At 64.4% G+C, this 57671-nt stretch carries 45 protein-coding genes and 1 pseudogene; 25 read left to right on the top strand and 21 right to left on the bottom strand.

Going from position 1 to position 57671, the window contains the following annotated elements; genetic code table 11:
• Positions 1-157: 157 nt before the first annotated feature.
• From AB4Z00_RS12340 to AB4Z00_RS12350, 3 genes are all read right to left on the bottom strand, one after another.
• Complete coding sequence (locus AB4Z00_RS12340; RefSeq protein WP_132266660.1) at positions 158-826, bottom strand: TetR/AcrR family transcriptional regulator; 669 nt, start codon at positions 824-826, stop codon at positions 158-160.
• Between the two features lie 276 nt (positions 827-1102).
• A complete protein-coding gene (locus AB4Z00_RS12345; protein ID WP_442046161.1) occupies positions 1103-2395 on the bottom strand; it encodes a DUF2264 domain-containing protein in 1293 nt (430 codons plus the stop codon).
• Between the two features lie 2 nt (positions 2396-2397).
• Positions 2398-3309 carry a DUF4861 family protein gene (locus tag AB4Z00_RS12350; RefSeq protein WP_442046162.1) on the bottom strand — a complete coding sequence of 304 codons (912 nt, stop codon included), beginning with the start codon at positions 3307-3309 and terminating at the stop codon, positions 2398-2400.
• Positions 3310-3484: 175 nt separating this feature from the next.
• Here AB4Z00_RS12350 and AB4Z00_RS12355 point away from each other — a divergent pair, with 175 nt between their 5' ends.
• The 6 genes from AB4Z00_RS12355 to AB4Z00_RS12380 all read left to right on the top strand — a co-directional run bounded on the left by AB4Z00_RS12355 (position 3485) and on the right by AB4Z00_RS12380 (position 12696).
• Positions 3485-4219, top strand: coding sequence for a FadR/GntR family transcriptional regulator (locus AB4Z00_RS12355; RefSeq protein ID WP_134094431.1), 735 nt, complete (start codon positions 3485-3487; stop codon positions 4217-4219).
• Between the two features lie 78 nt (positions 4220-4297).
• Positions 4298-7156 carry a TonB-dependent receptor gene (locus AB4Z00_RS12360; RefSeq protein WP_442046163.1) on the top strand — a complete coding sequence of 953 codons (2859 nt, stop codon included), beginning with the start codon at positions 4298-4300 and terminating at the stop codon, positions 7154-7156.
• A 152-nt stretch (positions 7157-7308) separates the two neighbouring features.
• Positions 7309-7434, top strand: coding sequence for a hypothetical protein (locus tag AB4Z00_RS12365; protein WP_279388324.1), 126 nt, complete (start codon positions 7309-7311; stop codon positions 7432-7434).
• A 28-nt stretch (positions 7435-7462) separates the two neighbouring features.
• Complete coding sequence (locus AB4Z00_RS12370) at positions 7463-8599, top strand: glycoside hydrolase family 88/105 protein (RefSeq protein WP_442046216.1); 1137 nt, start codon at positions 7463-7465, stop codon at positions 8597-8599.
• A 12-nt stretch (positions 8600-8611) separates the two neighbouring features.
• Positions 8612-9448 carry a 5-dehydro-4-deoxy-D-glucuronate isomerase gene (gene kduI, locus AB4Z00_RS12375; protein ID WP_442046164.1) on the top strand — a complete coding sequence of 279 codons (837 nt, stop codon included), beginning with the start codon at positions 8612-8614 and terminating at the stop codon, positions 9446-9448.
• A gap of 23 nt (positions 9449-9471) precedes the next feature.
• Positions 9472-12696 (top strand): glycoside hydrolase family 2 TIM barrel-domain containing protein, encoded by a 3225-nt coding sequence (locus tag AB4Z00_RS12380; protein WP_442046165.1) that lies wholly within the window; start codon positions 9472-9474, stop codon positions 12694-12696.
• Positions 12697-12799: 103 nt separating this feature from the next.
• Here AB4Z00_RS12380 and AB4Z00_RS12385 read toward each other — a convergent pair whose 3' ends face one another.
• The 11 genes and pseudogenes from AB4Z00_RS12385 to AB4Z00_RS12435 all read right to left on the bottom strand — a co-directional run bounded on the left by AB4Z00_RS12385 (position 12800) and on the right by AB4Z00_RS12435 (position 26820).
• Positions 12800-13738, bottom strand: coding sequence for a metallophosphoesterase family protein (locus AB4Z00_RS12385; protein WP_442046166.1), 939 nt, complete (start codon positions 13736-13738; stop codon positions 12800-12802).
• Between the two features lie 80 nt (positions 13739-13818).
• Complete coding sequence (locus AB4Z00_RS12390; RefSeq protein WP_442046167.1) at positions 13819-14718, bottom strand: TonB-dependent receptor domain-containing protein; 900 nt, start codon at positions 14716-14718, stop codon at positions 13819-13821.
• A 961-nt stretch (positions 14719-15679) separates the two neighbouring features.
• Positions 15680-16309 (bottom strand): annotated as a pseudogene (locus tag AB4Z00_RS12395) (TonB-dependent receptor plug domain-containing protein); the annotation flags it as partial.
• Between the two features lie 105 nt (positions 16310-16414).
• Complete coding sequence (locus AB4Z00_RS12400; protein WP_442046168.1) at positions 16415-17371, bottom strand: FecR family protein; 957 nt, start codon at positions 17369-17371, stop codon at positions 16415-16417.
• A complete protein-coding gene (locus tag AB4Z00_RS12405; protein ID WP_132266628.1) occupies positions 17329-17901 on the bottom strand; it encodes an RNA polymerase sigma factor in 573 nt (190 codons plus the stop codon). Before AB4Z00_RS12405 ends, AB4Z00_RS12400 begins: the two co-directional genes overlap by 43 nt.
• A gap of 175 nt (positions 17902-18076) precedes the next feature.
• A complete protein-coding gene (locus tag AB4Z00_RS12410; protein ID WP_442046169.1) occupies positions 18077-20491 on the bottom strand; it encodes a glycoside hydrolase family 2 TIM barrel-domain containing protein in 2415 nt (804 codons plus the stop codon).
• 145 nt (positions 20492-20636) lie between these two features.
• Complete coding sequence (locus tag AB4Z00_RS12415; protein ID WP_134094440.1) at positions 20637-21308, bottom strand: GAP family protein; 672 nt, start codon at positions 21306-21308, stop codon at positions 20637-20639.
• Positions 21309-21378: 70 nt separating this feature from the next.
• Positions 21379-22893 carry an arylsulfatase gene (locus tag AB4Z00_RS12420; protein ID WP_134094441.1) on the bottom strand — a complete coding sequence of 505 codons (1515 nt, stop codon included), beginning with the start codon at positions 22891-22893 and terminating at the stop codon, positions 21379-21381.
• A gap of 115 nt (positions 22894-23008) precedes the next feature.
• A complete protein-coding gene (locus tag AB4Z00_RS12425) occupies positions 23009-23869 on the bottom strand; it encodes a hypothetical protein (RefSeq protein WP_442046170.1) in 861 nt (286 codons plus the stop codon).
• A 156-nt stretch (positions 23870-24025) separates the two neighbouring features.
• Positions 24026-25426 (bottom strand): DUF1254 domain-containing protein, encoded by a 1401-nt coding sequence (locus AB4Z00_RS12430; RefSeq protein ID WP_442046171.1) that lies wholly within the window; start codon positions 25424-25426, stop codon positions 24026-24028.
• Positions 25423-26820, bottom strand: a complete 1398-nt coding sequence (locus AB4Z00_RS12435) for a DUF1254 domain-containing protein (protein WP_442046172.1) — start codon at positions 26818-26820, stop codon at positions 25423-25425. The genes AB4Z00_RS12430 and AB4Z00_RS12435 overlap by 4 nt, the downstream gene beginning before the upstream one ends.
• A 354-nt stretch (positions 26821-27174) precedes the next feature.
• On the opposite strand from AB4Z00_RS12435, the gene AB4Z00_RS12440 reads away from it, so the two are divergent.
• Complete coding sequence (locus tag AB4Z00_RS12440; RefSeq protein WP_442046173.1) at positions 27175-27819, top strand: response regulator; 645 nt, start codon at positions 27175-27177, stop codon at positions 27817-27819.
• 144 nt (positions 27820-27963) lie between these two features.
• Here the strand turns inward: AB4Z00_RS12440 and AB4Z00_RS12445 are convergent, their stop codons facing one another.
• The gene (locus AB4Z00_RS12445) at positions 27964-28371 is read right to left on the bottom strand and encodes a GFA family protein (protein WP_442046174.1); all 408 of its coding nucleotides are present in this window, start codon (positions 28369-28371) and stop codon (positions 27964-27966) included.
• A 108-nt stretch (positions 28372-28479) separates the two neighbouring features.
• The gene (locus AB4Z00_RS12450) at positions 28480-29034 is read right to left on the bottom strand and encodes a TetR/AcrR family transcriptional regulator (protein WP_431567510.1); all 555 of its coding nucleotides are present in this window, start codon (positions 29032-29034) and stop codon (positions 28480-28482) included.
• 231 nt (positions 29035-29265) lie between these two features.
• Here AB4Z00_RS12450 and AB4Z00_RS12455 point away from each other — a divergent pair, with 231 nt between their 5' ends.
• From AB4Z00_RS12455 to AB4Z00_RS12480, 6 genes are all read left to right on the top strand, one after another.
• Positions 29266-31785 carry a TonB-dependent receptor gene (locus tag AB4Z00_RS12455; protein WP_442046175.1) on the top strand — a complete coding sequence of 840 codons (2520 nt, stop codon included), beginning with the start codon at positions 29266-29268 and terminating at the stop codon, positions 31783-31785.
• 150 nt (positions 31786-31935) lie between these two features.
• Complete coding sequence (locus AB4Z00_RS12460; RefSeq protein WP_442046176.1) at positions 31936-33207, top strand: cytochrome P450; 1272 nt, start codon at positions 31936-31938, stop codon at positions 33205-33207.
• Positions 33208-33220: 13 nt separating this feature from the next.
• Positions 33221-33982: an SDR family NAD(P)-dependent oxidoreductase gene (locus tag AB4Z00_RS12465; RefSeq protein WP_442046177.1), complete on the top strand. Its 762-nt coding sequence runs from the start codon at positions 33221-33223 to the stop codon at positions 33980-33982.
• Between the two features lie 107 nt (positions 33983-34089).
• Positions 34090-34944, top strand: coding sequence for an SDR family oxidoreductase (locus AB4Z00_RS12470; protein ID WP_442046178.1), 855 nt, complete (start codon positions 34090-34092; stop codon positions 34942-34944).
• A gap of 52 nt (positions 34945-34996) precedes the next feature.
• On the top strand, positions 34997-36274 hold the full coding sequence (locus tag AB4Z00_RS12475) for a M24 family metallopeptidase (protein ID WP_442046179.1): 1278 nt from the start codon (positions 34997-34999) through the stop codon (positions 36272-36274).
• A gap of 318 nt (positions 36275-36592) precedes the next feature.
• Positions 36593-37045 carry a hypothetical protein gene (locus AB4Z00_RS12480; RefSeq protein WP_431567504.1) on the top strand — a complete coding sequence of 151 codons (453 nt, stop codon included), beginning with the start codon at positions 36593-36595 and terminating at the stop codon, positions 37043-37045.
• Between the two features lie 72 nt (positions 37046-37117).
• Here the strand turns inward: AB4Z00_RS12480 and AB4Z00_RS12485 are convergent, their stop codons facing one another.
• A complete protein-coding gene (locus tag AB4Z00_RS12485) occupies positions 37118-38047 on the bottom strand; it encodes an AraC family transcriptional regulator (protein ID WP_243654257.1) in 930 nt (309 codons plus the stop codon).
• Between the two features lie 150 nt (positions 38048-38197).
• On the opposite strand from AB4Z00_RS12485, the gene AB4Z00_RS12490 reads away from it, so the two are divergent.
• Both AB4Z00_RS12490 and AB4Z00_RS12495 read left to right on the top strand, forming a co-directional pair.
• Entirely contained in the window at positions 38198-39166 is a 969-nt protein-coding gene (locus tag AB4Z00_RS12490; RefSeq protein ID WP_442046180.1) for an SDR family NAD(P)-dependent oxidoreductase, read from the top strand.
• A 29-nt stretch (positions 39167-39195) separates the two neighbouring features.
• On the top strand, positions 39196-40188 hold the full coding sequence (locus tag AB4Z00_RS12495) for an aldo/keto reductase (RefSeq protein WP_442046181.1): 993 nt from the start codon (positions 39196-39198) through the stop codon (positions 40186-40188).
• A 98-nt stretch (positions 40189-40286) separates the two neighbouring features.
• On the opposite strand, the gene AB4Z00_RS12500 is transcribed toward AB4Z00_RS12495, so the two are convergent.
• Positions 40287-41183: a bestrophin family protein gene (locus tag AB4Z00_RS12500; RefSeq protein WP_134094454.1), complete on the bottom strand. Its 897-nt coding sequence runs from the start codon at positions 41181-41183 to the stop codon at positions 40287-40289.
• Between the two features lie 210 nt (positions 41184-41393).
• A complete protein-coding gene (locus AB4Z00_RS12505) occupies positions 41394-42680 on the bottom strand; it encodes a DUF6683 family protein (protein ID WP_442046182.1) in 1287 nt (428 codons plus the stop codon).
• A gap of 243 nt (positions 42681-42923) precedes the next feature.
• On the opposite strand from AB4Z00_RS12505, the gene AB4Z00_RS12510 reads away from it, so the two are divergent.
• Positions 42924-43802: a pirin family protein gene (locus AB4Z00_RS12510; protein WP_442046183.1), complete on the top strand. Its 879-nt coding sequence runs from the start codon at positions 42924-42926 to the stop codon at positions 43800-43802.
• 405 nt (positions 43803-44207) lie between these two features.
• Here AB4Z00_RS12510 and AB4Z00_RS12515 read toward each other — a convergent pair whose 3' ends face one another.
• Together AB4Z00_RS12515 and AB4Z00_RS12520 are read right to left on the bottom strand one after the other, a co-directional pair.
• The gene (locus AB4Z00_RS12515) at positions 44208-44903 is read right to left on the bottom strand and encodes a peroxiredoxin-like family protein (protein WP_442046184.1); all 696 of its coding nucleotides are present in this window, start codon (positions 44901-44903) and stop codon (positions 44208-44210) included.
• Between the two features lie 109 nt (positions 44904-45012).
• Positions 45013-45846, bottom strand: coding sequence for a LysR substrate-binding domain-containing protein (locus AB4Z00_RS12520; RefSeq protein WP_132266573.1), 834 nt, complete (start codon positions 45844-45846; stop codon positions 45013-45015).
• Positions 45847-46122: 276 nt separating this feature from the next.
• Between AB4Z00_RS12520 and AB4Z00_RS12525 the strand changes: the two genes are divergently transcribed.
• The 9 genes from AB4Z00_RS12525 (at position 46123) to AB4Z00_RS12565 (ending at position 56612) form a co-directional block, all read left to right on the top strand.
• The gene (locus AB4Z00_RS12525; protein ID WP_442046185.1) at positions 46123-46929 is read left to right on the top strand and encodes an ABC transporter permease; all 807 of its coding nucleotides are present in this window, start codon (positions 46123-46125) and stop codon (positions 46927-46929) included.
• Between the two features lie 35 nt (positions 46930-46964).
• The gene (locus tag AB4Z00_RS12530) at positions 46965-47762 is read left to right on the top strand and encodes an ABC transporter ATP-binding protein (protein ID WP_431567496.1); all 798 of its coding nucleotides are present in this window, start codon (positions 46965-46967) and stop codon (positions 47760-47762) included.
• The gene (locus tag AB4Z00_RS12535) at positions 47759-48379 is read left to right on the top strand and encodes a cysteine dioxygenase (protein ID WP_442046186.1); all 621 of its coding nucleotides are present in this window, start codon (positions 47759-47761) and stop codon (positions 48377-48379) included. The genes AB4Z00_RS12530 and AB4Z00_RS12535 overlap by 4 nt, the downstream gene beginning before the upstream one ends.
• Positions 48376-49608, top strand: a complete 1233-nt coding sequence (locus AB4Z00_RS12540; RefSeq protein ID WP_442046187.1) for a rhodanese-like domain-containing protein — start codon at positions 48376-48378, stop codon at positions 49606-49608. Before AB4Z00_RS12535 ends, AB4Z00_RS12540 begins: the two co-directional genes overlap by 4 nt.
• Before the next feature lie 26 nt (positions 49609-49634).
• Complete coding sequence (locus AB4Z00_RS12545) at positions 49635-50726, top strand: LLM class flavin-dependent oxidoreductase (protein WP_442046188.1); 1092 nt, start codon at positions 49635-49637, stop codon at positions 50724-50726.
• Between the two features lie 106 nt (positions 50727-50832).
• On the top strand, positions 50833-52167 hold the full coding sequence (locus tag AB4Z00_RS12550; RefSeq protein ID WP_442046189.1) for an LLM class flavin-dependent oxidoreductase: 1335 nt from the start codon (positions 50833-50835) through the stop codon (positions 52165-52167).
• Positions 52168-52190: 23 nt separating this feature from the next.
• Positions 52191-53051 (top strand): TauD/TfdA dioxygenase family protein, encoded by an 861-nt coding sequence (locus AB4Z00_RS12555; RefSeq protein WP_132266554.1) that lies wholly within the window; start codon positions 52191-52193, stop codon positions 53049-53051.
• Between the two features lie 3 nt (positions 53052-53054).
• Complete coding sequence (locus AB4Z00_RS12560) at positions 53055-53993, top strand: ABC transporter substrate-binding protein (RefSeq protein WP_442046190.1); 939 nt, start codon at positions 53055-53057, stop codon at positions 53991-53993.
• A 168-nt stretch (positions 53994-54161) separates the two neighbouring features.
• Entirely contained in the window at positions 54162-56612 is a 2451-nt protein-coding gene (locus tag AB4Z00_RS12565) for a TonB-dependent receptor plug domain-containing protein (RefSeq protein ID WP_442046191.1), read from the top strand.
• Positions 56613-57671 lie beyond the last annotated feature (1059 nt).

Raw genomic sequence — 57671 nt, forward strand, 5'->3', positions numbered from 1 at the left:
CTCGTTTTCCTTCCGGCATGTGCCCGATCCGGCCCGTCCCTTGTCAGGACCCTGGCCGGCGCCTCTCTCCTGGCGCACCGCTTTGCCCGAAAGCCTGCAGCCGCCTGTCGAGGAGAAGAATAACGAATTTGGTCGGTCGACCTACCTGTTAAAACAATCAGGCCTGCAGGCTGACGAGGCCCGCCGTGAAGAACCGCAGGGCCGGCTGGGCGATGTCCTCAAGTTTACGGGCGGAAAAGTGGCCATCGGTAAGATCGTCCAGGAACCCGGGATCCTGCACCATGAAGATCAGGGCCGCCTCGATCAGATAGACGGCGGCAAGAAGGTCGCTCTCGGCCATGGCCGGCAGGTGGATCCGCAACCGTTCCGTGAGCATGCCGGAAATAACCGACAGCTTGGCCAGGATCGGTCGCAATTCCGGCATGCGATACGCGCTCATCAGGTGCGAGGTCATGACGATGTAATTGCGCAGAGGGCTGGCCTCGCATGAGGCGGCGGTGAGGAACGGCAGAATGAAGGCGGTCACGATTTCGCGAGGCCCGAATTCGCCTTCAGCCGCTTCAGCAAGCTCGAAGCTTGCCGCGATCCTGCCTTGCAACAACGGCAGCTTGCGTTCCAATGCCGCATCGAGAATGAGGTGCTTGTTGCCGAAGTGATAGTGGACCACGCCCATGCGGACACCCGCTTGCGCCGCGATATCGCGAAGGGAGGTTCCCAGATAGCCGTTTTGCGCAAAAAGCACTTCGCAGGCATCTAGTATCGCATGGCGCGTTGCCTCCCCCTTGGTGGAGGGCCGTGCGGAATGCTGAATGGCTGGCGTCGACATGTGACAGGTCATCGCTTCTAAACGGCCGTACAGCAACCCGATCTCGTATTAAATCCGCCGGCTTCCCTCTTCCAGGCCCGGTGCCAACCGGGCACCGGGCCTGGAAGGCCATGTTACGGGACACATCCTCGTCGCTCAGACTGAGGAACGTGCGCAGCAAAGCCAAGGGCGGAGAGATCGTCGGATTCCGGCTTTCCAGTTCGACGGTGGCCCGCGCATCAGGCAGCCAGGCCTTGCAAGGCAAAGCGCAACGGCAGGGATGGGCGGCTTGCGGCGTCAGACCTCGATGTAATAGTCCTTGGGAAAGTCCGCTCCGCCATAAGCCTTGCGCATGGTCCACGGCTGGGCATCCGCTTGCCAATAGCTGTCGCTGGCTGGCAGCCCGAGCGCCAGCAGGCTTTCTGCGGCGATATACATGCTGCCGGCATTTGAATAGACATCGCCCAGGCTGGGCTGGTGCCGGGCGAAGCCGATCGTCAGGAAGCCCTTGGCGTCGAAATTGCTGGGATCGGTGAAGATACGGCGCTGCGTTGCCAGCGTGGCAGCCCGCACTTGACCTTCGGGCAGCTTGGCGTGAAGCAGCTTCTTCCACGCGAGATAGGCCAGCGGCTGGTGGACTGCCGTACGGTAAGTGAGCGACCGGCCGACCGGCGGAAATGCGCCATCCGGGCCGATCATGCGCTCCAACACCTCACCGAAGCGCTGCATCCGCTTCACTTGCGTTGTCAGGCGCTCTGCGGGGTCCAGCTTGTTGAACTTGATACCGGTGCGGACCAGCACATCCAGGATCTGCGTGAGCATCGGATGGATGACGTAGCTGTTGTACATGTCGAAGTGGAAGTGCTCACCGTCGCCGTACCAGCCGTCTCCGACGTACCATTCGCCGAACTTGCGGAGGGCAAGGTCGATGCGGATCGGGTCCCACTGGGCGCCGACAGACAGCAGGAAGGCCTCGTTCATGGCGGCGAACAGCAGCCAGTTCGTGTAGGGCGGCGTTACGTGCCGCAAGCCCTGGATCTCGGCGATGATCCGGGTCTTGGTGGCCGCGTCCAGCGGGTCCCACAGGATTTTCGGCGCGCGCAGGAGGGCGCTCGTGAAATAGGCCGAATCCACCAGCGGCTGGCCTTCCGCGCTCCACAGCAGGTAGTCCGGGCTCTTGGGATCGACGCTGTGGACGTAGCTTGCCAGCGCCTGCTCCCGCAATTGGGCGCGCATACGCGATTCCGCGCTGTTGTCATCGGGCAGGGCAAGCCAGGGCGTAATGCCGTCGATCAACCGGCCGAATGCCTCCAGATAGGCGACCTTGGGATTCCGGCCATCCCAGCTTGGGCTGAGTTCCGGGGACCAGTCCTGCTGAAGACGCCCCTGCGCCATGCGGGAGAGTACCGGCGTCGCCATGCGTTCCAGCAGGCCCAGCATATAGGCGCGGTCATCCGTTCCCGCGTGGAGGCCGGCCTGGCCGAGTGGCTTTTGCCCGGCAACGCGGGCAGCGGCGGCGCCGGTCGAAAGCGCTGCGGTGCCCGCCACGGCGCCAGCCAGCAGCGCGCGGCGATCCAGATTCATGGTCATGTTCAGTCCTTTGGAATCGAGAAGTCGAGCGTTTGGGAAGCAGCGTAGGCGTCCCACGCCTGCCGCGTCGCGAACATGTCCTGTCCCTTGCTCCACGCGCTGCCCGAATAGTAGACAAAGGGCTTGCCGGGCAGAACCTTGAGCAGGACGAGGTAATTGTCCGCATCCTGTTTCACCTCGGCAATCATGCCGGGGTCGACACGGACGGCGATCGCCATGTGGCCATGCGCACCGTCTTCGGGTCCCCACCAGGAGATCAGGCCCTTGGCGCGATCGATCGTCGCTTCGCCATCGCGCGCGCCGGTCGTGCGCTTGCCGATGCCGATCCCGACCACCAGCGGCGCCGAGGAATCCGATTGCAGGGTCGAGACCATCCGCGTGAAATGCGTGCCGAGCGGCAGCGTGAAGCGGCGTGTCTCCCAGACCTTGCGATCCACATCCACCGGCCAGGGCGCGTAATCCACGCTGAAATCCGCCTCCTTCCCGCCGGACTTCAGGATACGCGCGCGCAGGTAATTGCGGGAGGTCCACAGCTTGTTGTCCTGCCAGATGCCCAGCCCGCCCGCGCCGCGCCCGGTACCCACGTTGTAGAAGTCCAGGCCTTCGCCGTGATAGCCGTGCTGGTCGCCGCTGCTCAGCTGCCGGTCGGCGAAGGGCCAGGCGACGTTCTTGCCCCAGCTGTCGATGCCCGACCCCGATGGCGGTTCGGCGGCTTCCAGCGCGCGGCCATAGATGCGGTGCGCGGTCTTGTCGTTTTCCCAGAGAAGGTCGTCATAGCGATAGGGGGCGAACTGGGCGACGGCGGCCGGTGTCTTGCTTTTGGGCGGAGGAAGCGGCTTTTCCACCTTGAGCTGCGCGTCATCCTGCCGCTGGGCGTACAGGCTGGCCGGCGCGCAAGCGATCGCTATTGCCAATCCCGCTGCGATCCTGCTGCGCGCGGATCTGTGAAACTGCCCCATGTCCTCTCCAAGACTATGTGTCAAAGTTGTATGCCAACCTGATAAATTGCTATCTGTCGTTTGCCAAGCGCTTCGTGTAGGAATGGAACCGTTCGGGAGGTTTTCTCCCGTCAACGACGAAAGACTGCCCATGGTGAAAGCCGCCTCCCTGGCCGATATCCTCTACGCGAAGCTGGAGGAGGAGATCATCTCCGGGGTCATTCCCGCCGGCTCCAAGCTACCCGCCCAGAAGGACATCGCCGAGCGCGAGGAAGTGAGTCGGACCGTGGTGCGGGAGGCTGTGGCCCGGCTGGAGGCGCAGGGCTTTGCAGTCGCCCGGCAGGGGTCGGGAGTCTATGTCTCCGAAACGGCGCAGTACCGGGCCTTTCAGGTCACGAAAGAAGAGCTTTCCGAGCTTTCCGACGTCATCAAGCTACTGGAAATGCGGCAGGCGATCGAGGCTGAGATGGCCGGTCTTGCGGCGGCCCGGCGCACGCAGGCGGATATTGCCGAAATGCGCGCGGCTCTGCGACGCATGCGCGAGGTGGGTGACGATCCCGCCGCTTCGGCACAGGTCGATAGCGAGTTCCATCTGGCCATCGCCCGGGCGACGCAAAACGATTATTTCGTGCGATTCATCCAGTTCCTGGGGGTGAGGCTGGTTCCGCCGCGCAGTCTCTATCTGCGCGATCAGTCCGAAGACGTGCATCAGGCCTATGTCGGCAAGGTCAGTGACGAGCACGAGGCCTTGCTGGAGGCGATCATTCGCATGGACATCGAGGGCGCCCGCCTGGCAGCACGGCTGCACATGCAGGAGAGTCTGATCAGGCACTCCGAACTGAGCGACGCTATCGCCAGCGGCAATGACGGATCGAGGCCCAAGTAGTCCGACAATTGACAAGCATCCAAAGTTATATGACAACTCTCTCATCGCGCGACGAATCGCGGATGAGGGAGGATGATCATGAGGGTGGTTACAGCCGCAGTCTCCACGGTGAGCGCTTTGGCAATTCTGGCAGCCTGCAACGCAGCCTCCGCGCAGGAGGCCGCCGCATCTCGTACCTCGGGTGAGGAGCCGAAAGCGGCGCCGGCAACCGAGGAAATTGTCGTCACCGGATTTCGCAAGAGCCTTCAGCAAGGGATCGAGCTGAAGCGTGAAGCCATCGGCGTGCGGGATTCCATCGTCGCGGAGGATATCGGCAAGTTCCCCGAGGCCAACGTCGCGGACTCGCTGCAGCGCATTCCCGGCGTGTTCCTGTCGAGGGACGGCGCCTCGAACGAAGGCCAGCGCATCAGCATCCGCGGTCTGGGCTCGGAATTCACCGTCACCACCATCAACAGCGCGCCCGTTCACACCACGTCATCGCAGAACGTCGGATCCTCGACGCGTGATTTCAACTACGACGTCTTTCCATCCGAACTGTTCGGCCGGGTGGACGTCTACAAGTCGCCGCTGGCCAACCTTGAGGAAGGCGGCATCGGCGGCAATGTCGACCTGCAGACGCCGCGTCCGTTCGACAGCGCGGGCCGGGTGATCCGCTATACCGCGCAGGCCAACTACAATACCCAGTCGAAGAAGTGGCAGCCGCGCGGATCGCTGCTGTTCAGCGATACCTGGGGCGATTTCGGCGTCCTGGTGGGCGCGGCCTATGCCAAGAACGTCAACGAGCGTTCGGGCTTCCAGTCGACCGGCGGCTACAATTCCTCCGCGATCGGGTCGCTGGCCTATCGAGGGCCGACGACCGTGGGCGGGCCTTTCCAGTTCCAGATGGACCTCGACAATCCGCTGGCGAACTATGGCGATCTGACCCGGGATCAGATCAACAACGCTTACTTGCCGCGCTTCTACCGGGTGTTCACATCCAACAATACACGCGAACGCATCGGCCTGGTGGGGTCTATCCAGTACAAGACCGATCGCCTGGATGTCAGCGTGGACGGCATATTCTCCGAACTGAAGGATGAGGCGGACGAATTCACCTTCGGCGCGGCAGTCCGCAATTCGCGCACGGTGCCCGGCACCACGAGTGCCCCCGGGGTCGGCACGAATTCGGGCATCATCCCGCTCGACGTGAAGATCGACGAGTTCAACAATCTCTACGGCACTTTCGGCAATACCAGCTTCATCCAGGAAAGCTTCTTCCGAAACGCCCGCACCCGTTTCAAGTACGGCATCGTGCGCGCGGTCTACGACCTGACCGATAATCTGAAACTGTCGGCGCAGGGCAATCTCAGCGACAGCAATGCGCGCTATACCGCCAATCGTATCACCAGCAATCTCTACGGGATCACCAGCACGTTCGATCCGACCGGCAACGTCACTTATCCCACGATCAGTTCGCCGGTCGATTTCACCGACCCCGCCAACTTCACCGCGCCGGGCCTCGGCTTCTCGCTCAATCGGGAGATCGACAAGGAAAAGACCGCCCGCGCGGTCCTGGACTGGGATCTGGTCGACGATGGTGACCGCACGTTCGCCGTCAAGCTGGGCGGCACCTATGTGGACACCGGCAAGGAAATCTCGCAGCAGGACGGCAGCAGCATCGCCTCCGCCCAACTCGCCGGGATGGACGTGTTCTCCAACATGGACCCGTACATCCAGTTCGGCCAGATCCGCGACGGTGGTAACCCGGGCTATCCTTCGCAGTTTGCCACGTTCCCGCGCTCTTTCGTGATGGATGATCTGGATGCCAATGCCGCCAACGCGGCGGCGCCGGTCAATCTCAATGGCGCGTTCAAGGCCAACGAGATCGTCAAGACGGCGTTCTTCGAAGCGAACTTCACGCTGCCGGTCTTCGGCAAGGAACTGCGCGGCAACGTGGGCATGCGCTATTCCGACACCTCGACGATCATTCACAACTACCAGAGCGCCGGCGCGGGCGTGTTCCTGCCGCAGCGGCGCGAGGGCGGCTATGACAACTGGCTGCCGTCGGCCAGTCTTGCCTACGACGTTACCGACAAGGTCGTCGTGCGCGCCTCCGCCGGCAAGACGATCACCCGCGCGGCACTGACGGCGATTGCCGGCGGCACCGTCGTCCCCAACGTGTTCAATGCCGACGTCACGGTGGGCAATCCGAACTTGCGCCCGCAGATGGCGACGCAATTCGACGCGGGCGTGGAATGGTACTTCGCGCCGGGCGGGCTGCTCAGCATCGGGGCCTTCAAGAAGGACATCGTCGACCGTGCGATGGCAGTGCAGGACTTCGTGACCTTCGGCTCGCTCGGCCTGCCGGACAGCGCCTTCAATGCCGTATCGCTGGGCTTCCCGGGCGGCGACATTCCCGACGATTTCCTGATCCGCCGGACCCAGTACGTCAATCAGGGCGAACTGAAGCTGAAGGGGCTGGAATTCGCCTATCAGCAGAACTTCACGTTCCTGCCCAAGCCGTTCGACGGGCTGGGCTTTACCGGAAGCCTGACCCTGATCGACCAGAAGGGCGACGACTTCGTCACGACGGAAGGTACCCGCGTGCCGATCCAGTTCGTGCCGAAGTATTCCTACAGCGCCACGGCGTTCTATGAAAAGGGACCCTTTGCGGTACGCGCTTCCTACAACTACCGCGCGAAGACGGGCATCACGTCGCAGAACACGGGGAACGACCAGATCCCCTACACGGCACCGCAGGGCTTCCTGGACGGCACGATCAGCTACAAGCTGAACGACATGATCGAACTGCGGATCGATGCGCTGAACATCACCAACGAGAACGTCTATATCTATTACTCCGACCCCGACGGCCCGAAGGGCAACGGTCAGTCGCGGCGCGACAATTCGTTCTTCAATGGCACGACCGTCTCTTTCGGCGTTCGCGGCAAATTCTGAGCCACTCCCGGCCGAGCGCCTGGGCGGATGTCCCGGGCGCTCTCTCTTTCGCGAGAGGATGACCATGCAGCAGGTGCCGCAAACCGTCGTGGAGGAGGGTGCAAGGGCACGCGTGTCGCAAAGTCGAATGCCCTCGCCGGGCCATCGCCGGAATGTCGATCGCCACGTTCGTCGGCACCGTTCTGCAATTGACCGGCAGCCATTCCTTGATCTTCATGGCGCCGGATGCGCCATTCTCATCGCCCTTGCGGCGCTTCACCTCATCAGCCCCCGCCTGACCCCGACAGGAGAACTCGCCTCGTGAATATCCGAAACCTGTTCCCCGCTGCACTGATCTGCGCGGCCCTCGCTACGCCCGCCCTTGCGGCGCCGACGGCACAGTCGCCCGTTGCGGCGGCGGTCAAGCTGGCCGACTGGCAGCTGGCCCATCTCGATGACCTGTCGCACATTCCCCGCGCCACGGAGGAGACCCGCAAGACCCGCGGGTGGGAGCAGGCCGTGTTCTGGGTGGGCATGACCGCGCTGGCCGATGCGGGCGCGCCGCCGCGCATTACCGAGGCGGTGCTGGCGATGGGCCGGCGCAACGCCTGGCGCCCGGGTGACAACCTCTATTTCGCCGACGATCAGGCCATCGCGCAAGCCTATGTCTGGGCGGCCGGCCACGGCGCGGGCGCGGCGGCGCTGGCCCCGACGAAGGCGGCGTTCGACACGGTGGTGGACAAGCCGGCCGTCACCACGCTGGCCTTCGCCATCCCGCCCGAAGGCTATGGCGCGACCGAGTGCCTGAAGCGCTGGTGCTGGTGCGACGCGCTGTTCATGGCGCCGCCCGCCTTCGCCGAACTCTCCCGCCAGACCGGCGACGATCGCTACCTGAGGTTCGCGATGAAGGAGTTCTGGGCGACGACGGACTTCCTCTACGACCCGGCCGAGCACCTCTACTATCGCGACAGCCGTTTCTTCGAGCGGCGCGACAACGGGCGCAAGGTGTTCTGGGCGCGGGGCAACGGCTGGGTGTTCGGCGGCATGGCGCGGGTGATCCCGCTGCTTGGCGCCGGCAGCGCCGACCGCACCCGGATGGAGGCGCTGTTCAAGGACATGGCAGCGAAGGTGAAGAGCCTGCAGAAGCCGGACGGCTACTGGGCGCCCTCGCTGCTTGCGCCGGAAAATTCGCCGCCGGAGACCAGCGGCACGGCGTTCTATACTTACGGCCTTGCCTGGGGAATCCATCAGGGCCTGTTGCCAAGGGCCGAGTATGAACCCGCGGTGCGCAAGGGCTGGGCGGCGCTGGAACGAGCGATCCAGCCGGACGGCCGCCTCGGCTGGGTGCAGCAGGTGGGTGACCGGCCCGACCAGGTCCTGCCCAGCGATACCCAGTACTTCGGCGTCGGCGCCTTCCTGCTCGCCGCGACGGCAGTGGCGGAACTCGACCGCAAGCCGCGCTGACGGAGACGATCCTTGTTTGAAAAGACCTATTACGGGGTCCACCCCGACATGATGCAGGGGGCAAGCAATGAAGACCTGCGCGAGCGCCATCTCGTCTCCGGCCTGTTCCGGCCGGGCGAGATCGTGCTGACTTACTCGCATGGCGAGCGTTTCATCATCGGCGGCGCGGTGCCGGAGCGTGAGCCGCTGGTGTTGCCGTGCCAGAGCAAACCCGAAAGCGCCGCCGGGCACCCCCTGCTGGAACGCCGCGAGCTGGCGGTGGTCAACATCGGGGCGGGCGTGGGGGTGGTCACGGCCGGGGGGCAGCCGTTCTCGCTGGCGAAGCATGAGGCGCTTTACGTGCCGATGGGCACCGATGCGGTCAGTTTCGCGGGCGAGGGCGCGCGTTTCTATCTGCTGAGCGTGCCGGCACACGCTCCGTTCCCCTTGCGCAAGGTGGGCATGGCCGATGCCAATGTGATGCGGCGCGGCAGCCTGGAGAATTCCAACGAGCGCACGATCTACCAGCTGATCCTGCCGCATACCTGCCAGAGCGCGTCGATCTGCCTGGGTCTTACCCGGCTGGAGCCGGGAAGCGTGTGGAACACGATGCCGCCTCACGTCCATGAGCGCCGCTCTGAAATTTATCTCTATTTCGATCTGGATCAGGACGATCGGGTGTTCCACTACATGGGGCGGCCCGAAGACTTGCGCCATATCGTGATGGAGAACGAAGACGTGGTGATCTCTCCGCCTTGGTCGGTCCACATGGGCGCCGGGACGCAAAACTACAGCTTCATCTGGGCGATGGCGGGCGAGAACCTGGATTACGAGGACATGGACGTCCTCGACATCTGCCAGCTGCGATAACGGGAGGGAATCAGGTGTCTCGCATGGGGAAATGGCGCGCGGCGGCGGCCGGAATCGGATTTTTGACGGCCACCATGGCGCAGGCACAGGCGCCGCAAGTGCAGCCGGTGCAGGTCGACCCGTCCCGTCCAGACTGGGAAAATCCGGCGGTCAACGCCATCGGCAAGCTGCCTGCCCGGGCGACCGGATTCCCCTTCGAGAGCCGCGAACGCGCCATCGCCGGTCATCGCACCCATTCGTCCCGGTTCCTGTTGCTGAGCGGGGAGTGGAAATTCGCGCTCTCCCCCAGCGCCGATGCGCTGCCTGCGGGTTTCGAGCAGCCTGGCTATGACGTGTCCGGCTGGAAATCGATCAAGGTTCCTGCCGACTGGCAGGCCGAAGGGTTCGACCAGCCGCGCTACAACAATATCACTTATCCCTTTCCCGCCAATCGGCCGCTGATCCCGCACGCGACCAATCCGGTCGGATCGTACCGCCGCGACGTGGAGGTTCCCGCGAAATGGAGCGGAGAGGACGTGATCCTGCACATCGGGGCGGCGGGATCGGCCTACTCTGTCTGGGTGAACGGCCGGAAGGTCGGCTACTCGGAAGACAGCAAGCTTCCGTCCGAATTCGATGTGACGGGCTTCGTTCATCCGGGCCGCAATACGGTGGCCATCCAGGTGTTCCGCTGGTCGGACGGATCTTATCTCGAGGATCAGGATTTCTGGCGCGTATCGGGCATCGAACGCGAAGTGTTCCTGATGGCGGCACCGAAGACGCGTATCCGCGACTTCTTCGTCCACGCCGGGCTGGACGAAAGCTTTGCCACCGGCACGCTGGCGGTCGACCTCGCGGTCACCCCCGGCGCTGCCACGAGCGCGCGCTACGTGCTGATGGACGGCGACCGAACGGTTCTGGAAGGGCGGCAGGCGGTGAGCGCCGGGCAGGCCGAGCGCAACGTCACGCTCACCGGCCGCTTGCCCGGCGTGAAGCCGTGGACGGCGGAAACGCCTCATCTCTATTTCCTGCTGGTCGAACTCTACGACGCCAAGGGGCGCATCCTCCAGTCCACTTATGCGCGCGTCGGTTTCCGCGATGTGGCGATCCGGGACGGTCTCGTCACCGTGAACGGCAAGCCGATCACCATCCGCGGCGTCAACCGGCACGAGCACGACCCGGAAACCTTCCACGTCGTGTCGCTGGAGTCGATGGAGCGCGATATCCAGCTGATGAAGCGCAACAATATCAATGCGATCCGCACGTCGCACTATCCCAACGATCCGCGCCTCTACGAACTTGCCGACCGCTATGGCCTTTATGTCATGGACGAGGCGAACCTCGAGAGCCATGCCTACATGGACTATGCCAACAAGCATCCGGAACGGCGGGCGGAATTCCAGCTTGGCTTCGATCCGGCGTGGAAGGACGCGCATGTCAGCCGCGCGGTGAACATGGTGGAGCGGGACAAGAACCACCCTTCGGTGATCTTCTGGTCGCTGGGGAACGAGGCGGGCATCGGTCCGAACTTCGCGGCGGCAGCGGCGGCGGTAAAGGCGCGAGATCCGGACCGGCTCATAAGTTACCTGGGCTGGGGCACCTGGGACGGGGTCAGCGACCATCGCCCCAACTGGTACGCGGACATCTACGCGCCGATGTACGATCCGGTGGAGAAGCTGGTCGACTATGCCAGGAACTGGAACTTCAAGCAGCCGATGATCCAGTGCGAATATGGCCACATGATGGGCAATTCGGGCGGCAACCTGAAGGAATACTGGGACACGATCTACGCCTACCCGGAAAAGCTGCAAGGCGGCTTCCTGTGGGACTGGGTGGACCAGTCGATGTACCGCTATACCAAGGACGGGCGCCGATACTGGGGTGACGGCGGAGAATATGGTCCCAATCCTGGCGGCGATATCGAATTCGGCGATGGCTTGCTGCAATCGGATCGGACCCCCAATCCGGCATTGTTCGAAGTGCGCAAGGTCTACGCGCCGATCCAGTTCGACAAGTTCGATCCGGCGACCGGCCGGGTTACCGTGCGCAACCGGCACGATTTCACCGACCTTTCCGGCTACACCTTCGATTGGGAACTGCTGGAGAACGGCGTTGCCGCGGCGCATGGCACATTGCCGGCACCCAGCGTGGCCGCCCATCACGCCGGTATTCTCACCCTTCCGGTGGAGACGTTTCCGCGCCGCGCCGGGGCTGAGTATTTCGTGACCGTCCGCGCCCATGCCAAAGCGGGCAGCGTGCCGGCGGTCGGGGGGGGACAGGTGATCGGCTGGGAGCAGTTCGCGCTCGATCCGGGCGCGCGCGTCATGGCCTCAGCCGTGGCGGGGCCGGTGGCGACCTCGGAAAGAGGCGGGGTCATCGAACTCTCGGCGAGCGGCGCCAGCCTGACGATCGATCGGGCCACCGGCCTGGTGCGATCCTATGCCCGCAACGGGCAAATGCTGGCCTCGGGCGGCACGCCCAATTTCTGGCGCGCGGTGACCGACAACGACATCGGCATCGGCACTGACCGCCAACTCGCCGTGTGGAAGGCCATGAGCCACGAACGCAAGTTGGTCGGCGTCACCTTGCGCGCGCTTGACGAAGGGGCGCGCGAAATTGCCGTGACCTACGAACTGGGCAAGGCAGACGCCCGTTTCGCGCTTCATTACCGCATGGCGGGGGATGGCTCTCTGGCGGTTTCGGGCGAGTTCACGCCGCTCAATAACGATCTGCCGCCGCCCTTCCGCGTGGGCCTGGAATTCAGCCTGCCGACCGATCTGGATACGGTGGAATGGTACGGACGCGGGCCGCACGAGAGCTATGTGGACCGCAAGACCTCGGCCCCCATCGGCCTCTGGCGCGGCCCTCTGGCGGCGCAGAACCACGATTACATCCGCCCGCAGGAGACCGGAAACAAGGTCGACGTGCGGTGGATCGAAGTATCGGGCGCGGGCAGGGGGCTGAGGGTGGAGGGCGAGACGCCGATCATGGCGAACGCCCTGGCATTCCCATACGAGGATCTCGACCGGCATGCCCCCGGAACGTGGAAATCCACCGATATCCGCCCGCACGATCATGGCACCCTGCTGATCGACGCGGCACAATGGGGCGTGGGCGGCGATACGCAGTGGAGCGAATTCGGCAAGCCCATGCTCCCCTATCGCACCCGCCTGGAACCCATGCGCTTCACGTTCCGGATCAGCACGTTCGACGGCGCCGGAACCGCGCCGGACAGCGCAAAGCCGGCGAACAATGCGGAACATGAATGATGCGAGCGACAGCAGGCGCGTTGGTTGCAGGGAGGATGGCCCGACAGGGCCGTTCGTCTAGGCGGCCGGTGACGCTGAGGCTCTGGCCGGGGGCGGGACATCCTCAGATCGGAACGTCTTCGCGATCGGGCGTGACGAAGCCGTAAGTGCGATACCTGCTGGTGAGGCTCTGCCCGTCGATCGTGATCTCGGTATAGCCTTCCGGCGTGCCGAGGAAGGCGCCGCGCCAGTCCGCGCCTGCCACGGCGCCGGTCGACAGGAAGCGCAGCCCGTTCAGGTCGATCTGCTCGTAGACATGGCTATGCCCTTGCAGCACGGCGAGAACATTGTAGCCGCGCAAGATCCGCAGAACTTCGCGGCCGTTGACCACGAATGTCCAGTTGTGCGGGGTATCGAGCCAGGACTCGGGCTCATAGCACTGCATGGCCGTGACGAGGGGGATGTGCGTCACCACGACGATGCGCTGGCCATGGGGCAGGGCGGTAAGGTCGGCGCGGAGCCATTCGAGCTGTTCCTGATCGACGCGCCCTTCGTAGTTGCGGTCGGCGGTCAGCCCGATGGAATCCAGCACGACGAAGTGAACGCCCTTGTGGTCGAAGGTGTAGTACCGCGGCCCGAAGCGATCGATGTAGAACTGCTTCCCGTAATCGCGCTCGTCCGGCGCCACACCGCTCTTGGGAAAGACGCCAAGGCAATCGTGGTTGCCCAGGACGTGGCGGACCGGCTTGCGCAGATGCGCCTTTTCCGTGCGCTGGTAGAGGTCCATCAGCATCGTGGCGCGTGCGCGGCCGGTTTCCAGGGCGTCCTCGACGTGATCGCCGCCGTGGATGACGAAGTCGCTATCGCTGGCGGAAATCTGCTCGAAACACATCGCGCAGGCCCGGTCTGCTTCCAGTTCCGGGCGGATGTGAGTGTCGCTGAGGAAGGCGAAGCTGAAGCGCTGGCCGCTGGAACGGGGCGCGGCAGCAGTCGGGGCGGCAACCAGGTTGATCGGCATCAGGGACGTGCCCAGAGCGACTTTCAGGAGATTGCGGCGGTCCATGCTGGTCCTTTCCGGGATGTGCTCGGGACGTGCCTCGCGCCGGGCGAGCGCACGTCCCGTTCAGGGCTTTTCGGCAGGGGTCAGAAATGCAGGCCGATGGTGGCGAAGACCTGCCGCGGTGCCGCCGGCTGGAGCGTGGTGTAAGTGCCGGCCGGATCCGAGGTCACGAAACCGGCCGTACCTGTAGAGGCGATGTAGCGCTTGTCGAACAGGTTGGTGACGTTGACCTGGAAATCGATGGCGCTGCTGAGGCGATAGCCGGCGGAAAGGTTGACGTTGACCGCACCCGGCAGCACCGCGTCGTTGAGGTAGCTGTAATAGCGGCGGCTGCGGTAATGGGCGGAAAGCTGGCCCCAGARCTTGCCGTCGTCGTAGTTCAGCTCCGCGCTGGCGACGTTCTTGGGCGAGGCGACGACCTGCTTGCCTTTCGTTGCGATCACCGCGCCGCCCTCGGGCTGCACGTTATCGTCATAGGTCGCATCGTTGTAGGCGTAGCTGCCGTAGAGCGACCAGTGCGGGGCGAACTTCCAGTTTGCCGCTGCCTCGACACCGCGCGAAGAAACGCTGCCGACGTTCTGGAGCACGTTCTGGTTGCCCACGATCGTTGCGCTGATCGAGGAGGCGAGCAGGCGATTGGTGAACTTCACATAGTAACCGGTCAGCGAGAGCTGCAGGGCACGATTGTGGAAACGGTAGCCCGCCTCGAAAGTGTTGGTCATCTCCGGCTTCAGGTTGGCGCGGATATAGTCGAACCCGGCCTGCGAACTGCTGGAGAAGGGTCCACTGGAGGCAGAGGCGACGAAGGCGGCCATGTTGCGCGTGTAGTCGGCGAAGAATTCGCTGGTGTCGTCCAGTTGGTAAAGCAGTCCGGCCGTGGGCAGGAACCAGTTCTCGGCCTTGATCGAACCGTCGATCGGCTTGCTGCTGGTGATCGTGTTCGCGGTGCTCTTGGAGACGACGCCTTTCACTCCGGCGTTCACGCAGCCGGTCGGTGGCCTGCCAGGTGTCGCCGATATCGAGCTGAACCGTGTCGGTGGCGAACTGGTAGTGCCAGTTGGTGGTGAAGGGATTGGTGTAGAACTTCTGGAAGTTCTTCGGTGTCACGCCTTCTTCCAGGCCGTAGAGGTAGGAGCCCTGCTCGAAGGCATTGTGCTCATACCAGATGCCGCCCTCGATCTTGTGGTCCCCGGCCTGGAACATCAGGCGCGAGATGCCGCCCTTGCGGTTGACGTTGTAGCGCAGCGCCGAGACGGAGATCGGCGAGCCGCCATAGGCCTCGGGCGTGGGGTCGTAGGGGGTGGCCCAGGTGCCGATGCCCTTGTCGAGATGGATATAGGCGGTGGTGAAGCCGGAAAGACGCGTGCCCAACTGGTATTCGAGCTTCTCGTAAGCCAGCAGGTCGCGCCGCACGCCGCCGCCGTTGTAGACGGCATCGTCGGCATTCACGTAAGGCGCCGGAACCGTGCCGCCGTTCTGGACGATGCGGGCGAGATCCTCGGCCGTCTGGAAGCTCTCGATATTGTCGAAGTTCCAGCCGTACTGCTTGATCTTGGCCAGCGAGAGGTCGTTATAATCGTCCTCGCGGCGGTCGATCAGGTTGAGAAAGGTGGTCGAGGTTACGGCATCGCCCAGCGGCTGCACGTATTTGGCGTTGAGCTGGTCCTGTTCCTGCTTGCCCCATCCGCGCCATTTGCCCTGCCGGTCATGCGCGTAGGAAATGGCGAGCCGTCCGCCCCATGCAAGGTCGCCGCTGTTCATCCGCACGAAGGAACGCCAGGAATCCTCGCTGCCGTAGCTTTGCTGCAGGTCGAGCCCGAACTTCGCCGTGGGTTCGATGGAGGTGAAGTCGACCGTGCCGCCGATGTTGCTGGTGGATGCCGTTCCCAGCGCGCCGCTGCCCTGGGACAGCGTGGCGCCGCCGTTGTTCTCGCTGAGAAGCGCGCGGTTGATCGATAGGCCGTTGTTGTTGCGGTACTGCATGTTGCCCAGCGGCACGCCGTCCAGGGTATAGCCCATCTGGTCGGTAATGAAGCCGCGGATCGAAAGCTGCGTGGCGGCCTCGTAAGTTCCGTGCGCGTCCGAGGAATCGAAGTTCACGCCGGGCAGGCGGCCCAGCGAACGCAGCGGGGAGGTGCCGGCCGTCGTCTTCTCCATCGCTGCCACGGACACGGTCTGGACCTGGCGCGATTGCCCCTGTCCCAGGACGACGATGTCCTGGCCGGTGGCGCCCGCGTCCGCCACGGCCACAGGCGCGGCATCGCGGGTCTCGGTGGGCGAGACCTTGAGGGAGATCATGCTCGGGGTCTCGCTGGCCACGACCAGCCCCTGCCCGGCGATCAGGCGGCGCAGGGCCTCGGCGCGGGTGAAGCGGCCGCGCAGCGCTGCGACCCGGCGATTGGCTACGGCGTCATAGGGAAACACCAGATGCACGCCCGCCTGGTTGGCGAAGCGGTTGAGTGCAGTGGCCGTATCCGAGGCCTGGATGTCGAACTGGATCGGTGCCTGCTGCGCCAAGGCGGCAGCCGGCATCGCGGCCGCCACGATGGCGGTCGTCGTCAGATACTTGAACATGGAATTTCCCCGCTGGATGCGATTGTCGGGGCAAGGATGGATGGGGGCGAAAAAACCGCTATCCGGCGGCAGAAATTTTTTCAGCGGCCTGGGTCAGGGGGTGAGTCAGGCATGAGTGAGCACGATGTTTCCATCGGCCCCGGCAGTGGCCTTCACGCCGAAAGACGTGCGCAGTGCCTCCAGGAATTCGGTGGGATTGGTGGTGGCGAACGTGCCGCCGATGCGCAGGCGCGAGAGGTCGGGATCGCCGATGACGATCTTGCCGCGCAAGTACCGGTTCATTTCCGCCAGCGCGTAATCGAGGCTTTCGCCGTTCAGCACCAGCGTATCGCGGCGCCAGGCGGTGATACGGGTGAGGTCTGTCTCGCGCTGCCGTACGTTCGCCTGCCCGGCCGTGGCCAGAGCGACGTCGCCGGGCTGGAAGGGGCGGGCCGCATCGCCCAGCGTACCGCTTCCCGAAAGCACCGCGAGTTCGCAGCTGGAGCCGCGAAGGCGGGCGTTGTAGTCGCCCGGCGCCAGATGGAATGTCCCGCCCGGCGTCATCAGGCTGAGCCGCCGACCCGGATCGAGCTGGATGCCGATCTCTCCGCGCTCCAGCCAGAGCCGGGGTGACTTGCCGCCTTTCCAGTAGATGCTGCTGTCGGTGTTGAGGTTCACCGAGAGGCCCGGCACCTCGGATATCGCGCGGCGCTCTCCGATCCGGGTCTCGGCGCTGTTGCGGGCAGCCGCACGCATGGCGAACCCGCCGCCTGCAAGGGCCATCGCGCCCGCCGCCGCGGCGATGCGCAGCATGCGCCGGCGGGTCGGTTGCTCGTCCGGGGCAGGCGCGGGCGGATCGTCCGGCACTGCTGGCTTGGGATCGCCCGAAATCCGCGCCAGTTCGCTCATGTCCCGCCAGGTGCTCGCCACTTCGGCGAACGCGACGGCATGGCGCACGTCTTCCGCCCGCCACGCCTCGAACGCGCGCCGGTCAGCCGTTCCGGCGTCGAGCGAAGCCAGCCACCCGGCCGCGATGTCGGTCAGGTCAGCGGCTGGTTCAGGGATTTCGGAACGGTCGGACAAAGTTCCTCCGCTTGGGCGACACGTTCGCGGCGTGCCTTCGTGATGAGGGAAAGCCCCTTAGCGATATGCTTTTCAACGGTCGATAGCGATATGCAAAGTTCTTCGGCGATGCGCGGCGGCGACATCTGCTGGATCTTGCGCATGTGCAGTACCCGCCCGCACTGGGGCGGCAGTTCCTCGATCAGGCGCAGGAGAAGCTGCAGTTCGGACCGTCCGGAACTGACGGCGAAAGCGTCGGGCGACGGGTCGGCCACGTCCAGCATGTCGAGCGAGGCGAGAAAGTCGATCCGCACCACGTTGGCCCGGCGAAGCCGCTCCAGGGCGAGATTGCGGACCACGGTGAGCACGAAGCCGCGCGGCGAGGCGATGTCCCGGTAGTCGGGCGCGGCGAGCACGCGTGCATAGGCTTCCTGAACCAGGTCGTCCGCCTCGTCCCGGCCGCAGAAGTGTGCGGCTCTGGCGCGATAGGCCGCTGCGTGAGGCAGCACTTCGACCATGAACCACCGGTCGATTTCACGTAGCCAGCTCAAGGCGCACTCCGGATTGCTGGAGGCGCCCTAGGCGGCGGGTCTTACAGTTATGCGTCACCTGAGGCGATTTTCGTCGGCTCTCGCTCAACGCACCTGGATTGCGGCCGGTGATGACCGTGCATGGCGACAGTCCTCGGCAATGCCGAGGGCAGAGCTGTTCGCCTTTATCCCGTCGTCATTCGGTTGCGGACAGATCGACGGAGCCGCCTTTCAGGCCCTCTGCCGTGGCGGTCACGGTGAAGCGGCCTCGGCCCGCACCTCGCACCAGAGCGACGGCCAGGCCGTCCTGTGCCGTGCGGTCGGGTGAAGGGAAGGGCGTATGATCGACCGAGGAGCCGTTGTCGGTTGCGATCAGCTGCCCTTTGCCTTTGACCGCGAAATGCAGGCGCTGGGCGGCGGAAGGCACGGTGACGCCGTTCGCATCGACAACCCGCGCGCGAACGTAGACCATGTCGTCAAACGTGGAGCCGACGGTCGGCGTATCCGGCGTCAACGCGATGCGAACCGGCTTGCCCGCTGTCCGCAAACTGTCGGATACGGCCGCGCTGCCGGCATCGCGGCAGGTGGCCCGCACTTCGCCCGGCGCATAGCGCACGGCCCAGCGCCGCGGAGAAGCATCGGCATTGATCGGCAGTGTGCCAAGTGAATGGCCGTTGAGGAAGGCCTCGACCTGCCGGCAATTGCTGTAGACCTCGATCGTTTCGTCATGCGGCGTGCGATCCTGCGGCGTCCAGTCGTCGAACAGCGCGACTTTGGGCTTGGGCGTCGCGACGGCGATCATGGTGGGCAGGACAGGCTGGTTCGGACCGCCCGCACCATCGGTAGACGGGCCAGCCGCCGCCGGATCGGCATTGCGCACGACATGCACCACCGGCCGGTCGGACCACCAGCTTTCGCGCTCCATGCCGCTGATCTTCTGCCGCCCGGTGCGATCAAGCAGCCCGGCCGGGTTCTGGATATTGGGCCAGCCGGACCGGTTCGCCTCGCCCAGATAGTCCACGCCGGTCCAGAGGAACATGCCGGAGAAGGGCGCGTAGTCCCGCACGGGCACCCAGTTGCTGCGGTTATGGGCGTTCTCGGTGCCGACGATGCTGCGCTTCGGATTCTGCTTGCTGGCCGCGATCAGCTCGTTTTCGCGGTAGTTCTGGCCCACCACATCCAGCATGTCGGCCAGGCCGTTGTCATAGTCCTTCGTCACGTTCGGGCGGAACAGCGCCATCGTTACCGGGCGCGAGGGATCGGCGGCATGGACGATGTCGAGGATACTGCGCAGCGCTGCCTTCGCCTGCACCGGATAGGCGGTGTCATGGATCTCGTTGCCGGCGCTCCACAGCACGATGCTGGGGTGGTTGCGGTCTCTGCGCACCATGTCCAGCGTATCGCGCTTGTGCCAGTCTCCGAAGAAGAGGTGATAGTCCTCCGGCGTCTTGGCGACGTTCCACTGGTCGAACAGCTCGTCCATCACGATCAGCCCCAGCTCGTCGGCCAGGTCGAGGAATTCGGGGCTGGGCACGTTATGGGCAGTGCGGATCGCGTTGACACCCTCGGCCTTGAGCGTGGTCAGCCGCTGGCGCCACACGGCAAGCGGCACGGCGGCCCCCACCGCGCCGCCGTCATGATGCAGCGCCACGCCTTTCAGCTTGAAGTTGCGGCCGTTCAGCCAGAAGCCGGTTGCGGGATCGAACCGGGCTTCGCGTATGCCGAAGCGGACATCCTCATTGTCCAGCAGCGTGCCGTCGGCGGAGAGCACGCGGACGGCGGCGCGATAGAGCGCGGGATCTTTCGTGTCCCACCGGCGCGGACGGGACAGGGCGATCCGGACCGGCAGGATACTGGTCCGCCCGGCGGCGATGCTGGTGGCCGGAGTGACGGTCCGTGCGACTTCGTGCCCGTCGGGGTCGGTCAGCAGCAGTTCGACCTTCACCCCGGCCGCGGCCGGGCTGTCGTTCTGCACTTCGGCGGTGGCTTCGATCGTTGCCTGGTCATCGCCGATCGCCGCCGCGCGCACATAGAGGCCGCCCTGCGGGATATGCACGTCATCCGTCTCGATCAGGCGGACGTGGCGGTAGATGCCCGACCCGGTGTACCAGCGCGACGAGGGGGCGGCGGAGGTGTCGGACCGCGCGGCGATCACGTTGGGTCCATCCGTGCGCAGATGGCGGGTTATGTCGTAGCGCTGGCTGACATAGCCCATCGGGCGATAGCCGACATGGTGGCCGTTCACCCAGACGCCGCTGCGCTCCATGATGCCGTCGAATTCCATGAAATAGTGTCGTCCGGGCCGCGGCTGCAGATCCAGCGTCCTGCGATACCAGGCGACGCCGCTCGGCAGGAAGCCGTTCTCGCCTGCGGCCTTGGCATTGGGATCGAACGGACCGGCAATGGCCCAGTCATGCGGAACGCTGACGACCCGCCAGGACGAATCGTCCAGCGTGGTCGTTTCCGCGCCTTCCGGATCGGCCTGGATGAAGCGCCAGCCATCGGGGAGTGGGGTGACCGCACGCGGCGCGGCCTGAGCTGCGCCGATCGACGCCAAGGCTGTCGTCAGCGCATAGAATATCGCCCTGCTGCCCGTCTTGCGCACCCGCATGTCCTCTCCTGCCGTAGCTTATTCCCCCTTGGCCTAAATGAAATCCCGCTATTTGCAATATGGTTTCATCATGCGGCAATGGAGGGCTTGACCGTGCCATTGGAGGAGGGCAGTCGAGGTAGCGTTAATCGCTGGCCTGGGTGCTCTAGGAGGTTAGAGCCGCGATGCCCTTGCCCAGCATCATGGCGCTCACGACGAGCAGCAGCACCGCCATGACCGCCGTATTGTGCTGGGTGAGCCATTCGCGCATTTCGTCGAGCCAGGGTTGGACACGCTGCCGCGCGGACCAGAAGGCGACGACCGGAACAAGGATGGTGCTCGCCGCGGTGAGCACGAAGATCGCGGCCACGGCAATCGCCGGGCCCGGCGGCAGATGGGCGCTGCCGAAGGCGACGCCGGAAGCAATGCCCATAGTCAGATTCTTGGGATTGGCGGCATAGATGCCGAAACCGAGCAGGCCTGCCGAAAGCGGGCGCATGTCCTTCACCGCTTCCAGCCAGTGGGGCAGGGTGGCCGTCTCACCCGGCTTGGGCCGCGCCCGCCATTCCCGTACGGCCAGGTAGAGCAGCCCCGCGCCCAGCGCCAGCTTGACGATGGCAGCGATATTACCGGCCCCGCCGCTGCCGAAACCAAGTTTGGACAAATAGGCGAAGACCAGCAGGGCCGTGGAGATGGAAGCGATCCAGCCCAGCAGAAAGGCAGGCGTGGAACGGCCTGCCTGTGGGGACATCAGCAGCACGATCAAGGCGATGATGGGCAGCGGGCTGATCGAGATTCCCACTGCAAGCGGCAAAAGTTCTCCGGCTGCCTCCAGCATCCCCCGCCTTTCGTCCGGACAGAGCCTTCAGGAGGGAAACGGGCCTGTCGCCAGGCCCGACCCCGTACCGTCAGTCGCGTCCCTTGCTCATGAACTGTTCGACCACGTTCGACATGTCGAAGCTCTTGCCGCCCTGTACTGGCGGATATTTCGCCAGCGTCATCAGGTGGTCCTTCATCATCTCGCCCATCGGGCTTGTCTGCCATGAGACTTTCTGGATCAGGTGGCCGTAGGAGTCGCTGTTGTCGTAGCTTTCGAAGGGGTCCATCCGGATGTTGAACACCAGCGGCTTGCTGCGGCCGACGATGTTTCCGTAATAGTCCTCCGCGGTCGAGAAGTGCCACTTCCATGGGCCCATGCGCACCGCCGTGAGCTTGGATTCGTTGTAGTGGAAGATGTGGTTGCGCGAGGAATCCTCCGCCTTGCCGAGCCAGTAGTCGAGGTTGTTCACGCCGTCGATATACTGGTTCTTTTCCGCAAGGACCTTGTCGTTGACGTCTTCCACGCCGGCCGCGGCGGCCAGTGTGGTGAACATGTCCTGGTGCGCCTGGATGCCGTTCTTGAGCTGGAGCGGCTCGATCATGCCGGGCCATTTCAGCATGGAGATCACGCGCACGCCGCCTTCGTAGGTGGTCATCTTCTCGCCGCGCCAGGGCGTGGTCGCGCCGTGGGGCCAAGAGGAATGCTCGGGACCGTTGTCGGTAGAATACCAGACGATGGTGTCTTCATCGAGGCCCTGCTCCTTCAGGAAGTCCAGCACCAGCCCCACATCGTGGTCGTGTTGGAGCATTCCCGAGCCGTGAAGGTCGGCTTCCGAGGTATATTTCTCCGCCGCATAGCGCCACTTGTCGTTGAGGCGGGTATAGAGGTGCATGCGGCTGGTGTTCAGCCAGACGAAGAAGGGCTTGTCCTCGGCCTGGGCGTTCTTCATGAAGTCCAGCGCCTTGGGGATGAACTCGGCCGCATCCACGTCATGCATGCGTTCCTGGTGGAGCGGGCCGGTGTCCTCTATCTTCTGCTTGCCCACTTTGCCGAAGCGCGGATCCTCGGTGGGATCTTCCGTGTCCGTGGCAAAGCTGTGAATCACGCCGCGGGCGCCGAACTTCTTTTCGTATTCCTCAAGGCTGCCGGAATAGGCCTTGGCGAAGTTCTGGTAGTCCCGCTGCTCGTCCTCCTCGGAGACATTGAGGTGGTAGAGGTTGCCGAAGAATTCCTCGAACCCGTGGTTGGTGGGCAAATGCTCGTTGCGATCGCCCAGGTGACTCTTGCCGAAATGGCCGGTGCGATAGCCGGCTTCCTTCAAGACTTCGGCCAGGCAGGGCGAAGCCGGTTGGAGGCCCAGCGGATCGCCGGGCTGGCCCACGGTGACCATGCCCGAACGGATCGGATATTGTCCCGTGATGAAAGCCGCGCGCCCGGCGGTGCAGGACTGCTGGGCGTAGTGATCGGTGAAACGGATGCCCTCATAGCCGATGCTGTCGATATTGGGCGTGGTGTAGCCCATCGTGCCGAGACCATAGGCGCTGACATTCTGCCAGCCGATGTCGTCTCCCCAGATCACCAGGATATTGGGCCGCTTGGACATTTTGTATCTCCGTTGTGAACTTGGGACGTTGGACGTGCAATCTAGCGGCCGAGATGGAGAGGGCCGATCCGGATTATCCGGGAGTTCGGTCAGGGACATTGCCGATGCCGGCCGTTCAGGCGGAGGGCTTTGCGGTGGCTTTTCCCAGCAGGTGCAGCAGGGGCATGGAGAGCACGGCGCTCAGGATGAAGAACAGCAGGATAGCGGCAGGTGCGAGCTTCTCGTCAGGGAAGTTCACTGCCGCGATGCCCATGGCGATGCCCGGATGGCGCGCTGCGGCGGCGAGCGAGAGGGCTGCCCTGTCTTCCGGTGTGGGTCCGGCCAAAAGGTAGCCCGCTGCCAGTCCGGCCAGAATCATGGCAACGATCGCCACGATCGTCCCGTTGCCGATCACGGCCCAGAGCGCCGGGGCAATGACAAAGAGCAGTACGAGCGCGCAGGCGGCCAGCAGCAGCACGGCGAAATGCCCGAGCGTGGGGGCGAAGCTGCGGGCACTCTCTCCGAACAGGCGCTGGGCGAGAAGCCCCAGCGCCAGCGGCACGGCGATGAGCATTCCCAGCGTCTTGACGATGCCGGCCACCGAAACATGAGTCTCGATGCCGAAGATGTGGCCCGCCAGCGCGATGCCTACCGGCGCGGCGACAAGCGAGGCGAGCGAGGCGCCCACCATCAGGCCCGTGGTGTAGGACGCGGCGCCTCCGGCCTTGATCTGCTTTTTCGGCAGCAGCGGGGGCACCGGCGAGAACGCGAGCGCGATGAGGGCGATTTCCACCGCCGGTTTCAGCTCGAAGGCATAGGCGATGAAGATGGCCACCGCGGGCACCACCACGAACATCGCGATGAACGCCCGCAGACCCAGCCGCCATTCGCGGAAGAGATAGAACACATCGTCCGCCCGCGCGCGCAGCGCCAGGGCCAGAACGCTCAGGAAGATGCTGGCGACCAGGGCCAGCTTCAGGGCACTGAGCAGAGTCATTGCTTGCGCAGGAGCATTTTCATCTCTGCCTCATGATCGATCCACGGGATCCGTGCGGGATGCCGAGAAGAGTGCGCAGCGGCCGCGGCGACCGGGTATCGGGAGAACACTCCAGATCGAAGGGATATTTTCCCAAGACATGTGCCGCGCCCGGCGTCACGACGCGGTGATGTCCGGCAGCTTCCAGCTGGCGTCGAAATAGGGCTGCAGCGGTGCGTAGAGCCGGAAATAGGCGAACCAGGCGCGGCCGGGGGCGGTGGGGATCCAGTTGCTTTCGGGAGCCCCGGTCGGCGGCTCGGGCGCGAAGACCAGGGTGACCGAACCGTCCGGGTCGGCGGCCAGATGGCTGCGCGATCCGATTTCGGCCTTGTCGTATTTCGTGTCGATGAAGCAGCGCGTCTCGATATCGTAGAGCGCGACCGACCACCACTGGCCGGCGGGCACTTCCGGGGGAACGCGCAGCGAATAGGCCTTGCCGCCATCGAACCACTGGCCCTGGGCGTCGCGATAGGCGGAAAGATAGGCCTGGCCCTCGCCCGGCGTGTGAGTGGTCATCCCTTCCGACAGGCCCACCGCCTCGTAGAACCACGAGGCGCGCTCATCCAGCTGCGAATAGAACTCGGCCTGCTGGCTCATGCCGACGTTCACCGCGCGGTCCCAATGCCCGGCATAGCGCGCGTTTTCGAAGCGCTTGTCGAACGAATTGGCCATCGCCATCAGCTGGCCGATCTGCGCTCCGTCCGTGAGGGCGCGGACCTGATCGGCCGCGGGATGGAAGGGCTTGTCCTTCTCGATGCCCAGCGGCTTGAGCATCGCCATGAACAGCCGGTCTTCCTCCTTCACCGGCTCCACCTGCAGGATTTCGTGCAGACGCTGCCAATAGGCCATGCCGGTAGGCTGGGTGCCGCTCCAGGGCCGGCCATCGGGCGTGACGATGCGGGTCTTGCGCGGGTTTGCGGCCTCGCTGGCCGGATAGACCTGATAGGCGTGCAGGATGCGGTCCGCCTCGACAGGGTCGGTGGTGAGGATGCGGAAGGCATGGAAAACGTTGAACGTCTGGCTCCGGACGACGAAATCGGCTTCCACGCCGGCAGGCGCTTCCTGGCCCGGACCGAGCAGGAGGTAGCGGCCGCCCTTGCCCTTGTCGGGGCCGGTCAGGCCGAAATCGCTGCTGGAATGCTCCCAGAAATCGCCGGCGCCGCCCGCCGTTTCCCCGGCCGGAAAGTCCACGATCAAGGGACCGGTCTTCGCGGTATCGGCAAAGCCCAGGACATAAGGCGTGGTGGCGTTGGCCGTGATCAGCCCGAGCTTGTCGCGCACCGAGACATATTGGACGACATCGCCGTCCTTCGCGCCGAACACGGTCTCATGCTGGTTCTGCCACTGGGCATAGCTGACGATCGGCAGCGCCCAGAGATAGCATTGGCAGGCGCGCTGGAAATCGCGCTGGGCATAGAGCGTGTCGATCGCCGCCTGGTCCGGCAATCCCTGGCGGTCGAGCGAGAGCGCGCCGATGCGGGTTTCCGTGGCGGTGTAGCCGTCCGGGATCTTGCTCATCGTCCGGATACCTTTTCGATGTCGGGCAGCACCCATGTCTTTTCGAAGAACCGCTTTTGCGGGCCATAGAGACGGAACAGCACTTCGAAGCCGCGGCCGGGCCGGGTGGGGACCCAGTTGGCCTCCTTGCCTGCGGGCGCCTCGGGGCCGAAGAACAAGGTGACCGATCCATCGGCATTGCTGCCGATGCCGTGGCTGCTCGAGGCGCGGCTGGCGCGCGGCACGCCCCGGATGAGCGCATGGGTCTCACGGTCGTAGGCGGTGGCCGACCAGTAGAGATCGACCGGGGCGTCTGCCGGTACTCGCAGTGTGTAATGCGCCTCGCCGTCCAGCGGCCGGCCATCCCGGTCGCGGATCGCCATGAGATAGAACTGCCCGGCGCCGAGATGCTTGGCGCTGAAATAGGCCATCGAATACGTCACGCCCCGGCCGTCGACCGGATAGGAATCGGGGTCGGCGAAAAAGCTGGGCATGCCCTCCACGACTTCCTTCAGCGCAGGCAGGGACCATCGCCCGCCGGTGTAGAAGGGCGGATCGAACGCGGCCTCGTAAAGCCCGTCCAGGCAGGCCAGCGCCTCGTCGGCGGCTTTGTCGAGCAGGTCGGCGGTGTCGGCGCCCGGCGCGAAGACGGCGCCCTTGGCAATGCCCAGCGAGCGGAGCGGATCGATCATCGCCTTGTCGCGCGTGAGCCAGGGTTCCCGATCCACTATGCGGGCGAGCGAATGGAAGAACCGGGCGTCATAGGGGACCGTGGCGTCGAAGGGGATGCCCGCCAGGTCGACGAACCGGGTCTCCGGCGGGTTTCCTGCGTCTGCCAGCGGATGGAAGCGGATGCGCCGCCCATAGGCAACGGCCCTGGCGACATCCGCCTCGCCGCTGCTCTTGACGTTGGAGCGAAGTATGGCGAAGCCCTGATAGGTATCCGAGCGGAGCGCGATATAGCCTTCGGGCACGGTGCCTTCATGATCCGGCGGCAGGATCAGGTATTTGCCGCCCTTGCCCTTGTCGAACCCCGCCGGGCCGACATCCTCGATCGCATTCTGCCAGCAATCGTCTACGCTGCCGGTGATCGATCCGCCTTCGGCCGGCGGAATTTCCAGCACCATCGGCCCATCCCGCGTGTCGTAGAAGGGGTTGAGGTAGATCGTGTCGGGGTTCGGCGTCAGGGTCTGGTTTTTGTCATCGAGCAGTCTGGACCAATAGGCCACCTGGTTCGCCGCGCCGCCTGCCGCGATGAAGGCCTGGAGCATCAGGTCGAAATTCACCGCGGGCATGCCCCAGATCACCGCCTCGACCGCGCGGCGATAGACGGTTCGCCGAGCGATTTCCTTCGGCGAGTAAGCCGCGGCCGGCTCGCCGAGAGCCTTGCGCGACGCGACATTGTTTTCTGACATGCCTGCGCTCCATTGGAAAACGCCAGCCTATTGGGAACGGTTCGGCATTGTATCCGGGAAGACCCTTGCAAATTCCGGCGGTATCCGGGGCCTGGCCCTGATATTCGTGGAACTTCGCGGTCACGCAGTGGGGCGAGGACAGGGAGGCGGCTCATCGGTTTCGATGCCGATAGCCATTTTCTCTAAATCCGTCCTTTGCCTGCAATCTTTACCTTGTACATCAAAGACAACCAGCTATCGGGGTTTTTCCGGATAGAGAAACCTTACTCCACTCTCCTAGGTAATATCCCTAGAGAATCGGGGTCGCCAATAATCATCCCTAGTTTTGCAACTCGCGATATGACGAGGTGGATTATGGCGACGAAGCTATCGAGCGTGATGGTCGTCGATCAGCAGGAAGTTTTTCGTTTAGGCGTGAAGACTCTGCTTGAACGCAAGGAGCAATGGAAGGTTGTCGCCGATGCAGCGGACGGCCGGGAAGCCCTGAATTTGGCGGCAACGGTTCAGCCCGATCTGGTGATCCTGGATCACACTCTGCCCTCGCTCAACGGTATCGATCTGTCGCGATGCCTGCGGGAAAGATTGCCGGCGCTGAACATCATATTGTTTACATCGTTCATCACCGACGATCTGGTGATGGACTACATCGGCGCCGGCGTGCGCGCGATCGTGCTCAAGACCGACAGCTTCGATCAACTCGTTGCCGCGGCCCGCAACGTTCAGCTCGGGAAGGCCTATATTTCCTCATCCATGTCCGAATTCGTGGCGGAAAAGCTCTTCCAGCCTGTAAATCTCCGGCAGCAGACACTGACCTGCCGCGAGCGGCAGGTGGTCCAGCTCGTCGCCGAAGGTCAGATGAACAAGCAAGTCGCCCATATCCTGGGTGTGAGCGCCAAGACCGTCGAAACCCACCGCGCAGCTGCGATGAACAAGCTGAACTTCGTTTCGGTATCCCAGCTGGTTCGATACGCGGTCAGGAACAACCTGGTTTCGATATAGAAATACGAAAATCAATGGCTTGATCGGCGTCGCGATTTCGGCGCAGCGAGGAGGTGTCCGGATTGTCCCGGGCGCCCCCCGCTACAGCATCGGCGACATTCCCGAGCCATCATCCCGGTTCGTGCAGAGGGGCGAGGGTGGCGGCTACTCCGGCAGGCCGGCCAGTCTTGGAACATCGGCCATCCGGTCCTCCCAGCTTGCCCGGCTGGAGAGGCAGATATGGGCATCCGGGGAGATGACGATCTCGTCATCGAGGCACCCCGCGGGCACTACGAGCAAGGCGCCGTCCATCTGGACGTTCGGCAGGCCGGATCCGCAGATCGCGCAGAAGCTCCTGGCATGGCGCGTCTCGGGAATGCGATAGTGCGCGATCCGATCGCTTCCTCCATGCCACACTATTGTTGCCTTTGACGAAAACAGGTTCGACGCATGCGCTGATCCCGTGTCCTTTCGGCAGCGACTGCAGTGGCAGAGATAGAAGTTCTCGAAAGGCCCGTGGATGGCGAACCGGACCGCGCCGCATTGACAGGAACCGGATGTCACTGACGTCATCGCTGTCTCTCCATTCGGTCGGGAGTTCGAAAGGCACGGCGTAATGTGTCAGAGCATGCCGGAGAAGGCGATTCCCGAGGATTCTCCCGGCACTCTGCCAACTCCCGCTCATTTCCGGGGTTGGGAAAGCGCCGCCACCATGTCCAGAAGCATCTCGGCGAGCGTGGCGGGGCTGAGGCGCTCGGCTTCGGGCTGGTGAAGCCACCACGAAATCGTCTCCACGATCAATGTCACCGTGCAGACCGCCGCCAGATCGGCAGGCAGCCGGGTTTCGCTCAGCCCGCCCTTGCTGACCAGCGCGCGGGACACGGCAAGCAGTTCCTCGCGCATCGCGCCCGCCGCGCCCCCGTTCAGCAGAGCTGTCCACAATGCGCTACGTTCTTCGACGTAGAGGCAAAGCGCTGTAAAACCGGCTAAATTATGACCGACCGGCAATGTCATGGCGACAAGCCGGTCGATTTGCTCCCGCGCGATCTGATCCAGAAGTGCTTCTTTGCTTTCGTATCGGCGAAAGAATGTTGCCTTGTGAATTCCGGCTGTCCGACAGATTTCGACGATCGTGATCTGGTCGAACGGACTTTGAATCAAGAGAGTCAGCAGCGCCTGTTCCAGCGCCTCGTCCGTGCGGGCCAGGCGTGGGTCTTTCCGGGTTGACGACGTCATTCGCACCTCGTTATGCGACCAGTAGTCGCAAAGCGACAATGAGTCGCATAGACGACTCATGTGGGGAGAGAAAGGGAACTTCGGGAATTTCCGATGGGACGTTTCGATTGACGTCGCAGCGGCACGATCCGCGGCGCATGGCCGCCCGGGAAAATGCAGATTCCAGAAGGGACGAGACCGGCCGAGACTGGTGAGCACACCGATAAAATACAAAACGGGATGGGATCACTGATGACAAAGAAGCGCTATTTCGCATTGATAGCTTCCACTTCGCTCGCCTCGGTGCTGGCACCCAAGGCCGGCGCTCAGGAGGCCGCGGGCCGGAACGTCTCCACCGCGAATGCAGATATCATCGTCACTGCCCGCCGGGTGGAGGAGCGTTTGCAGGACGTTCCCATCTCGATCACCGTTTTCAATCAGCAGGAGATCTCCCGGGCCAATATCGTCAATGCGGAGGACCTGGCCAAACTCACGCCCTCCCTGTCAGCGAATACCAGTTTCGGCAGCGAGAATTCCACCTTCGCCATTCGCGGCTTCGTTCAGGATATTGGCACCGCGCCGTCGGTAGGCAACTATTTCGCGGATGTGGTGGCGCCGCGCGGCGGCAGTCCCAGCATTCCATCAGGAGACGGCGCGGGGCCGGGCAGCTTCTTCGATCTGCAGAACGTGCAGGTGCTGAAAGGGCCGCAGGGAACGCTCTTCGGCCGCAACACCACCGGCGGTGCGGTGCTGCTCGTGCCGCAAAAGCCCACTTCCGCTTTCGAGGGCTATGTCGAGGGCACTCTGGGCAATTACGACCAGCGGCGTTTGCAGACCGTGGTCAACATCCCCGTGGCGGAAACCTTCCGGGTGAGGCTGGGCGTGGACCGGCAGAAGCGGGACGGCTGGCTGCGCAACACCAGCGGCATCGGGCCATCCCGCTTCAACGACATCGACTATCTGGCGGCCCGCGCCAGCATCGTGGCGGACCTGACTCCGAACCTCGAAAACTACATGATCGCCTCCTACACCAAGTCGGACACGAGCGGTCCGCTCCAGAAACTGATCGCCTGCAACCCCGGCGTTGCGCTTGGCGATTTCGCCTGCGCCCAGCTTGCGGATGCCGAGGGCAAGGCCGAGGGCTTCTATACGGCGCGAAGCGATGTGGAGGGTGCCAAGTCCAAGACCGAGACCTGGCAGGTCATCAATACGACCACATGGCAGGCATCGGACCACCTGACGGTCAAGAACATCGCCAGCTATGCCCAGTTGAAGCAGACGCTGCGCTCCGCGCTGTTCGGCACCCAGTTCTCCACCCCGGCGATCCCCGGCTTCCTGCCCAGCGTGCCGTTCAACTTCGCAACCGTGATCCCGGCGCCCAATGCAAAGGGGCTCAGCAATCAATCGACCTTCACCGAAGAATTCCAGTTGCAGGGCAATTCGGGCGATGGGCGGCTCACCTGGCAGGCCGGCGTCTACTACGAGCGATCGGCGCCGCTGAGCCTGACCGGATCGCAGTCTCCCAACACGATCAACTGCACGGATATCGCGCAGTTGCAGTGTACGGACATTCTCGGCTTCCTGGCGAACCTCAATCCGAACGTGACGCCGCTGGTGGTGGCGGGGATCATTCCGCCGATCCAGGCCGGCAGCGTCAACTACACCGTGGGCCGCCTTACCACGCGCAGCATCGGCACATATGCGCAGGCCAATTATGCGCTGACCGATCAGCTCAAGCTGACCGCAGGCATCCGCTACACCTGGGATCGGCAGCAGAGCGACACCGCGCAGATCAGCTACCTGTTCCCCACTTTCCCGGTGCCGGTCGGACCGCCGACCGCCAGTTGCACGCGGGGTAACACCAGCCTTCCCGATTGCGCGCTGCAGCTTTCGCAGAAATCCTCGGCGCCGACTTGGCTGGTCGGGCTGGATTTCAAGCCGGTGGAAGACCTGCTGCTCTACGCCAAGTACGCGCGCGGTTACCGCACGGGCGGCATCAAGTCAGACGCGCCGGTCGCCTTCTCGGTATTCCGTCCCGAAAAAGTCGATGCTTACGAGATCGGCCTGAAGTCCAGCTTCCGCGGCCCGGTGAGAGGCAACTTCAACGTCGCTGCGTTCTACAACGATTTCTCCGATCAGCAGCTTCAGGTCGGCTTCGCGGACAATCCCGCCGTCAACGGCGGCGTATCCGCCACGGCAGGCCCGGTGAACGCGGGCCGCTCGCGCATCTATGGCGTGGAAGTGGAAGCGGGCCTCAATCCGTTCGACGGCCTGTCGCTCAACGCGAGCTACGCCTACCTCAATACCAGGATCAAGTCGGTCGATCTTCCGCAGCTGCCCCCGACAGACCCCTACATCGTCTCCTCCACCGTGCTGCCCGGAGACCAGCTGGCGCTGGCGCCCAAGCACAAGGTGGTCCTGACGGCGAACTACATGCTGCCACTGGGCGAGGGCGTGGGCGCTGTTTCGGTGGGCGCGACGTACAGCCACACCGGCAAGCAGCGGGTCAATTACGCCGCGCGCGATGCCGCCAGCATCGCCGCCAACGGCGGGCGGGACATCGGCGTGCTTGCCCCTATCGACCTGCTCAACCTGAATTTCGATTGGCGCCGGATCGCCGGGTCGCCGGTCGACTTGTCGCTCTTCATGACCAACGTGACGAAGGAGCGTTACTACACCTTCACCCCGGGCCTGTTCGCAGTGGCCGGGTTCGAGGTGGCGAACCTGGGCGAGCCGCAAACGTACGGCGCGCGTCTCCGGTACAGCTTCTAGTCCGGTGGAGGGCGGCGCGTTTTCATGACTCTACCTCCAGACTGCGCCGCCCTTCTTTTTCCTTTCGAACCGCCCTCCGGCTGCATCGCGCAGCGGCGGGTTCACCCGGCCGGGACGCCAGGATCCACCTGAACAACGGGAGAGTTTTCCATGATAGAGCTCGCCGAACGTGATTACTTCACGGACCACGATATTCTCCTCGATCCCTACGCCTACTTCGAAGCGGCGCGCGAGCGGGGCCCCGTCTACCGCCTTCCCGGCCGCGACATCGTGCTGGTCACGGGGTTCGAAGAGGCGCTGGAAGTTCTGAAGAACACGGATGACTATTCTTCGGTCATTGCGCCGCAGGGGCCTGCCGCGCCCTTGCCGTTCGAGGCCGGGGGCGTCGACCTCTCGCCCCTGATCGAGGCCCATCGCGGCGGCTTCGTGGGCGGCGACCTGCTGGTGGCCTACGACGGCGAGCAGCATACGTTCTCTCGCTCGATCCTCAGCCGCCTGTTCACGCCTTCGAAGCTGCGGGCCAACGAGGCGTTCATTTCCGAGCTGGCGGGCCAACTGGTCGGGGACGCGGTCGCGGCCGGGCGCTGCGAACTCATCAAGGACATCGCGACGCCTTTCGTGACCCTCGTGATCGCGGATCTGCTGGGCGTTCCGGCCGACGACCGGCAGGTGTTCATGGACGCCATCGACGCCGGGCCGCCTCCGGGTAGTCTCGATCCCGACGATCTCGCAGCCCAGAACCAGCCGCTGGTCCTCATGGGCATGTATTTCGCGCAGTACGTGGCCGACCGGCGCCAGTCTCCGCGCGGGGACGTTCTCAGCGAACTCTCCGCCGCCGCCTATCCGGACGGATCGCAGCCCGACCTGATGGAGATCGTGCGCCTTGCGACGTTCCTGTTCGGCGCCGGGCAGGACACCAGCGCCAAGCTGCTTGGAAATGCCATGCGCCATCTGGTCGACATGCCGGCGCTGCAGCAACAGCTCCGCGCCGATCCGGCGCTCATTCCTGATTTCCTCGAGGAAGTGCTGCGCCTCGAAGGTTCCACGAAGATGACCGCGCGGCTGGTGAAGAAGCCCGCGCAGATCGCCGGCTTCGATGTGCGTCCGGGAGAAAAGGTCTTCATCGCCCTTGCCGCCGCGAACCGCGATCCCCGGCGCTGGGAGGATCCCGGGAAACTTATCCTCGGCCGCCCGCGCATCAAGGAACACCTCGCTTTCGGGCGCGGCGCGCACGTCTGCGCCGGGGCGCCGCTGGCGCGGGTGGAAGTCCGCGCGATTTTCGAGGAATTCCTGTCCCGCACCAGCGACATCGACCTCGACGAAACGATCCACGGGTCAAGAGGCGCGCGCAGGCTGGAATACGAACCCAGCTTCATCATTCGCGGTCTGGCCGCGCTGAACCTCAAGCTCACTCCGGCCTGAACGGGATAGGATCATGACCAGGGAAACGAACAAGGATCGCGTCGTCGTCGTCACCGGCGGCGCATCGGGAATGGGGCTGGGCATCTGCCGGCTCTTTGCAAGGAACGGCCATCCCGTGGCGATGCTCGACCGTCAGGAAGAGGCGTTGGAGCGCGAAGCAGGCGCGCTTCGGGCCGAGGGGGCGAACGTGCTTCCGCTTCGCGCGGACGTGGGCAACCGGAACGATATGGCCGCCGCTTACGATGCGGTGAGACGCAGCCTAGGCCCGATCAGCATCGTCATCGCCAACGCGGGCATTTCCGCCTCGGCAGACTTCCTCACGATGTCGGTCGAAACCTGGCAGCGGATGATCGATGTGAACCTCAACGGCGTGTTCCACACGGTCCAGCTTGCTGCGCCGGACATGGTGGCGCGCAAGTGGGGCAGGATCGTGACGATCTCCTCGCAGGCGGCGCAGTCGGGCGCGCAGGACCGTGCGCATTACGCGGCCTCGAAAGGTGGGGTGATCGGGCTCACCCGTTCGCTGGCGCGCGAACTCGCCGTTCACGGCATCACGGTCAACACGATTCCCCCGTCGCTCGTCGATACGCCGCTGGCCCGCGCCGGGGTGAATTCGGGAGAAGTGCCCCCGCTGGAGGTGATCGCCCAGGCCATCCCGATTGCCCGCCCAGGCACGCCCGAGGATATCGCGAACGCCTGCGAATTCCTGTGCTCCGACAAGGCAAGCTACATCACGGGCCAGGAAGTCAACGTGAACGGCGGGACGTGGATGTAGCCCTCGGCAGGCCGGCAGGCGACCTTGCTGCGACCCGCACGACCATAACTCCGCCGAAAGCCGCCGCGCGCTTCGGCCCGGATCGATCCATCTCAGGAAAGAGCGCAATGACCGACGAACTGAAGGGCTGCACGGCTGTAGTGACAGGGGCGGGTTCCGGGTTCGGCGCGGCGCTGGTGGACCGGTTTCGCGAAGCGGGCATGAAGATCGCGGCTCTCGATATCGACGGCAGCGCCGCGCAGCAGGTGGCGGACCGCGTTGGCGCGCAAGGCGGGGAGGCGATGGGCCTGCGTGTCGATGTCGCGGATGCGGGCGCCGTACAGGCTGCGGCCGCTACCGTGGCGGATCGCTTCGGGAACTGCTCGATCCTGTGCGCGAACGTGGGCGTGCAGCAGTTCGGCCCGCTGGAGCGGCTGACGGAACAGGAATGGCGCTGGGTGCTCGACGTCAACGTCATGGGCACCATTCATACGGTCCAGTCTTTCCTGCCCCTCATCCGCCGCTCGAAGGGCCCGAAGCGTATTCTCGTCACGTCTTCGTCGGCGGCGTTGACGCCGGGCATACGCATGGGAGCCTACACCGCCTCCAAATACGCGGTGACCGGCTATGCCGAGACCTTGCGGATGGAACTGGCCGAGGAGCGCATCGGCGTTTCGATAGCGTTCCCCGCGGGCATGGCGACCCGGCATCTGGAAAGCAGCGCCCTGGCGCGGCCCCGGGAGATGGGCGAGATGGAGATCAGGCGAGACGATATCGACGCGATGATGAAGAGCAGGGGCATGACCTCGGCGGACCATGTGGCAACGGCCGAACATGCCGCGCGCAATGTCCTGCTTGATCTGCTGGCGAACGAGCGCTACATCGTGACTCATGGCGCTTATCGTGCCCAGTTGGAAGAGACCTTCGGCGCCCTGCTCAAGGCGCATGACCGGGGGCAGGACGGTCCATCGCCCGGCACCTGAACTGCATGGCACTGCCGGCTTGACGGCTATCGATCCTGTGCCATGATTTCGCATGAGCACTTCTCTTCGATCCGATCGCCGCGGCCTGATCCTTGGTGGAGGCGCGCTGGCGATCTCCATGCTGCTGCCCGGCCCGCTGCTGGCCGACATCGACACCAGCGATCTGCGCAAGATCACTTCCGATGCGGTTCCCATCTCGCGCTCCGAACGCGAAGGGCGCCTCGAACGCGCCCGACGGCTGATGCGGGAGCATGAGATCGATGCCATCCTGATCGAACCTGGCGCAAGTCTGGTGTATTTCACCGGCATCGAATGGTGGCGCAGCGAACGCCTGACGGCAGCGCTGCTTTTCCAGAAGGGCGAGCCGGTGATCGTCACTCCGTTCTTCGAGGAACCCTCGGTGCGTGAGACCCTGGCGATCCCGGCGGAAGTCCGCGTCTGGCAGGAAGACGAGGATCCGATTGCGCTCATCGCCGCTACGCTGAAGGAGCGCGGTCTTTCCAGCGGCACGGTGGCCGTCGAGGAAACGGTCCGCTTCTTTGCCAGCGACGGTCTCTCCAAACGCGCGCCGGGTACCAGGATCGTTTCCGCGAACCCGGTCGTGCGCGGCTGCCGCATGATCAAGACGCCCGCCGAGATCGCGCTGATGACGAAGGCGACCGAAGTGACGATCGCGGCCTATCGCTGGGTCTGGCCCCGCATAAGGGCGGGCATGACCCCGCACGAGATCGGCGCACTGATGGACGCGGCGACGGTGAAGCTGGGCGGCACGCCGGAATTTTCGCTGGTCCTGCTGGGCGAGGCCTCCGCCTATCCGCACGGGTCGCATAAACCGCAGACCGTGCGGGAGGGCGAGGTGATCCTGATGGACTGCGGTTGTACCGTCGAAGGGTACCAGTCGGACGTCTCGCGCACTTTCGTTCTCGGGAAGGCGCCGTCCGAGGTCCGCGCGATATGGGATACCGTCCACGAAGGCCAGCAGATTGCCTTCGATGCCGCGCAAGTGGGGCTGCCTGCGGGCCGTGTCGACGATGCCGTTCGCGCTTTCTACGAGAAGCGCGGCTTCGGTCCCCGCTATCGGTTGCCCGGCCTCTCGCATCGCACCGGCCACGGCATCGGCCTCGATGGCCATGAGCCGGTCAACCTTGTTCACAATGAAACGACGGCGCTGGCCCCGGGCATGTGTTTTTCGAACGAGCCGGGGCTCTATTTACCCGGCAAGTTCGGCGTGAGGCTCGAAGACTGCTTCCACATGACGACCAACGGCCCCGCCTGGTTTTCCAACCCGCCCATGTCGTTGGAGCAGCCGGTCGGAACTGTGGCGCCATAATAGCCGATCGGCGATCGACTACCTGAAAGACCGGACCACCTCACGCGACAGAACGGCGCCACGCCACGCTTCGTCTCATCTGCTTCTTGCCAAAAACCTTGGACCTGTCCTGACGCGGGAGTATCGCGCTCGGCGTCGAATTCCAGCAACTGGCCCCGCTGCGGGTGTGCACGGTGCAGGGTCTTTTCTCATGAATAGGGGAGTTTTACAGTGACTAGACCTTTCGGCCTCGGGCGATATTCCGTTTTGACGTGCGCCGCGGCGACCCTGGCGCTTCTAGGCACGGCGCAGGCCTCTTTCGCGGAGACCCAGGCGGACATGGCCGAGGCGATGGCCCAGGCGAAAAGCGGTTGCTCGCAAAAGGAATTCGTTCAGTTCCTCGACGCTTTCATCGCCTCGCCGGCGGTGCGTGCGAAATACACTGCGCCGGCCGTCGAACAGCGCGCGTTTCGCCAGCCCGCCAAGGCGTCTGGTACCAACCTTCCCGCCAGCAATTACCGGATCTTCAACGTTTCGCATGTCGACTGGCAATTCGCCGACACGGCATCCGTCAAGCGCTGGGAAGCCGATCCGAGCCAGCCCTACACCGCGCTGGATGTGAAATTCGAGGACCTGCCCGACGGCAGTTACAGGTTCACCTATCAGCCTGCGATCCTGCGGGACGATGAAGAGGGTGACGGTTGGACGGTAGAGCGGCACATTGGCAAGCCAGCCGGTTATCTGTTCGCATGGCAGAACGGCTGCTGGCAGCTCACGCAGGATCTTCGCTGAACGAAAGCGCGGCGAGCGAGCAGGCAACCGATCGGAGAGCGGCAGGGCTTGCTGTCACGCCGAGGCTGGAAATCACGTCAGATCGAACCGCTCGGAGGTCGCCTCGCGCATCCGGGCGGCGTCCCGCGTCGGCGGCGACCCGAACTGGCGGGCATATTCGCGGCTGAACTGCGAGGCGCTCTCGTAGCCGACGGCGAATGCCGCGCGCGCGGCGTCCGGGCTGGCCGTGAGCAGGCGCCGGGCGGTCTGGAGGCGCAAGCTCTTCTGGTATTGCAACGGGCTCATGCCCGTGGCGGCCTTGAAGTGCCGGTGAAACGAAGGAACGCTCATCCCGGCAATTTCGGCGAGCGCTTCGGTGCGCAGCGGCTGGTCGAAATTGCGACGAATGCATTCGATTGCGCGGCGCGTGCGCGAGAGGCGGCTATCCTCGCGCCCGATCTGGCGCAGCATTCCGCCATGGCCGCTCTGGAGCAGGCGGTAGAGCACCTCGCGTTCGCGGGCCGGACCGAGGATCGGGATGTCGGCCGGACTGTCGAGAAGGGCCAGAAGCTGCTCCCAGGCATCCAGGATTTCGCGGGTCACGGGTGCCACGCCGAAGCCCGCCAGCGGGCCTGCCGGTTCCGATGGGCCGGACGAGCGCGGCAGTTCGGCAAGCAGCTCGGCCAGGACTTCGCGGTTGAGTGCCAGGGTCGTGACGATATAGGGGCGCTCGCGCGATGCCTCGGTCACGCAACCGACGGCGGCGACCTCAACCGACGTCACGAAGCAGGTTGCGGCATCGTAGCGCAGCACGCGATTGCCGATGGTCACTTGCTTGGCGCCGCGCAGGACCAGGCAGATCATCGGTTCATACCGGCTGCTGATCGTCCCCCCGGCTTCGCATGCCATGTGAACCCGAAGGCGCGGCACGGGCATGTCTGCGGGCATATCGCGGGAGGGCCCGGGAATATGGCGCTCCACGCGCCGGCACATGCGATTGAGCGTGTCCTGCATGAACGTCATTATCGGGCTGCCTGCGGGGTGATGCAACCGCGCTGATAGGATTGGGCAAGGCGTTGAGACGATCGGGCACCCTGGGGAAGGGGCCGCGCCCTATATCCGCCTCCTGGCCTCACCGTCTCAAGTGGTGAGCGCCACGAACCGGAGACAATCATGACCCATCCTTTCGGAGAGACTTCGACCGCCGACGAGGTGCTTGGCGGGATCGACCTTCGCGGCAAGCGTGTGCTCGTGACGGGCGCTTCTGCCGGCATCGGCATAGAGACCTGCCGCGCGCTAGTGGCCCACGGTGCCGAAGTGGTCGGCGCGGTGCGCGATCTGGCCAAGGCCGAGCGGGCGACCCAGCAGGTGCATGCGGCAGCCGAGACCGGCGGCGGCAGCTTCAGCCTGGTCGAACTGGACCTGGCATCCCTTGCGAGCGTGCGCGCCTGCGTGGACGGCCTGAATGAGGCGGGACAGCCGTTCGACATCGTCATCGCCAACGCGGGCGTGATGGCGCCGCCTTTCGGGCAGACCGCGGATGGGTTCGAAACCCAGTTCGGCACCAATCACCTGGGCCATTTCGTGCTGGTGAACCGCATCGCTCCCTTGCTGCGCGAAGGGGGCAGGCTAGTGAACCTGTCCTCGGCCGGGCACCGCTATGGCAACGTCGACCTCGAGGACCCGAACTTCGAGCGCGGCGATTACGATCCCTGGCTCGGCTACGGACGTTCGAAGACGGCGAACATCCTCTTCGCCGTGGAGTTCGACAGGCGGCATCGCGACAGGGGCATACGCGCCGTGGCCGTCCATCCGGGTGTGATCTGGGATACGGAGCTGTCCCGCCACATGACGCAGGACGAAAAGGAGGCGCTCGTCGCCTCGATCGGCGCTAGCCTGGAAGCGGCGGGCGCGTCTGCGCTGGTCTACAAGTCGATACCGCAAGGCGCGGCCACCACGCTCTGGTCTGCGGTGGTTGCCGAACCATCGCAGATCGGGGGGCGCTACTGCGAGGACTGCCGGGTCGCGGAAGTCCAGGAGAGCGAAGGCCTGCGCGGCGGCGTGCAGCCTTATGCGCTCGATCCGGACAACGCGAAGGCGCTCTGGGCGAAAAGCGAAGAGATGGTCGGCGAGCGTTTCTGACGCCGGGCCCGAACAGAGGAGACGACAACATGAAGTACCGCACTCTTGGCCAAGGCCTGAAGGTATCCGCGATCGGCGTCGGCTGCATGCCGATGATCCGCGAAGGCAACATCAACTATGGCCTCGCCGATGACGCGGTTTCGACCCGCACCATCCACGAGGCGATCGACCTTGGCATCACGTTTTTCGACACGGCCGAGATGTATGGGCCGTTCCGCAACGAGGAACTGGTCGGGGCTGCTATCAAGGGCAGGCGCGAAGGGCTGGTCATCGCCACCAAGTTCGCCATGCGCTGGGATGGCGATACGCCGACCCACGTCGATGGCAGCCCCGAAAACGCGCGGCGTGCCTGCGAGGGATCGCTGAAGCGCCTGGGCATCGACACCATCGACTTGTTCTACCAGCACCGCGTCGATCCGAACGTCCCCATCGAGGAGACCATCGGCGGCATGGCCGAACTGGTGAAGGAGGGGAAGGTGCGCCACATCGGCCTGTCCGAAGCGGCCGCCGATACGGTGCGCCGGGCCGCCAAGGTGCATCCGATTGCAGCGCTGCAGAGCGAATACTCGATCTGGGAGCGCGACGTGGAAGGGGAGATCCTCGATGCCTGCCGTGAGAACGGCGTCGGCTTCGTGCCTTACAGCCCGCTGGGGCGGGGTTTCCTGGCCGGCGGCATTCGCAGCCTGGACGATCTTCCGGCGGGCGATTGGCGGCGCAACGATCCGCGCTACTCGCCCGAGAACATGCCGAAGAACCTTGCGATCGTCGATGCGGTCCGCTCGGTGGCCCAGCGGCACGGTGTCTCCAATGCCCAGGTCGCGCTGGCGTGGTTGCTGGCGCAAGGGGACGATATCGTCCCGATCCCGGGGTTCAAGCGTAGCGAAACTCTGCGCGACAGCGCGGGAGCCCCCGACGTGACGCTCACCGCCGAGGATCTGGCCGTGATCGAGGCTGCGGCACCCAGCGGCCGAACGGCCGGCCCGCGCTACAACGAAGCAGGGATGGCACGCGTCAAGCTCTGACCGATCGCGCGAACCGGAAAGCAGGGCAGGCCGGCAAAAATCGCCGGCCTGCCTTCGCGCGAAAAGCGGGCTGAAAGCGGTGCAACCCTGCCCGGCAATCAGCGCAGCACGTAGTTCGCCGGAGAGACCGGATCGGGCAGGTCGGTCATTCCCAGGGCCGACAGCATCTCGCGCTCGACGGTGCGCACCATGGCGTCGAGCGGGAGGTCGTTGGGTTCGAGGCCGAAGGGATCCTCGAGCTGATCGCCGAGCGCATCCAGTCCGAAGAAGGTGTAGCTGACCAGGAGGACCGGAAGGAGTGTCCACCAACCCAGCGAACCGGCCAGCGCGAAGGGCAGCGCCAGGCAGAATATATATGCGGTGCGGTGCAGCAGGAGCGAATAGCTGAAGGGAACAGGGGTGAGGGCAATGCGCTCGCAGCCGGCCTGGACTTGCGCCAGCAGGTGAAGCTGTTCCTCGATGAGCGAATGGTGGATCGCGCCGACCCGCCCGTCCCTCGCCAGTTCCAGGCCGTGACGGCCCAGTTCGCGAAGCAGGCTGTCACTGGGATTGACGGCATCGTCCCATGGCCCGCTCCCGCAGCGCCTGGCGATTTCTTCCGTTTCCCCGCTTCCGCGCAGCCGGGCTGCAAGGCCCGCCGTAAAGCCGCACATGCCGATCAGCAACCTGCGTTGATCGGCATGTTCGAGAGTGACGACGCGGCGCGCAAGTGAGCGGCCGGCGATCACGAGCGAGCCCCAGAGCTTGCGCCCCTCCCACCAGCGATCGTAGCAGGCATTGTTGCGAAAGCTCATGAAGATCGAAAGCGCGATGCCGATCAGCGTGAAAGGCGTGGTGCCGATCCGGGAAAACAGGTCCGGCCGCTGTCCGGCGGCCATGACGGCCAGGCAGCTGACGGCAGCGATCGTCACCAACCTGCCGACGATACGGGGAAGGATCGATCCCCTGATAGCGAAAGCGACATCCCAAAGACCCGGTTTGGGGCGGACGATCATAGGGAAATCTCGGCAGCATTCGCGGCGGGACCATGGGCGGCCACGACATGCGGGGGCTTGCCGTCACGCTGGTAGCGGGTTGCGCAAGCCTGGGTTTCGATCAGCATGGCATGGCTCTAATCCAAGCCGCCGACCAGCCGCAAGAGCCACTTTCGCAGGGATCCTTGCAGCGGTTGCAAGGCATTCGCATGGCGGGTGCGCCTTGTCGGCCTAGTCCGTGACGAAAGTATCGCCGCCGATGAAGACCATGTCCTTCGAAGGGTGTGCAGGCCGCCCGGTCGCGCCGTAAGCGAAGCTCGTCCGCTTTACCCGCCCGTCTGCGTAAGTGAGTTCCAGCGTGGTGCCGGACAGCCGGTAACGCCCGCTTCCACCAGTCTTGCGGCCGGCGTAAACGCCGCTGCCCATCGCGCCCATGTTGGATCCCTCCACGAACTGCCCGTCCGGCGTGAAGCGGATCTTGTCCACGAACAGTGCCACCGTCGTCCCGCCGCCTTGCAGCCCGCTGGAGCTGGTGCGTGAATAGGCACCGGAGAGTGTCGCGCCGCCCTGTGCGCTGGAGAAGGCCGGAAAGAAGTTGCCGGAGGGAAGCGTGTAGTCGTTCGAATGGCCGTCGCTGCCGGTCAGACGAAAGCCTCCGCCTGCCTGCTGCCAACGCCCCCAGCGGTGCGGCTCGCGCGCCTTGGACTCTGCGACGTTCAACTCGTCGAGCGGCGTGGCGCCGATCTCCCAGTATTCGCCGTTGCCGAAGAATGCGAGCGGCTCCCAGTCGACCCCGCCGCCGCCCGAAATCGCGCGAAAATACAGGCCGGCAGCTTTGCTCGTGGCAGCCATCCCTGACGCCCGCACGGGTGTTGGGGCAGGGGGCGGCGGGGCGGTTCCCGCTGCCGATGGTGCGCCTTGTCCGGCGAAGCCCTTCGCCGTCAGCGTCATGCGGCGCATGTCCACCTTGAGCAGAGCGGCGGCCTGCGCCTGGACGGCGTCACTCACCTGCTGCTTCATCGCGGCGCCCTGCGTCGCTGCGGCCTGCATCTGGATTTCGGCAAGCAGCGCCTGGAGCAGCATGGTGTCTCCGATATCCTGCCGCCCGCGGTCGTCCAGGGCGGCGAAACCGGGATTGGCGAGCATCACCTTGCGCATCTGCGCCCGCACTGCCTGCGCTGTCTCGCGATCGGGGCGGCTGTCATCGACAATGCCGTTTGCGGCCAGCCAGGCGACCATCCAGTAAGCGGAGACGAGATCCACCACGTCTTCGATATCGAAGCCGAGTTTCCCATAGGCGGGCCGGACCTTGGCGATGATGTCCTCCCGGAACAGCTTCTCCAGTTCCGCCCCGGCCTGCGGTGATTTCTGCCCGAACAGGGCGACGATCTTCGCCTCCTTCTCGGCAAGGAGCGCGGGGTCCCGGTGAAAGCGGGTGGCCGGTTCGGACTGCGCGGCGGCGGCCGGGCCAGAAGCCAGCAGCAGGAGGGCAGACGGTATCAGGACGCGGGGGAGCATCGAACCTCCTTCGGGACATACCGAACCGCGCTGGCCGCTGAGACATAACGCGGTCATGACAGGGGCGACAGGCCGTTCGAATGATGAGGCGAACGGTCCCCGCCATACCGCCTGACCCTGCCATCAAGCTGCAATGGATTGCCATCACGGGTCCTCCTGCTATCCGGAGCATCAGAACCGCGTTCGGACCTCACGAAGCAAGACCAGCGCTTTGCGCCGCGTGCTTTCCGAAAAGGAATTCCCATGACCAGCCGTTCCGTTGCCGGGATCCATCCCGCCCGCCGCGACGATATCGCTGACCTCGTCACCCGGCGGCCGGTGCCGGGACCGGGCCTCGATCAGGTCGATCCGTTCCTTTTCCTGAATCATCACGGCCCGCAGGTCTATCAGCCCGGAAACAACGGCCTGCCTTTCGGTCCGCATCCGCACCGCGGCTTCGAGACGGTGACCTTCATTCTCGAAGGCAATCTCGCCCACCACGACACGGGCGGCCATGAAAGCATCATCGAAGCGGGCGGCGTGCAATGGATGACGGCAGGCTCCGGCCTGATCCACGCGGAAGTGTCGCCGCCCAGCTTCAAGCAAGCGGGCGGTGCCCTGGAAATCCTCCAGCTCTGGGTCAATCTCCCGTCGCAGCTGAAGATGTCACCTCCGCGCTACACCGGCGTTCAGGTCGACGGCATTCCCGCGATCCCGATCGCCGAAGGGCAGGGTACCCTGAACCTGATAGCGGGCACCTATGGGGACCTCACCGGGCCGATCCCGTCGCTCACTGGCGTGTTCATGTCGACCGTGCGTCTGTCCGCCGGCGCGCGGATCGACCTGCCGGCTCCCAAAGAGCGGAGCGTGTTTCTTTACGTCGTATCTGGAAGCGTCTCGGTCAGCGGCGAGGCCGTGAACGCCTGGCATCTCGTCACCGTGAGAGATGATGGCGACACCCTCTCGATCGAGGCGCAAAGCGACGCGGTACTCCTGTTCGGCCACGCCGACCCGATCCGCGAACCGGTGGTGGCCCATGGTCCCTTCGTCATGAACACGCAGGCGGAAATCGGCGAGGCCATCCGCGACTATCAGGCGGGCAAGTTCAACGGCACCGGCCCCTTGCGCGGCGTCGGGCAATAACGGCGCGGTTCTTGCGGGGAGAGGCACTCTCCGCAAGGCTGCCTTGAGGCGAGGTGTGCTGAAGAAGGGTGATGGCGGAGGGGCGCTCGGATTTGCCCTAGGACCCGCCGCCTTTCCCTGCCTAATTGGCCGCCAGCGCCTTCCCCAAAAGCGGAAGGTGTTCGCGGAGGAATCGACGCCAGATTTCCGACCGATGAGGGAGCGCGCGAAGGCGCTCCGAACAAATCGGCGCCAAATGGCGGTCTTGTGGCGGAAAGGCTGACCGGGCGTGAGCGATGACGGGGATCATCCTTGGGACCGCAGTGGTCACCGTGAGCGCTCAACAGGCAATGGGCAGCAACACAGGCCAGAGCCGGAATATGCGTCCGTGCTCAATTTCGCCATTCGCTGGCCCCGGCGCGCTTTCTATAAGGATGACTGCACATCAAGCGGCTCGCCGAAGTGCCCGAGGCTTGTTCCCTGGCTTGCCAGGGCGCTCAGGATCGTTTCGCTGTCAGTGCGTTGCAGCCAATCCGGGCTCGCTTCGAAGAACAGGACCTTGGCGTCCTTGCAAAGCACCAGGACCGCAGGCTGGTCGATTTCGTAACTGAACGTGCCGAGTGTCGAGCCTATCCATTCCTGGCCGGGCGCGACTTCAGGCTGTTCTTCGGGCAGGAACGTGATGCCGAGGTCTCTCGCCAGTGCATAGCCGGGGTCGCTGGCGACGGTGAAGCCAAGCTGGTGGCGCTCGATCAGCGCCCGATCGACGGGGATCTGCGCGCTGGCGGCAACGAGTGGAACGCCTTGCTCGCGAAGCGCGGGCCATAGCGTTTCGTTGTAATAGGGCAGGGCGATGTTACAGGCCGGGCAGCCGCCGAAGCGGAAGAACACGAGCACCGCCGGTCCCTCTGCGAGAAGCTGGTCGCGGGTGAGTTCCCCTCCATCCTGGTCGATGAGCCTGAAAGGCGCGATCACGTCACCCGCGCGCGGCAATGTCGCGGGGTCGTGACGTCTGGCCAGTTCGCGGCGCTGCGCAGCGTTTCGCTCGAGCTGCTCGGCGCTCCAAGTCCGTGCGCGCTCGGCCTGAAGCTCGGTGAAACGATCCTTGAGGCTCTTCGTCATTCTTTCCCTCCGGATGGATGTCCGGGGGCAAGGCTAGGCGGGGCGCCGCGGCGGCGATAACAAGAAGCGCAGTCGCACCCTTGATAATTTTCAATAAGGGCTTGGCGGTCTACAGCGCGGCCACGACTTCGCGCGCCAGGCTGGCCAGCTGGCTTGTCGGGCCGTCCAGGTTCGGCGCGGTCTGGAGAATGCATGAGACGTTGGGAAGGGCGGGCAAGTCTCCATCTTCCAGCGGCGCGTCACGCAGGAACAGATGCGTGCGGCAGGTCACTCCGAGCCCGGCATCGACAGCCGCGCGCAAGGCAGTGAGGTTGGGCGTCTCCACAGATATCCGGTAGGGCCGCCCGGCTTCCTCCAGAGCATGGATCGCCGCTTCGCGAAAGCGGCAGGGCGGCTCCAGCACGGCGAGCTGCACCACGGTTTTCCGGGCAAGGTCGGGGTTGCCGTACCAGGCCATGGGCGCACTGGCGATGGCGCCCGGATCGCTCGCCGCGGCAAAGCCCAGCACGATATCCAACTGACGACGTTCAAGCTGGCCCAGCAATTCCGCGGTTCCGGCGATCCGCGAATAGAGCTGCGCCTCGGGATGCAGTTCGGCGAAGCGGGCCAGAAGCCCGGACAGCAGCATCTCGGCGAAATCCTGGACCATGCCGATTCTCGCAGGCCCGGTGAAATGGCCCGCGGTTACGGCGGCGACGGCCTCGTCATGAATGTTCAGCACCTTGCGGGCATATTCCAGCATCAGCTCACCCGAAGGGGTCAGCGTGAGCCGGCGGCCGTCGCGGTGGAACAGGGCCTGCTGGAGCAGCTCCTCCAGACGCTTGATTTGGAGGCTCAGTGCGGACTGGCTCACGAAGACCCGTTCCGCTGCGTTGAGCATCGAGCCCGTATCGACGATCGTCACGAAGCTGCGCAGCAGGTTGGTCGGCAGATTTACAGGCATGTGAGAATCACTCGCTCAGAGAGGGCATCGGCGCGAACCTAGCGACCCGCACTATCTCAACCAAATTAGTAGAGTTTGTCCCGCTGATGGCAATCCTTGTGTGGCTGCACAGGAAGAGGCGGGCGGCATTCACCCCGCTTGCTGCACGATTCAGCTACGAAAATCCCCGGTTTCCCTGCGTTATGAGCGCGGCTGATAGGCCTTCCGTCAAAACTCAATTGAATTAGTAGACAATGCGATGTCTCTTCCGCGGATGCCATATCCGAGACGACACCAATGAGCGCCCGCCCGTCCTCCCGCATCCTCTCGTTCGGAGCGCTGGCCCATACGCTGCGCAGCGCACGCTGGCTGTCGCCCTTGCTGTTCCTGCTTTTGTGGGAGCTGGGATCGCGCTGCGGCCTCATTCCCGAACGCACTCTGGCGGCGCCGTCGACAGTGCTGTCGACCATGCTGGATATGGCGCTTTCCGGGGAGCTTTCGAACAACCTCTGGGTCTCGTTCCTGCGTGTGGCGATCGGACTCGCGATCGGGATCAGCATTGGCGTCGTGCTGGCGCTGGTCGCCGGGCTGTCGCGGCAAGGAGAGGTCGCGGTCGATCCGATCATGCAGATCAAGCGCACGATCCCGACGCTGGCGCTGACACCCCTGTTCATCGTCTGGTTCGGGATAGGCGAAACGCCCAAGATCGCCCTGATCGCCTTCGCCGCGATCTTTCCGGTCTATCTCAATCTGTATAGCGGCATCCGCAGCGTCGACGTGCGGCTTCTGGAGGGTGCACGCAGCTTCGGCTTGAGCCGTGCCGAGCAGATCTGGCATGTCATTCTGCCCGGCGCGCTTCCCTCGCTGCTGGTCGGGCTGCGCTATTCCCTGTCGGTCGCCATACTCGTGCTGGTCGTTGCCGAACAGATCAACGCTTCGGCCGGTCTCGGCTATCTCATCAACAATGCACGCGACTTCATGCGGACCGACATCATCGTGGTCTGCCTGATGGTCTACGCGGTGCTTGGTCTTGCCGCCGACGCCCTGGTGCGCGCCGTGGAAAACCGCGCCCTGGTGTGGCGCCCCAGCATCGTCTCGCAATGACGCCCAGATCCGCACCTTATCCGGAGAACCCAGCCATGGACGCCCGAAAGATCGGTCCGCACCGCGCAACAGCGCCCGAATTCTACATGACGCCGCCGGTCGTCCGCCTGCGGGACTTCAGTCGCAGCTTCGGCGATGACACTGTCATTGCGGGGTTGAACCTCGACATCGCACCGGGGGAGTTCGTGACCCTGCTTGGCCGGTCCGGCTCAGGCAAGACCACGTTGCTGCGCACTCTGGCCGGGCTCGATCCGACGACCGGGCAGGATGTCACGGTTCCAGACTCGCGCGCGGTGGTGTTCCAGGATGCGCGGCTGCTGCCGTGGAAGAAAGTCTGGCGCAATGTCGCGTTGGGTCTTCGGCAGGGCGACGTGCGCCGGCGGGCTGAGGATGCCTTGCGCGAGGTGGGCCTAGAGCACCGGCTCGATGCCTGGCCGCTGACGCTTTCCGGCGGCGAGGCGCAGCGGGTTGCGCTGGCCCGCGCCCTGGTTCGCGAACCCAGCCTGCTGCTGCTGGACGAGCCTTTCGCGGCACTGGACGCTCTGACCCGGCTGCGGATGCACGAACTCGTGCTCGCGCTCTGGACGCGGCACCGGCCCGCGGTGATGATGGTCACGCACGATGTGGACGAGGCGATCGCGCTGGCCGACCGGATCGTCCTCCTGGACCAAGGCCGCATCGTCACGCAGGAGCGGATCGAAGCGCCCCGCGGAGAGCGCGCCCATGTCGCGCGCGGACTGCGCAGCCGTCTACTGAGCGCGCTAGGCGGGCACGTAGCCGAAGGCCCCTCGCCGGCCGAGATCATCGCGCTTCACGCCGGAGGCCTGGCATGAACGCGCCGGTTTCTCTCGTCATCCCTGCGAACGATATGGCGCCGCTGCGCCGCTTCGTGAGGGGCTTCGCTGCCTTGATCGACAGCGGCGCCGGACAGGCGGACATCCTTGCAGACGGCGGCGACCTGCTCGCCCGCCTGGTCTCGCGCGACGATTGGCTGCCCGATGCCTTCGCCCGCCCGCATCCCGAGCGCTATCAGCAATACCTCCTGCACTGCGACAGCGCCGAGCGTTTCAGCGTGGTGTCCTTCGTCTGGGGGCCGGGCCAGGCGACCCCGATCCACGATCACCGCGTCTGGGGCCTCGTCGGCGTGCTGCGCGGAGCGGAGCGCGTGCAGAACTACCGTCGCCGCGGGGATGGCTCGCTCGTCCAGCAAGGCGGGACCGGAGACCTTCGCGAAGGCGAAGTGGAAGGGATCGATCCCCACGTCGGCGACATTCACCGCGTGGCCAATGCCTTTGCCGACCGAACCTCGATTTCGATCCACGTCTACGGGGGCAATATTGGCGCCGTCGAGCGCGCTACGTACCGCGACAGCGGCGAGGAACGCCCTTTCATCTCGGGCTATGCGAACGACGTTCTGCCCAACCTCTGGAATGGAGTGATCCGGGCATGAATGTTTCTCCCGCCCAAGTCCGAAGCGCCTTGCTGGGCCGCCGTGAGATAGCGCTCATCGATGTACGGCAGGAGGCTCAGTTCGCGCTCGGCCACCCGCTGTTCGCGGCGCAGATTCCACTGCAACGCATCGCTCTGGAAGCGCCCTGGCGCATCCCGCGCAAGGATACCCCGATCGTGGTCTATGATGACGGGGAGGGGCTTGCCGAACCGGCGCTGCACCAGTTCCGCGCGCTCGGATATACGCAGGTCGAGGTGCTGGCAGGCGGACTGCCCGGTTGGCGTGCAGCGGGCTATGAACTGTTCGAGGACGTCAACAGCTACTCGAAGGCCTTCGGGGAACTGGTCGAGCACCGCCGCCAGACACCCTCGCTTCCAGCGCCGGACGTGCTCGCGCTGATCGAGGAAAAGGCCGACATCGCCATTCTCGATGCCCGCCGGTTCGAGGAATATGCGACCATGAGCATTCCGGGCGGCCGCAGCGTGCCGGGCGCGGAACTCGTACTGCGAGCGCCCGTTGCCGCGCCGGATCCGGATACGACGATCATCGTCAACTGCGCCGGGCGCACGCGCAGCATCATCGGCACCCAGTCGCTTATCAACGCGGGCCTGCCGAACCGCATCTTCGCCCTGCGCAACGGTACGATCGGCTGGACATTGGCCGGGCAGACGTTGGAAACCGGGCGGCAGGAAAACGTCGACAAGGGCGAAGAGGGCGGACAGGATCTTGCCCGCACGCGGGCCCGTGACGTGGCCTACCGCGCCGGGGTGCGCCGGATCGACGGCGCGGACCTCAGGGCTTTGCTCGCCCACGACGATCGCACTCTCTATCGCTTCGACGTGCGCCAGCCTGCCGAATTTGCGGCCGGTCATCCCGCGGGGTTCCGCAATGCGCCGGGCGGGCAGCTGGTGCAGGAAACCGATCATTTCGCACCCGTGCGCGGCGCGCGCATCGTGCTGGCCGACGACCTCGGCTCGCGGGCCGACATGACCGCTTCGTGGCTTGCCCAGCTCGGCTGGGAGGTGCTGGTGCTGGCTGACGCCTTCGACGGTCCACTGGAAACCGGAGGCGACGGCGCCCCGGCGCCGCGCGGAGCGCATGGCCGCTACAAGCGCCCTTACGAGGGCACCGACAACCGCGAGACCGCCATGCAGGCCTATCTCGACTGGGAATACGGCCTTGTCGCCCAGCTGGAGCGCGACGGCACTCACGGCTTCTTCGTCATCTGATCCCACACCTCAGGGAGAATTGCATCATGACCGTCAAGTTCATCGGCTATATCGGCTTCAACGACAGTTCGGAGATCCACGGCGGCGCGCGCTCGCGGGCGCTCGACCGGGACTATGTGGAGGCGGCCGCCCGCGCGCAGGAAGCGGGCGGGTTCGACCGGGTGCTGATCCCGTTCGGTTCCAGTTCGCCGGAAAGCCAGATCGTTGCGGCCCATGCCGCCGCGATCACCACGCGTCTCGGTTTCCTGGTCGCACATCGGCCGGGCTTCACTCAGCCGACGCTCGCCGCGCGCCAGTTGGCGACGCTGGACCAGCTCTCGGGCGGCCGCGTTGCCGTGCACATCATCACCGGCGGCGCCGATGAGGAGATGGCGCGCGACGGTGACGGGCATACGCTCAAGGCCGAGCGCTACTTGCGCAGCGACGAATATCTGGACGTGCTCAAGCGCGAATGGAGCGAGCAGGCGCCGTTCGACCATTCGGGCCGTTTCTACGACGTGCGCGGCGGCTTCAGCGCCGTGAAGCCCGATAACCTGCCGGTGTTCTTCGGCGGCTCCTCGCCCGAAGCGATCGAGGTCGCGGGGCGCCATGCCGATGTCTACGCTCTCTGGGGCGAGACGCTGGAGCAAGTGGGCGAAGCCGTGCGCGCCGTCCGCCATGCCGCCGCCCAGCATGGCCGCAATCCCGGCTTCTCGCTCTCCTTGCGCCCGGTCATCGCCGATACCGAGGAAGCGGCGTGGAAGAAGGCCGACGAGATCACCGATAAAGTGCGCGCCCAACGCGAGGCGGCGGGCTTGCCGACCAGCGGTCATCGTCCGCCCAATGCCGGATCGCTGCGCCTGCTCGAAACCGCCCAGACCCAGCGGCGTGACACCCGCCTCTGGACCGGCGTGGCCGCGCTCACCGGTGCGGCGGGCAATAGCACCGGCCTTGTCGGCACGCCCGAGCAGGTGGCGGATGCGCTGCTCGAATATTACGACATCGGCATCGACCACTTCCTGATCCGGGGCTTTGAACCGCTGGCAGACGCCATCGACTATGGCCGCGACCTGATCCCGCTGGTCCGCGCCAAACTCGCCGCGCGCGAGGGAGCGGACAAGGTCGCGCTGGCAAGCTGAATCCGGCCTCCCGCGTTTTGGAAATACTCACCTTCCTATCAGCCATCCGCGTTGGTTCGTCCCGGCCCACCCGCATAGCCTGACACCACGCAGAAGGAGGAAAGACATGACCACCCGACAACTCAAGCTCGGCTTCATCCTGCACGGCGTCGGTCCCGGTTGGGACGACTGGCGCCACCCGGACGCCCAGGTCGATGCCAGCACCAGCCTCTCGTTCTATACCCGGCAGGCGCAACTCGCCGAGCGCGGAAAGTTCGACTACCTCTTCGTGGCCGATAGCGTCTCGATCAACGCGCGTTCTTCTCCGCACTATCTCAACCGGTTCGAACCACTGACGATCCTCTCGGCGGTGGCGGCGGTGACCGAACGCATCGGCCTCGTGGGCACGGCCACGGTCAGCTATACCGAGGCCTACAACCTCGCCCGCCAATTCGCTTCGCTCGACCATATCAGCGGCGGCCGGGCCGGTTGGAACGTGGTCACTTCGTGGCTGGAGGGCAGCGCGGCCAACTTCGGACGCGACAAGCACCTCGACCATGACGTGCGCTATCGCCTCGCCGAGGAATACCTCGACGTCGTCAAGGGCCTCTGGGACAGCTGGGAAGACGATGCGCTCGTCCGTGACAAAGCCAGCGGACAGTTCCTCGATCCCGACAAGCTCCACGAACTGAACCACAAGGGCGAATTTCTCTCCGTAAAGGGCCCGCTCAACATCTCGCGCTCGCCGCAAGGGCAGCCGGTGATCTTCCAGGCGGGTTCCTCGGAAGACGGCCGCAACTTCGCCGCCCGCCATGCCGAGGCGATCTTCACTCACCAGGAGGACCTTGCGGAGGGACAGGCCTTCTACGCCGACGTCAAGGCGCGGGCGCGCGGCTTCGGCCGCGATCCCGAGCAGCTTCTGGTGCTTCCCGGCGGCCGGCCCGTGGTGGGTTCGACCGAGGAAGAGGCCGAGTGGCTCTACGGCGAACTGGCGGGCCTCGTCAGTCTGGAGAACGCGCTTCGGGCGCTTGGCCGTTCGTTCAACGACCACAATTTCAGCGTCTACGATCCTGACGGCCCGTTCCCGCATCAGGTTGCGGAAGAAGGGCGCAAGAGCAACCAGAGCGCGTCCGAGCGCGTGCTGGCCGATGCCGCCCGCGGGCTGACGCTGGGCGAAATTGCCCTGCGCGTCGCCACCCCGCGCAGCCACTTCACCGGCACTCCCGAGCAGATCGCGGACCGCTTCCAGCTCTGGCTCGAACAGCGCGGATCGGACGGCTTCAACCTGTTCGAATCCCTGCCCGGCCAGCTTGAGGTCTTCGTCGATCAAGTGGTGCCGATCCTGCAGGCGCGCGGGATCTACAAGCGCGACTACCCCGGCAGCACCTTGCGAGAAACGCTGGGGCTGGACGTTCCCGTCAACCGCAACACCGCCGCGCGCCTGCGCCGCGACGCCGCCTGACACGAAAGCAAAGGAGAAGATTCATGGCCAGCACCGCTTCCACTTTCGACGTTTCGAGCACTGACCTCGTCATCCGCCCCGTGCAGCCGACCATCGGCGCTGAAGTGGAGGGCGTGGACCTTTCCAAACCCCTGACTGACGAGCTGCGCTCCTCCATCCGCGCCGCGCTTCTCAAGTGGAAAGTCCTGTTCTTCCGAGACCAGTCCATCGACGACGCCCAGCAGGCGGCCTTCGCAGCGAACTTCGGCCCGCTCTACACCCACCCCACCACGCGCCACGATGCGGCGAACAAGGAAGTCCACGCCATCGCCGCGCGGGAGGACCGGGAATACGAGAAGAAGCTCGGCTACAAGCTCAGGGCCGGGGAGGCCTATCACACCGATACGAGTTGGCGGCTCGTGCCGACCTGGGGCGCGGTGCTGCGCGATGTGAACCTGCCTGAAGTGGGCGGCGACACGATCTGGGTGGACGCGAACCTGGCATACGAGACCCTCGCGCCGGAACTGAAGGAGCGCCTGGAGGGCAGGCACGTCACGCACAATTTCGTGCCCGCGCTGGAGCTTTCGGGCCACGAATACCCTATCGTCGCGCACAAGATCGTGCGGACGCATCGTGAGACCGGAGAGAAGATCCTCTGGGTCAACTTCTCGCAGCAACCGCAGATACTCGGCCTGGAATTGTCGGAGAGCCGCGAACTGCTGGAAGAAGTGCTTCGCCAGTACAAGCGCCCGGACCTTCAGGCGCGGTTCTCTTGGCGGCCGGGCACGGTCGCGTTCTGGGACAATCGTGCCACGGTGCACTTCGCCGTGCGCAACTACGGCGACTTCCCGCGCGAGCTGCATCGCATCCTGATCGCGGACGAGCCGCTCTGGACGGATCTCTGAACTATGATCGATAGACGCGGCCTGCTTGCAGGACTTGCCACGACTGCCGCCCTGGCCGCTTGCGGCCGGGGCGGCAGCGCGCATACGGAGGTGCTGCGGGTAGGCAGCCAGAAGGGCGGCACGAAATCGCTCATGCTGGCTTCCGGCGCGCTCGATGGCGTCTCCTACGAAGTCGAATGGTCCGAATTCCCGGCGGCGCAGAATCTTCTTGAAGCGCTTGGCAGCAGTGCGGTCGATCTCGGATTGGTCGGCGATGCCCCGTTCCAGTTCGCTTATCAGGCCGGGAGCCCGATCAAGGCCGTGAGCGCGCAGCGCACACAAAGCCGTATCGACGGTGCGCTTTCCATCCTGGTGCCGGCGCGTTCGCCCGTCCGCGACGGCAAGGGCCTGAAAGGAAAGCGGATCGCCACGACGCGCGGCAGCGTCGGGCACTACCTGGTGCTGCGATCGCTGATGGCTTCGGGCTACGGTCCGGGCGACGTCGAACTGGCGTTCCTGTCCCCCAGCGATTCCCGCGCCGCGCTCCAGACCGGTGCGGTGGATGCCTGGTCCACCTGGATGCCCTATGTCGCGGCGGCGCAGGCCGAGGGCGATCGCATCGTCGTCGACGGCAGGGACTTCGTCCAGGGCTACGGCTTCGACGTTGCGCCGGAAAGCGCCATCGAGCGCAAGCGCGCGCAGCTGAGCGATTTCCTCGCGCGAGAGGCAAAGGCCCTGCAGTGGGCCCGGAATCATGTCGATCAATATGGCGCGGTCCTTGCCAGGGAAACCGGGCTGCCGCCGGACATCGCGCGCGCGACGGCGGAAAAGAATGTGCGTCTGCGTGTACCGATCGACGCCAGCGTGATCTCCGATCAGCAAGTCGTGCTCGATACTTTCCGCCGCTTCGGAGAGGTCAAGACTGTGCGGCCGATCGATAAAGCATTCGCGGATCACATCTGAGATAAGAAGAAATGAAATTGAATTGAGGGAATTCAATTTAAATATTCATGGCGAGGATGGGAATAAGCTTCCGTGCTTATTAATTTGGGGGCTTAAGTGAAAAATACTGTAATTGCCGGTTTCCTTGCGAGTGTCTCAATAATCGCCGTTTCTCCTGCCAGAGCAGAAGTGGCTGCCGATGCCGCCGCCGGCACTGCAGCGGAGGCAGATGCCGGTGCTATCGTCGTCACCGGCGCGCGCGGCCGGATCCAGCGTTCGGTGGCGGACAGCCCCGTGCCGATCGACGTGATCAGCCCGCAGGAACTGAAGAATACCGGGCGCACCGGTCTCAAGGAGATACTCGGCAACATCATCCCCTCGCTGAGCATGCCTGCGCTGGGCGGCGGCGGGACCTCGGCCAGTGTCCGGCCGATCTCGATCCGGGGACTTTCCGGTGACTATGTGCTCGTGCTCGTCAATGGCAAGCGGCGGCATACGACATCGCTGATCAACAATCTCTCGCGCATCTCGGGCGGATCGACGCCGGTCGACATCGACCTGATCCCGACCAGCGCGGTCGGCAGGATCGAAGTCCTGCGGGACGGTGCCGCCGCGCAATATGGATCCGACGCGATTTCCGGCGTCATCAACATCATCCTCGACAATTCTCCGCACGGCGGCGAACTGTCAGTGACCGGCGGGCAGCTTTACGAGAAAGGCGGCGCCTTGGCGCAAGTCGCGGGCTCCTATGGCACGCCGCTGGGTGACGGCGGCTTCGCACGGTTCTCCATCGAGGCGAAATATCACGACCGCGCCGATTCCTCGGCAGAGCCCATCCCTTATGTCTATCCCCTGGTGAACGGCCAGCCCGATCCGAGGGAGGCCGATGCGGACCATCTCATCGCCGGCGGCTACGGCCGCTCCAATCGCGACAAGATCGTCGACACCAGTTACAATGCGGAATTGCCGGTCGGCGAGGATACCACGCTCTATTCGTTCTCGACGCTGAGTTACCGCAACATCAAGGATGCCCGCGGCGCATACTTCGCGGCAGCGACCGGGTATAACGGTCTCGCCAACAGTTCCGGCGCATCAGTCTTGCCCCAGCTCTATCCTGCTGGCTTCCAGGCCTATCGCCGCATCTGGGAATGGGACTGGCAGACGGCCGTGGGCCTGCGCACCCAGTTTGCGGAATGGTCGCTGGACCTGTCGACCAGCTATGGGCGCGACAACGTGAAGCTGGGCGCCGAGAACACGCTCAATCCCTCGCTGGGGCCGGACAGCAAGAGCAGCTTTTTCATGGGGCGCCAGAAGCAGGACCTGTGGGTGAGCAATCTTGACCTCAGCCGCGAGCTGGATCTCGGTCTCGCCGGGCCGTTAAGCCTCTCCCTGGGCGCGGAGCAGCGCTGGGAGCGTTTTCAGAACATTGCAGGAGAACCCGATTCCTACAGGGACGGCGGCTACGTGATCCCCTTGGATAGCACGCCTTTCGGCCAGCTCTATGGTGGCCGTTCCCCCTCGCCGGGACTCGTTTCCTTCACCGGCACATCGCCGGCCGACGCGACAAGCATCAGCCGCAACAACCTGGCGGCCTATGCGGACGTTTCCGCCGATGTGATGCCGGGCTGGTTTGTCGGCGTTGCCGGCCGGTTCGAACATTATTCCGACAGCGCAGGCAACACCTTCAGCGCCAAGGCGTCCACCCGCATCGAACTGGCGAAGGGACTTGCGCTGCGCGGCGGCGTCAACACCGGCTTCCGCGCGCCGTCGCTGGCGCAGACGGCGTTCTCGACCACGCAGAACACCGTCACGGTGATCGGTGACGAGCGCGTGTCGACCGTGTCGAAATTCCTGCCGGTGAACAGCGCAGCAGCGATTGCACTGGGGGCAAAGCCGCTCAAGCCGGAGAAGTCTCTCAATTTCACGGCGGGCGTGACTTATGAGACCGGCCCGTTCCGCCTGACGATCGATGCCTATCAGATCCGTATCGACGACCGTATCGTGAAAACCGAATTCCTGGGTACGGCATCCAACGGCGGGGCGGCGATCAAGGACATCCTCGTCGAAAACGGCATCGATGACGTGGATAGCGCCCAGTTCTTCACCAACGCGATCGATACGCGCACACGCGGAGTGGACGTCGTCGGCGAATATACGCTCGATACCGCCTCGCTCGGCACATTTCGCCTGAACGCCGCCTACAGCTACAACAAGACGAAAATCCTCCACGTCATCGACAATCCCGAGGAACTCAGTGACCTGAACGTCACCCTGTTCGGCCGGCAGGCCCAGCGCGATCTCGTTGCGGCCCTGCCCCGCAGCAAGGTGGTGTTGTCCAACACCTGGTCCCTGGCCAAGTTCCGGGCGCTGGCCCGCGTGACGCGCTATGGCAAGTACACCGAGTCCAGCAATGTGGCGGCTTCGGACCGCACTTATGGTGCCAAATGGGTGGCCGACGCTGAAGTGGGCTATCAACTCACCGACAATCTCGACATCGCTGTCGGTGCCAACAACCTCTTCGACGCATATCCCGACAGGAACGGCACCGTCGCTGCAGACGGATCGGGGCTGTACGGGAACTTTGCGCCCTTCGGCCTCAGCGGCGGCTTCTATTATGCCAGACTTGGCGCGAAGTTCTGATGCGGCGCTTTCGACGGGCCGTCTCGCCCGCGGCTTGGCAGTCGAGTTGAGTAGTCGAGTTGGGTAGTCAGGACGGAGTTTTCACATCACCTGCGGGTTCGCCGGGGCTGAATATTTTGCACTGGAATAATTTTCTCCCGGCGAATCCCTACCCCTTACTATTCCTCACTTGAATACCTATCTTGGGCTGATCGCGGATGGGTTCTCTGTAGGCACCCGCGACTGAGAGACCGATTGCGCTCCCGCTTACTACGTGGAGCCATTCTTGGACCTCAATCAGCTGTATTTCGCACATCAACTTGCATCGATGCGGGCAGACTCGGCGGTCGATTCGGCTGTTCGCTCAAGGCATCTTCAGATTGCCCAGGGCTGGGGGCGGCAAATCGAAAATTATCAAGTCAGGCTCGGCGCGGCCGCATCTTGCAGTTGGACTGCACTGCGCGCGGCGGCGCTGACCAACCCGCGTGTCGGACACTCGTCAATCTCAAAGGATCGATAGATGGCAAAGGGCCAAAAAAAGAGCAGCAGGGAAATCCGCAAGCCCAAGAAGCCGGTTCCTCCCAAGCCGAATGCATCAAACGCCTCGACGAAAAATCCAGTCTCGGTTTTGATTGATAAGAGGGACTAACGGCTGACGCGTAACAAGTGGCGATTTGGGAGTTACCGCGATGAGCCGTGCGATGAATCTGTCTCTCGGGCACGTTGAAGTTTTAGCCATGTGCGAAAAATTCGCAGTTTTAATCAGTGTGATCGAGCCGCTTCCGTCAGGAGGAACGCATCTGGTATGTGTTCGAGAGGAGGGCGCGGAGCTTATGCGTCTAAAGTTCAAGAACAGTCTCGTAGCCGGGCACGTTAAGCGATTTCCGTTCTATCGGGGCTGAGGATCGTGGCGATTCGATTGCGTGTTTGCAGTCCAATCCCCGGGCAAAGGCTGGTCGTTCATCACAGATTTGTGAACTGGACGGCTTTGGGGTTGGTGAAAAGCTGACGGCTCAATGCACTGCAGTCCGGTATGGCGAACGGTATGGGCAACCCATTTTATCGTTTTCGCTATCCACA

Source organism: Novosphingobium sp. YAF33 (genome assembly GCF_052113265.1).
Taxonomy (GTDB): Bacteria; Pseudomonadota; Alphaproteobacteria; order Sphingomonadales; family Sphingomonadaceae; genus Novosphingobium.

Coding starts and splice junctions, on each gene's coding strand:
- AB4Z00_RS12340 (WP_132266660.1), bottom strand. CDS start 826: ATGTCGACGCCAGCCATTCAGCATTCCGCACGGCCCTCCACCAAGGGG.
- AB4Z00_RS12345 (WP_442046161.1), bottom strand. CDS start 2,395: ATGACCATGAATCTGGATCGCCGCGCGCTGCTGGCTGGCGCCGTGGCG.
- AB4Z00_RS12355 (WP_134094431.1), top strand. CDS start 3,485: ATGGTGAAAGCCGCCTCCCTGGCCGATATCCTCTACGCGAAGCTGGAG.
- AB4Z00_RS12360 (WP_442046163.1), top strand. CDS start 4,298: ATGAGGGTGGTTACAGCCGCAGTCTCCACGGTGAGCGCTTTGGCAATT.
- AB4Z00_RS12365 (WP_279388324.1), top strand. CDS start 7,309: ATGTCGATCGCCACGTTCGTCGGCACCGTTCTGCAATTGACCGGCAGC.
- AB4Z00_RS12380 (WP_442046165.1), top strand. CDS start 9,472: ATGGGGAAATGGCGCGCGGCGGCGGCCGGAATCGGATTTTTGACGGCC.
- AB4Z00_RS12385 (WP_442046166.1), bottom strand. CDS start 13,738: ATGGACCGCCGCAATCTCCTGAAAGTCGCTCTGGGCACGTCCCTGATG.
- AB4Z00_RS12410 (WP_442046169.1), bottom strand. CDS start 20,491: ATGCGGGTGCGCAAGACGGGCAGCAGGGCGATATTCTATGCGCTGACG.
- AB4Z00_RS12415 (WP_134094440.1), bottom strand. CDS start 21,308: ATGCTGGAGGCAGCCGGAGAACTTTTGCCGCTTGCAGTGGGAATCTCG.
- AB4Z00_RS12420 (WP_134094441.1), bottom strand. CDS start 22,893: ATGTCCAAGCGGCCCAATATCCTGGTGATCTGGGGAGACGACATCGGC.
- AB4Z00_RS12425 (WP_442046170.1), bottom strand. CDS start 23,869: ATGACTCTGCTCAGTGCCCTGAAGCTGGCCCTGGTCGCCAGCATCTTC.
- AB4Z00_RS12430 (WP_442046171.1), bottom strand. CDS start 25,426: ATGAGCAAGATCCCGGACGGCTACACCGCCACGGAAACCCGCATCGGC.
- AB4Z00_RS12435 (WP_442046172.1), bottom strand. CDS start 26,820: ATGTCAGAAAACAATGTCGCGTCGCGCAAGGCTCTCGGCGAGCCGGCC.
- AB4Z00_RS12440 (WP_442046173.1), top strand. CDS start 27,175: ATGGCGACGAAGCTATCGAGCGTGATGGTCGTCGATCAGCAGGAAGTT.
- AB4Z00_RS12445 (WP_442046174.1), bottom strand. CDS start 28,371: ATGACGTCAGTGACATCCGGTTCCTGTCAATGCGGCGCGGTCCGGTTC.
- AB4Z00_RS12450 (WP_431567510.1), bottom strand. CDS start 29,034: ATGACGTCGTCAACCCGGAAAGACCCACGCCTGGCCCGCACGGACGAG.
- AB4Z00_RS12455 (WP_442046175.1), top strand. CDS start 29,266: ATGACAAAGAAGCGCTATTTCGCATTGATAGCTTCCACTTCGCTCGCC.
- AB4Z00_RS12460 (WP_442046176.1), top strand. CDS start 31,936: ATGATAGAGCTCGCCGAACGTGATTACTTCACGGACCACGATATTCTC.
- AB4Z00_RS12465 (WP_442046177.1), top strand. CDS start 33,221: ATGACCAGGGAAACGAACAAGGATCGCGTCGTCGTCGTCACCGGCGGC.
- AB4Z00_RS12470 (WP_442046178.1), top strand. CDS start 34,090: ATGACCGACGAACTGAAGGGCTGCACGGCTGTAGTGACAGGGGCGGGT.
- AB4Z00_RS12475 (WP_442046179.1), top strand. CDS start 34,997: ATGAGCACTTCTCTTCGATCCGATCGCCGCGGCCTGATCCTTGGTGGA.
- AB4Z00_RS12480 (WP_431567504.1), top strand. CDS start 36,593: ATGGCCGAGGCGATGGCCCAGGCGAAAAGCGGTTGCTCGCAAAAGGAA.
- AB4Z00_RS12485 (WP_243654257.1), bottom strand. CDS start 38,047: ATGACGTTCATGCAGGACACGCTCAATCGCATGTGCCGGCGCGTGGAG.
- AB4Z00_RS12490 (WP_442046180.1), top strand. CDS start 38,198: ATGACCCATCCTTTCGGAGAGACTTCGACCGCCGACGAGGTGCTTGGC.
- AB4Z00_RS12495 (WP_442046181.1), top strand. CDS start 39,196: ATGAAGTACCGCACTCTTGGCCAAGGCCTGAAGGTATCCGCGATCGGC.
- AB4Z00_RS12500 (WP_134094454.1), bottom strand. CDS start 41,183: ATGATCGTCCGCCCCAAACCGGGTCTTTGGGATGTCGCTTTCGCTATC.
- AB4Z00_RS12505 (WP_442046182.1), bottom strand. CDS start 42,680: ATGCTCCCCCGCGTCCTGATACCGTCTGCCCTCCTGCTGCTGGCTTCT.
- AB4Z00_RS12510 (WP_442046183.1), top strand. CDS start 42,924: ATGACCAGCCGTTCCGTTGCCGGGATCCATCCCGCCCGCCGCGACGAT.
- AB4Z00_RS12515 (WP_442046184.1), bottom strand. CDS start 44,903: ATGACGAAGAGCCTCAAGGATCGTTTCACCGAGCTTCAGGCCGAGCGC.
- AB4Z00_RS12520 (WP_132266573.1), bottom strand. CDS start 45,846: ATGCCTGTAAATCTGCCGACCAACCTGCTGCGCAGCTTCGTGACGATC.
- AB4Z00_RS12525 (WP_442046185.1), top strand. CDS start 46,123: ATGAGCGCCCGCCCGTCCTCCCGCATCCTCTCGTTCGGAGCGCTGGCC.
- AB4Z00_RS12530 (WP_431567496.1), top strand. CDS start 46,965: ATGGACGCCCGAAAGATCGGTCCGCACCGCGCAACAGCGCCCGAATTC.
- AB4Z00_RS12535 (WP_442046186.1), top strand. CDS start 47,759: ATGAACGCGCCGGTTTCTCTCGTCATCCCTGCGAACGATATGGCGCCG.
- AB4Z00_RS12540 (WP_442046187.1), top strand. CDS start 48,376: ATGAATGTTTCTCCCGCCCAAGTCCGAAGCGCCTTGCTGGGCCGCCGT.
- AB4Z00_RS12545 (WP_442046188.1), top strand. CDS start 49,635: ATGACCGTCAAGTTCATCGGCTATATCGGCTTCAACGACAGTTCGGAG.
- AB4Z00_RS12550 (WP_442046189.1), top strand. CDS start 50,833: ATGACCACCCGACAACTCAAGCTCGGCTTCATCCTGCACGGCGTCGGT.
- AB4Z00_RS12555 (WP_132266554.1), top strand. CDS start 52,191: ATGGCCAGCACCGCTTCCACTTTCGACGTTTCGAGCACTGACCTCGTC.
- AB4Z00_RS12560 (WP_442046190.1), top strand. CDS start 53,055: ATGATCGATAGACGCGGCCTGCTTGCAGGACTTGCCACGACTGCCGCC.